The 42,120-nt window shown below is 74.3% G+C and carries 29 protein-coding genes and 1 pseudogene (1 of these 30 cut by a window edge); 8 read left to right on the top strand and 22 right to left on the bottom strand.

Annotation, left to right across the window (positions count from 1 at the left end):
• Positions 1-89: 89 nt before the first annotated feature.
• A pseudogene (locus ACFW9Z_RS26765) lies at positions 90-482 on the top strand (class I SAM-dependent methyltransferase); the annotation flags it as partial.
• 88 nt (positions 483-570) lie between these two features.
• Here the strand turns inward: ACFW9Z_RS26765 and ACFW9Z_RS26760 are convergent.
• On the bottom strand, positions 571-1,479 hold the full coding sequence (locus ACFW9Z_RS26760; protein ID WP_384645108.1) for an oxygenase MpaB family protein: 909 nt from the start codon (positions 1,477-1,479) through the stop codon (positions 571-573).
• Between the two features lie 254 nt (positions 1,480-1,733).
• Here ACFW9Z_RS26760 and ACFW9Z_RS26755 point away from each other — a divergent pair, with 254 nt between their 5' ends.
• The gene (locus tag ACFW9Z_RS26755; RefSeq protein WP_384645107.1) at positions 1,734-2,657 is read left to right on the top strand and encodes a hypothetical protein; all 924 of its coding nucleotides are present in this window, start codon (positions 1,734-1,736) and stop codon (positions 2,655-2,657) included.
• Between the two features lie 51 nt (positions 2,658-2,708).
• On the opposite strand, the gene ACFW9Z_RS26750 is transcribed toward ACFW9Z_RS26755, so the two are convergent.
• Positions 2,709-2,891 carry a hypothetical protein gene (locus ACFW9Z_RS26750; protein ID WP_384645106.1) on the bottom strand — a complete coding sequence of 61 codons (183 nt, stop codon included), beginning with the start codon at positions 2,889-2,891 and terminating at the stop codon, positions 2,709-2,711.
• A 116-nt stretch (positions 2,892-3,007) separates the two neighbouring features.
• Complete coding sequence (locus tag ACFW9Z_RS26745) at positions 3,008-4,069, bottom strand: acyl-CoA desaturase (RefSeq protein WP_384645105.1); 1,062 nt, start codon at positions 4,067-4,069, stop codon at positions 3,008-3,010.
• Between the two features lie 256 nt (positions 4,070-4,325).
• On the opposite strand from ACFW9Z_RS26745, the gene ACFW9Z_RS26740 reads away from it, so the two are divergent.
• The 3 genes from ACFW9Z_RS26740 (at position 4,326) to ACFW9Z_RS26730 (ending at position 9,333) form a co-directional block, all read left to right on the top strand.
• Positions 4,326-7,298 carry a DEAD/DEAH box helicase gene (locus ACFW9Z_RS26740; protein WP_384645104.1) on the top strand — a complete coding sequence of 991 codons (2,973 nt, stop codon included), beginning with the start codon at positions 4,326-4,328 and terminating at the stop codon, positions 7,296-7,298.
• Positions 7,295-8,626: an SWF or SNF family helicase gene (locus ACFW9Z_RS26735; protein WP_384645103.1), complete on the top strand. Its 1,332-nt coding sequence runs from the start codon at positions 7,295-7,297 to the stop codon at positions 8,624-8,626. Before ACFW9Z_RS26740 ends, ACFW9Z_RS26735 begins: the two co-directional genes overlap by 4 nt.
• Positions 8,627-8,748: 122 nt before the next feature.
• On the top strand, positions 8,749-9,333 hold the full coding sequence (locus ACFW9Z_RS26730; RefSeq protein ID WP_384645102.1) for an N-acetylmuramoyl-L-alanine amidase: 585 nt from the start codon (positions 8,749-8,751) through the stop codon (positions 9,331-9,333).
• A 62-nt stretch (positions 9,334-9,395) separates the two neighbouring features.
• On the opposite strand, the gene ACFW9Z_RS26725 is transcribed toward ACFW9Z_RS26730, so the two are convergent.
• The 6 genes from ACFW9Z_RS26725 to ACFW9Z_RS26700 are packed head-to-tail and all read right to left on the bottom strand — an operon-like array spanning position 9,396 to position 17,285.
• Entirely contained in the window at positions 9,396-10,595 is a 1,200-nt protein-coding gene (locus ACFW9Z_RS26725) for a hypothetical protein (RefSeq protein ID WP_384645101.1), read from the bottom strand.
• Positions 10,592-11,176, bottom strand: coding sequence for a hypothetical protein (locus ACFW9Z_RS26720; RefSeq protein WP_384645100.1), 585 nt, complete (start codon positions 11,174-11,176; stop codon positions 10,592-10,594). The genes ACFW9Z_RS26725 and ACFW9Z_RS26720 overlap by 4 nt, the downstream gene beginning before the upstream one ends.
• Entirely contained in the window at positions 11,173-13,152 is a 1,980-nt protein-coding gene (locus ACFW9Z_RS26715) for a dynamin family protein (RefSeq protein WP_384645099.1), read from the bottom strand. The genes ACFW9Z_RS26720 and ACFW9Z_RS26715 overlap by 4 nt, the downstream gene beginning before the upstream one ends.
• A gap of 7 nt (positions 13,153-13,159) precedes the next feature.
• On the bottom strand, positions 13,160-13,888 hold the full coding sequence (locus ACFW9Z_RS26710; protein ID WP_384645098.1) for a hypothetical protein: 729 nt from the start codon (positions 13,886-13,888) through the stop codon (positions 13,160-13,162).
• A complete protein-coding gene (locus ACFW9Z_RS26705) occupies positions 13,885-15,219 on the bottom strand; it encodes a GTPase (protein ID WP_384645097.1) in 1,335 nt (444 codons plus the stop codon). The genes ACFW9Z_RS26710 and ACFW9Z_RS26705 overlap by 4 nt, the downstream gene beginning before the upstream one ends.
• A gap of 5 nt (positions 15,220-15,224) precedes the next feature.
• Positions 15,225-17,285 carry an Hsp70 family protein gene (locus ACFW9Z_RS26700; RefSeq protein ID WP_384645096.1) on the bottom strand — a complete coding sequence of 687 codons (2,061 nt, stop codon included), beginning with the start codon at positions 17,283-17,285 and terminating at the stop codon, positions 15,225-15,227.
• Positions 17,286-17,420: 135 nt separating this feature from the next.
• Between ACFW9Z_RS26700 and ACFW9Z_RS26695 the strand changes: the two genes are divergently transcribed.
• On the top strand, positions 17,421-18,140 hold the full coding sequence (locus tag ACFW9Z_RS26695; protein ID WP_384645095.1) for an NUDIX domain-containing protein: 720 nt from the start codon (positions 17,421-17,423) through the stop codon (positions 18,138-18,140).
• A gap of 233 nt (positions 18,141-18,373) precedes the next feature.
• Here the strand turns inward: ACFW9Z_RS26695 and ACFW9Z_RS26690 are convergent, their stop codons facing one another.
• From ACFW9Z_RS26690 to ACFW9Z_RS26670, 5 genes are read right to left on the bottom strand one after another with little or no spacing between them, the layout of a single operon-like run.
• A complete protein-coding gene (locus tag ACFW9Z_RS26690; protein ID WP_384645094.1) occupies positions 18,374-20,359 on the bottom strand; it encodes a hypothetical protein in 1,986 nt (661 codons plus the stop codon).
• Complete coding sequence (locus ACFW9Z_RS26685) at positions 20,356-24,447, bottom strand: DUF5682 family protein (protein WP_384645093.1); 4,092 nt, start codon at positions 24,445-24,447, stop codon at positions 20,356-20,358. Before ACFW9Z_RS26685 ends, ACFW9Z_RS26690 begins: the two co-directional genes overlap by 4 nt.
• A gap of 3 nt (positions 24,448-24,450) precedes the next feature.
• Positions 24,451-25,698: an AAA family ATPase gene (locus ACFW9Z_RS26680; protein ID WP_384645092.1), complete on the bottom strand. Its 1,248-nt coding sequence runs from the start codon at positions 25,696-25,698 to the stop codon at positions 24,451-24,453.
• Positions 25,695-30,986 carry a hypothetical protein gene (locus ACFW9Z_RS26675; protein WP_384645091.1) on the bottom strand — a complete coding sequence of 1,764 codons (5,292 nt, stop codon included), beginning with the start codon at positions 30,984-30,986 and terminating at the stop codon, positions 25,695-25,697. Before ACFW9Z_RS26675 ends, ACFW9Z_RS26680 begins: the two co-directional genes overlap by 4 nt.
• On the bottom strand, positions 30,983-31,843 hold the full coding sequence (locus ACFW9Z_RS26670; protein ID WP_384645090.1) for a DUF4132 domain-containing protein: 861 nt from the start codon (positions 31,841-31,843) through the stop codon (positions 30,983-30,985). The genes ACFW9Z_RS26675 and ACFW9Z_RS26670 overlap by 4 nt, the downstream gene beginning before the upstream one ends.
• A 241-nt stretch (positions 31,844-32,084) precedes the next feature.
• Between ACFW9Z_RS26670 and ACFW9Z_RS26665 the strand changes: the two genes are divergently transcribed.
• Positions 32,085-32,369, top strand: a complete 285-nt coding sequence (locus ACFW9Z_RS26665) for a DUF3253 domain-containing protein (RefSeq protein ID WP_384645089.1) — start codon at positions 32,085-32,087, stop codon at positions 32,367-32,369.
• Between the two features lie 40 nt (positions 32,370-32,409).
• Here ACFW9Z_RS26665 and ACFW9Z_RS26660 read toward each other — a convergent pair whose 3' ends face one another.
• Genes ACFW9Z_RS26660 through ACFW9Z_RS26645 form a run of 4 tightly spaced genes read right to left on the bottom strand, consistent with a single transcriptional unit; the run spans position 32,410 to position 37,277 of the window.
• Complete coding sequence (locus ACFW9Z_RS26660) at positions 32,410-33,540, bottom strand: XdhC family protein (protein ID WP_384645088.1); 1,131 nt, start codon at positions 33,538-33,540, stop codon at positions 32,410-32,412.
• On the bottom strand, positions 33,533-35,713 hold the full coding sequence (locus ACFW9Z_RS26655) for a xanthine dehydrogenase family protein molybdopterin-binding subunit (RefSeq protein WP_384645087.1): 2,181 nt from the start codon (positions 35,711-35,713) through the stop codon (positions 33,533-33,535). The genes ACFW9Z_RS26660 and ACFW9Z_RS26655 overlap by 8 nt, the downstream gene beginning before the upstream one ends.
• Positions 35,710-36,702 carry an FAD binding domain-containing protein gene (locus ACFW9Z_RS26650; protein WP_384645086.1) on the bottom strand — a complete coding sequence of 331 codons (993 nt, stop codon included), beginning with the start codon at positions 36,700-36,702 and terminating at the stop codon, positions 35,710-35,712. The genes ACFW9Z_RS26655 and ACFW9Z_RS26650 overlap by 4 nt, the downstream gene beginning before the upstream one ends.
• Positions 36,699-37,277 (bottom strand): (2Fe-2S)-binding protein, encoded by a 579-nt coding sequence (locus tag ACFW9Z_RS26645; RefSeq protein ID WP_384645085.1) that lies wholly within the window; start codon positions 37,275-37,277, stop codon positions 36,699-36,701. Before ACFW9Z_RS26645 ends, ACFW9Z_RS26650 begins: the two co-directional genes overlap by 4 nt.
• Positions 37,278-37,519: 242 nt before the next feature.
• On the opposite strand from ACFW9Z_RS26645, the gene ACFW9Z_RS26640 reads away from it, so the two are divergent.
• A complete protein-coding gene (locus tag ACFW9Z_RS26640) occupies positions 37,520-38,101 on the top strand; it encodes a TetR/AcrR family transcriptional regulator (RefSeq protein ID WP_384645084.1) in 582 nt (193 codons plus the stop codon).
• 160 nt (positions 38,102-38,261) lie between these two features.
• Here ACFW9Z_RS26640 and ACFW9Z_RS26635 read toward each other — a convergent pair whose 3' ends face one another.
• The 4 genes from ACFW9Z_RS26635 to ACFW9Z_RS26620 all read right to left on the bottom strand — a co-directional run.
• A complete protein-coding gene (locus ACFW9Z_RS26635; RefSeq protein ID WP_384645083.1) occupies positions 38,262-39,080 on the bottom strand; it encodes a TauD/TfdA dioxygenase family protein in 819 nt (272 codons plus the stop codon).
• A gap of 239 nt (positions 39,081-39,319) precedes the next feature.
• Positions 39,320-40,777, bottom strand: a complete 1,458-nt coding sequence (locus ACFW9Z_RS26630; RefSeq protein ID WP_384645082.1) for a WGR domain-containing protein — start codon at positions 40,775-40,777, stop codon at positions 39,320-39,322.
• A 209-nt stretch (positions 40,778-40,986) separates the two neighbouring features.
• Positions 40,987-41,142 carry a DUF6131 family protein gene (locus ACFW9Z_RS26625; RefSeq protein ID WP_384645081.1) on the bottom strand — a complete coding sequence of 52 codons (156 nt, stop codon included), beginning with the start codon at positions 41,140-41,142 and terminating at the stop codon, positions 40,987-40,989.
• A gap of 207 nt (positions 41,143-41,349) precedes the next feature.
• Positions 41,350-42,120: the final stretch of an FAD-dependent oxidoreductase gene (locus ACFW9Z_RS26620; protein ID WP_384645080.1), read on the bottom strand. Its footprint extends 882 nt past the window's final position; the window shows 771 of its 1,653 coding nt (coding positions 883-1,653); its start codon lies beyond the right edge, outside the window; the stop codon is at positions 41,350-41,352.

The following is a 42,120-nucleotide window of genomic DNA, read 5'->3' as shown; positions in this document are numbered from 1 at the left end:
TCTCGTAGCGGAGCTACTTGGCCATTTCGGCAACGCTGCGAGCGTGCGTGCCAGGCGTCGCGCGGCAGGCGGCAGTTTGACGACAGGCCCTAGGGATCGACCTCACCCCCGCCATGCTGGAGGCGGCGGCTCGGGCAGGACGCGGGGACAGCGGCACGCTGCTCCGCGCCGACGTGGCACGGCTGCCGTTGCGCGACGGGATCCTGGACGCGGTCTTCGGGGCCGGGCTGATCTCGCATCTGGCCCGCCCCGAGGCCGATCTGGCGGAGCTCGCCCGGGTGGTGCGGCCGGGTGGGGTCCTGGCCCTCTTCCACCCGATCGGCCGGGCCGCCCTGGCCGCGCGGCACGGGCGCACCATCACCGATGACGACCTGCGGGCCGAGCCCCGGCTACGGGTTCTGCTGGCCGGTTCCGGCTGGCGGCTGGACTCCTACACCGACGAGGACGACCGCTTCCTCGCCCTCGCCGTACGCCAACCCTGACGGTCGGCTCCGTCCCGTACACAATGCCTCGCGACGCTCGTACACAGGGTCCGGCGGCGGTACGGGAACGGGGGCGACCCGCCCGGAATCACTCGACGGGCGCCTCCGACGGCCGCCGGTGGCCGGGGATCGGGCAGCCCCGGACGCCCGGGGTGGGGAACGTACCGAGAGCGGCGATCTCGTATCCGTCCGGATAGCCCTTGATCTCGGGGTTCTGACGCGCGTAGTGCGGCTTCCGCCGGGGCGGCAGGAGCCGGACTGCGCGGGCCCTCAGGCGCAGCGCTCCCCGGGTCAGCCCTCGGGCCATGGGCCCCGGGCGCTCGTAGCGGAACGCCCTCAGCAGCGAGTCGTCCAGGAGCGCGAGGCTCGCCCCGCGCACCATGGGGGCCAGCGGCGCCGGGTACCAGGAGGCCATGAGCGCCAGGGTGGCGTCGGAGACGCGGCGGGCTCCTTCGTCCCAGCCGAAGTGTTCGTGCTCGTAGGTGTCGAGGGTGCGCTCGAACTCCTCGTAGCTCTGCGGGACGTCCTTGATGCCCATCCGGGCGCCCAGCGTGCGGTAGTAGGCGGCGAAGGCCCGGAGCTCGTGGTCGGAGAGCCGGCGCCAGCCGAACTCGTCCAGCCAGCGTTTGGGGGTGACGACGAAGGTGCACAGGACGTAGCGCATGTCGTCGTTGCTGATGGCGTAGCTGCGGTGCATCTGGTTGATCCGGCGGACGGCCGTACGGCCCTCCTCGGTGTCGAATCCGTGCTCCACCACGGTGTCGAGGAGCAGGGCGGTGTCGTCGTACCGCTTCTGCGAACGCTGCGTCAGCTCCGCCGTCTCGTCGAGGAGTCGGCCGATGCTGGGCACGGCGTAGGTGCGGTAGAGGGCGAGTTCGAGGGCGCGGGTGATGTCCCAGGGGAACTCGTAGGTGACGGTGAGGCGGTAGATCTCCAGGAAGTCCCGCTCCGGGTCCAGTCGCTGAATCTCCTTCAGCCGGTCGTACCGCTGCACCATGCTCTTCCCCTCGTTCGTCCGGACCTCCAACTTTACGCGGGCCGCCCCGCCCGCCCGGGTCCTTCCCAAGCCCTTCACAGGTCACCGTGACCCGGCGGGGAGGCGGTGGCAGATCAGGCTTGTCGTCGTGTGTCCGGGGCCTCGACGGCGGGGTTACCGAGTAGTTAAGGTGCGCCGACGGACGGAACGGGGCAGGGCGGGGCCCGGGCGACGGGTGGCCCAGTGGTGAGGGATCACGGAATGGGGAGGACGCTGTGGCCGGTACGGACGCTGACGACGACGCGCTGCTGGTGCTGACCGCGGTGCTGCTGACCCCCGCGCGGTTCCCGAGCGTGCTGGGGGACGACTATGTGGCCGCGTGCGGTGCGCTCGCCCTCGAACCGTACGAGGAGGGGTACGGCCTCGTCCTCGGGCAGGACGGTGACGGGGCGCGCTGGACCGTGGTCGTGGAGGACGTCTCCCTGGTGGCGGTGGCCATCGCCGCGTGGGACTGCGGAATGGAGTACGACCTCTCCCCCGACGACCGCTCCGTGGTGTGCGCGCTGCCCGGCTGGCCGCTGGCCTTGGCGGTCGCCGCGCCCGGTCTGCCCGCCCCGCACGATCCGGAGACGGACGGCGTGGGCCCCGCGCCGCTGTCTCCTCCGGACACGGGCGCCTGGGGCCCGGCGCAACGACGGCTCGGAGCCGACGAGATCGCGGAGCGGTGGGCGCTGTGGCGTGAGCAGATCGACGATGCGGAGTTCCTCAGGCCGGGCAAGGAGCCGACCGGAGGGGCCGGGGGTGAGAAACCGGCCGGAGGCGCCAGGAACGAGGAGCCGGCCGAAGGGGCCGGGGGCGATGCCGATGCGCCGGAACGCGGAGAACCGGGCGGTGGCGGGGGCGCCGGGCCCGGCGTCGCTGTGAGCGGTCAGCACCCCGGCGTACGGCGGGCTCTGTCCGAAGCCCTCGCCTATACGGAGAACCCTCCGCCGCCCGGCCGGATCCGCTCCGTCTTCGCCTCCGCCGACGCGCGCATCCTCCGCGTCGACGGCCCCGGGTGGTCGATGGTCGCCAGGACCGACGACATCGCGCTGATCCTGCTGGACGAGGAGCCGGGCGAGGTCATGCCCGTCGGCCGCGGGCCGGCGCTTCCCGGCCTGCTGGAGGCCCTGGAAGTGCTGGCCGCACATCCGGCCTGAGCGCCGGGCGTCAGGCCCTGCTGGGGGCCTGTCTGCCCTGTCTGCCCTGCTTCAGCGGCCGATCTCCTTGCGGTTGAGCCTGCGGAGCCTGCGCCGCTGGGACGGGTCCAGCATCAGATAGCCCGCCACGGGGACACCGATCACCACCAGCAGCGCCCACCAGAATCCGATCAGGGGCCACAGGATGGCCGCAGCCACCACCCCCGCGACAGCGACCTTCGCACCGTTCGACATGGTCCACGCCTCCTTCGCGGCCGGCGCCGCTCCTGTCCTGTCAACGCGTCCGTGCGTCTTTACGTTCCCCGCGCCGCCCTCCGTGACGCCGGTCTTCCTGTCTCCCGTGACGGTTGTCATCGCAGTGGCTCGCCTACCTCGTGCATATGGGCCAGGGCCTGCCGGTAGGACTCCACGAGTCCGGTCTCCGCGTACGGCATGCCGATGCTCCCGCAGTACTTCTTGACCAGGGGCTGTGCCAGCCGCAGGTGGGGCCGGGGCATGCTCGGGAACAAGTGGTGCTCGATCTGGTAGTTGAGGCCGCCGAGGAACCAGTCGGTGAGGATGGTGCCGCGCACATTGCGCGAGGTCAGGACCTGGCGCTGGAGGTGGCTCCAGCGGTCCCCGTCCGGGTCGGGCATCTCCATGCCCTTGTGGTTCGGAGCGAAGGCCATCCCCAGGTGGAGGCCGAACAGCGCGTGCAGCAGCAGGGCGAAGACGACGGCCTTGCCCGGGGAGAGCGTGGTCAGCAGCAGGGTCGCGTACAGCGCGAGGTGGGCACTCATGAGCAGGGCGGACACGACCCGCTCCCGGGCCGGCTGGTGGCGCAGGAACTGGAACCCGTAGATCTTCAGCGCGATGCCTTCGAGCAACAGCATCGGGAAGAACAGCCGGGCCTGGTTGCGGGTGAGCCAGCGGGCGAATCCCTCGCGCTGCGCCGCCTGCTTCTGGGTCCAGACCAGGGCGCCGACGCCGACATCGGGGTCCTTGTCGACGTGGTTGGGGTTGGCGTGGTGCCGTACGTGCTTGTCGTTCCACCACGCCTCGTTCATACCGAGGAGCAGATTGGCGTGCACCAGGCCGATCAGCCTGCTCGTCCTGCGGTCGCCGGATATCTGCGCGTGGCCCGCGTCATGGGCGACAAAGGCGGTCCGGGTCCACAGGACCGCCAGCGGGAGGGCCAGGAACAGGCTCCACCAGACATCGCCCAGCAGGACGAACGCGGTGATCACCCCGCCCAGGGACACCAGGTTGACCGCGATGCCGACGGCGTACCTGCCGGTTCGCCGTTCGAGGAGGCCCTGTCCCTTGACGGCACGCAGCAGCGGGGCGAAATCGCTGCCGGTGCCCGGGAGACCGGCCCGTTCCGCGCGTCTGTCGCCTGCGGGATCCGCAACGGTGGCTGTCGCCTGGGGCATGAGGTCTCCGGTCTCTGGAACATATGCGCTGACCTCATAGAACGTACGGATCGGAGCCGTACGGCAGCCATGGCGTCACCACCCCGTTTCTGCTGGGGCAGGCCCCCGTACCCCAGGGTGGTGCTGGCTGCACCATCGGAACTGGAGACACCATCAGGTGAGGCAGGTCACACCAGAGAACCGTGCATTGCAGTCAGGGGTGGAGTACCCTCGGCGACCCCGACCACTAGTCAAATTTGAGGAATCTGACATCGCTGTGCACCGGCACCCCGCGGCAACGCCTTCCGAGATCTCCGAACTGTCCCGCTGCTCCGCTGTCTTTGTCCCTGCGGATCCGGCCCGTACCGGTCTGATCGCCTTCTGGAACCCGGACGGCAGCACCCCTCCCGGCGCTCCCGGGGTCCCGTCGGAGCTGACGGTGGTCGGGGCCGACCTCCGCCGCACCGCCGTGCCCACGCTCCAGCTCCCCGTACGGGACGCCCTGCCGGTGCTGACACGGGCACGGGCCGACCGGCAGGCCTCCCCCGCCACCGCCTTCTGGGGCGGGGCCGCGCTGCTGGCGCTCCAGTTCGTCGCCCGGGGACTTCTGCTGCCAGGGCTGAGCCCCACCGACCAGGACGCCTGGCGGGTCGGGCCGCTCGGCGCCGAGGACCTGGAACGGATCCGGGTGCTCGCTGCGTCGATGCCGCCCACCGCGCACGCCACCCCGCTGGAGACCGGCGCGGCGGCGGACGGACCGCTGCTGCTGCCCGATCCAGAGCGGCTGCTGCGGGCGTTCCTGGACGCGGTGGCGGACGGGCTGCCCCGGACGGCCGCCGCCGGATTCGTCACAGCGGGCCCGGCGTTCGCCGTCCCGGAGCCGCAGCATCTGCCCGAGGGGCGGGCCTGGGCGGCCGATGTGGCGGCCGGTCACGACGCGGGCGTACGGCTCTCGTTGCGTATCGAGGTCACAGGAGCCACAACGGCCTCCGTCGACGCCGAGAACCCTTCCGACGAGGCTCCTTCTTATGACGACGCGGGGCCTTATGGCGACGCAGGGCGTTATAACGACGCGGGGCCTTCGTTCCGTGCCGTGCTGCAGATCCACAGCGTCAGTGACCCCTCCCTGGTCGCCGATGCCGCCGAGGTCTGGGCGGGCGGCACGCGGAGCGCCGCGGCGTTCGGGCCGCGGGCCCGGATGGACGCCCTCCTCGCCCTGCGCCGGGCCGCCCGCGCCTGGCCGCCGCTGGCTCCCCTGCTCTCCGCCGCCCTGCCGGACGCGGTGGAGCCGGCCGACGAGGAGATCGCCGAGCTGCTGGGGCCCGCGTCGCGCGCACTGGCCGCCACGGGTGTGCAGGTGCACTGGCCGAAGGAGCTTGCGAGGAAGCTGACGGCACGGGCGGTGATCGGCCCGGACAGCCCGGACGGCCCGGACGGTGACACCGCCGAGGGGGGCGGGCGGCGTGGCCGGACCGTCGCGGACACGCCCTCGTTCCTCTCCGCCGACGCCCTGCTCTCGTTCGACTGGCGGTTCGCGCTGGGCGGCCGGCAGCTCAGCCGCGAGGAGCTGGACCGGCTCGCGGAGTCCAGTCGGCCCATCGTGCGGCTGCGCGGCCAGTGGGTCCTCATCGACCCGGAGGAGGCCCGCCGAGCCCGGGAGACCCAGGACCGCAAGGTCACGCCCATCGACGCCCTGGGCGCGGCGCTGACCGGCTCCACCGAGGTGGACGGGCGCCGCGTGGAAGTGGCGGCCACCGGGTGGCTGGAGCGGCTGCGGGAGCGGCTGGCCGATCCGGAGTCCGCCGCACAGCAGTCGATCGGGCAGCCCGAGGCGCTGACCGCGACGCTGCGCGACTATCAGCTGCGTGGTCTGAACTGGCTGAACACCATGACCTCGCTCGGCCTCGGTGCCTGCCTCGCCGACGACATGGGCCTGGGCAAGACGATCACGCTCATCGCGCTGCATCTGCACCGGCAGAGCGACCGTGACGCGGCCGGTCCGACGCTGGTGGTGTGCCCGACGTCGCTGATGGGCAACTGGCAGCGGGAGATCGAGAAGTTCGCCCCGGGCACCCCCGTACGCCGCTTCCACGGCGCGTCGCGCTCGCTGGAGGGTCTGGCGGACGGGGAGTTCGTCCTGACGACGTACGGGACGATGCGTCTGGACGCGCCCCGGCTGGCCGCCGCTTCCTGGGGCATGGTCGTCACCGACGAGGCGCAGCACGTCAAGAACCCGCACTCGGCGACGGCCAGGCAGCTGCGCACCATCGGCGCCCGGGCCCGTGTCGCCCTCACCGGCACCCCGGTGGAGAACAACCTCTCCGAGCTGTGGGCGATCCTGGACTGGACGACGCCCGGGCTGCTGGGCCGGCTCCCCGCCTTCCGTACCCGGTACGCCGCCGCCGTCGAGGGCGGCAGCGACCCGGGGGCCGCCGAGCGGCTCGCGGCCCTGGTGCGACCGTTCCTGCTGCGCCGCCGCAAGTCCGATCCGGGGATCGCCCCGGAGCTGCCGCCGAAGACGGAGACCGACCGGGCGGTGTCGCTGACGGCCGAACAGACCGGGCTCTACGAGGCGGTGGTCCGCGAGACCCTGGCCGAGATCTCCGCGGCCGATGGCTTCGAGCGCCGTGGGCTCGTGATGAAGCTGCTGACGGCGCTGAAGCAGATCTGCAACCACCCCGCGCAGTACCTGAAAGAAGAGCGGCCCCGGATCGCCGACCGCTCGGGGAAGGTCGAGCTGCTGGACGAGCTCCTGGACACGATCCTCGCCGAGCAGGGCTCCGTACTGGTGTTCACGCAGTACGTACAGATGGCGCGGCTGCTGGAGGAGCACCTGGCCGAGCGGGGGGTGCCCACGCAGTTCCTGCACGGGGGTACGCCGGTGGCGCGGCGTGAGGAGATGGTGAGCCGCTTCCAGGCGGGCGAGGCCCCGGTGTTCCTGCTCTCCCTGAAGGCGGCGGGGACCGGGCTCAACCTCACCCGGGCCGGTCATGTCGTGCACTTCGACCGGTGGTGGAACCCCGCGGTGGAGGCGCAGGCGACGGACCGGGCATACCGGATCGGGCAGACCCAGCCCGTGCAGGTGCACCGGCTGATCGCCGAGGGCACCATCGAGGACCGGATCGCGGAGATGCTCGCCCGCAAGCAGGGGCTCGCGGACGCGGTGCTCGGCTCCGGGGAGGCGGCACTCACCGAACTGACCGATGCGGAACTGGCCGATCTGGTCGAGCTGCGAGGGGGCGCACGATGAGCGAGGACGACGAGTACGGGACGGACGCGGTGGATTCCGGCGGTGGAGCGGAGCGTACGTTCGCGCCGCTGCCTCCCCCGCCGGGCCGGGGCTTCGCCACGTCGTGGTGGGGCCGGGCGTGGCTGAAGGCGCTGGAGGACACGGCCCTGGACGGTCAGCAGCTCAAGAAGGGGCGGCGGCTGGCCAGGGAGGGCGGTGTCGGGGCGGTCGCCGTGCGCCCCGGCCGGATCACGGCTGTCGTACGGGACCGGGACGGCACGGGCCACCGGAGCGATGTGCTGCTCCAGGAGCTGAGCGACGAGGCGTGGGACCGCTTCCTGGACATGGCGGTGGACCGGGCCGGGCACATCGCGGCGCTGCTGGACCGGGAGATGCCGCCGCATCTGGTGGAGGACGCGGCGGGCGCCGGGGTGGACCTGCTGCCCGGCATCGGTGACCTGGAGCCGGAGTGCACCTGCGGCACCTGGGACCACTGCCCGCACTCGGGCGCCCTGTGCTACCAGGTGGCGCGGCTGCTGGACGAGGACCCGTTCGTGCTGCTGCTGATGCGGGGGCGCGACGAGCGGCGGCTGCTGGACGAGCTCCAGGTCCGCAGTACGGCCCGCGCGGTGCGGGCCGGGGACGGCGGCGGTGCGCCGGAGGACGTGGGCCGGGACGCGCAGGGGGTCCCGGCCGGTGAGGCGTTCGCCGCGGGTGCCATCCGCCCGGCGCTCCCGGGCCCGCCGCCGCTGCCCGCCGAACCGGGGCTGCCGCCGTCACTGGACACGGAGGCGGCCCCGCCGCCCGGTCTCGACCCGGCGGCGCTGGAGGTCCTGGCCGCCGACAGCGCCGTACGGGCCCATCGGATGCTGTCGGAGGCGCTGGCCCCGGGGCACGGGCACCAGCCGGTTCCGGCGGAGCTGACGCCGGAGCAGGACGCGGTACGGCTGGCCGCCGATGCCCGCCCGGGGCTGGGGATCGCGACACGCCTGGCCAAGGGGGCGGGCCGGACGCGCGCCGAACTGGAGGCGGCGGTGCGCGCCTGGCAGTTCGGAGGGGTGGCCGCGCTGGCGGTGCTGGACGAGGAGTGGGCCCCGGACCCGGACTCGCTCGCGCGGGCGCGTGCCCGGCTCGCGGAGGCCTGGGAGGAGGGCGAGCGGCCACGGTTCCGGGCGGCCGGGGCCCGGTGGACGGTGGCGGACTCCGATGTCCAGCTCCGGTACGACCGCGACGGCCGCTGGTGGCCGTACCGCAAGGAACGCGGCCGCTGGGTGCCCGCAGGCCCGGCGGATGAGGATCCGGCGGGGGCGATGGCGGGAGCGGTCGCGGGGGCTTCGGCCGGGGACTGAGGTGCGGTGACGGGTGCGGGAACCGGTGCCTTCTTCCGTACGTCATCAGCGGGAGGCTGTTTCGGCCTCTTCTTTCGCTCACGCGTCCGCCGTACGGCGACCCCGGCCCCCGCAGGAGTGCGATGCACCGCCGAAGACTCCTTCAGGGGGCCGCCCTCACCGCGACGGCGGCTCTGGTTCCCGCCTCGGTCCGGTCCGTGGCCGGAACCAGAGCCGCCGTGGCGGACCACCCCATGGCCCTGTGGGCACCGGCCCACGCGGCGAACTACACCGTCCCCGCGCACCCGTCCGAACGCCGGGTCGATCGCATCGTCATCCATGTCGCCCAGCAGATGTTCACCCCCACCATCGGCATCTTCCGCAACCCGGCCAAGCGGGTCTCCGCCCACTACGTGGTGCGGTCCGGTGACGGCCATGTCGCCCAGTGCGTACGGGAGCGGGATGTTGCCTGGCACGCGGGCAACTGGGACGTCAACACGCGCAGCATCGGCATCGAGCACGAGGGGTGGGTGGACCGGCCCGAGTACTTCACCGACGTGATGTACCGGCGCTCGGCCCTCCTCACCGCGGACATCTGCGCACGGCACGGCATCCCCAGGGACCGGGCGCACATCATCGGCCACCACGAGGTGCCGGGCAGCGACCACACCGACCCCGGCGTCCTCTGGGACTGGGAGCGCTACCTCCGTCTCGTGAACCTCTCCTGAGAACGGCCCTGTTGCCCACCGCAGCCAGGTTGCCGCGGCGAGCGGTAGCGGTCCGGGCCGGGTCAGGGGTGGGTGTCGGCAGACGGATGCGGGCCTGCTTCGGGCCCGTCCGGCCCGGCGGCCGACTCTGTTCGGGTTTCGTCCCTCCCGGCGTCCGGTTCCCGGGGCGGGGAGGCGGCCGCGACGGCCTCCTCGATGTCCCGGCGCCGGTGGATCAGGGACTCGACGGCCAGCGCCGTGGCGGCACCGCCCGTGGCCGCGACCACTGTACGGCCGTCGGCCCACCCCTTCCCGGAGCGGTCGCCGGAACTCCTCCCGGCCACGGCGGGCCCCTGTTCCGCCCCGTCGCCCCGGGAAGGGCCCGGCCCGGGGTGACAGGGCGGAGCCGGGGCTACGGGAACGCCGGCCGGGACCGTCGCGCGCCACGGGAAGTCGGGGGCGGCGAGCAGCTCCAGCAGGAGCCGGGTGGCGTTGGTGACGGCGTAGCGGCGCCAGGCGTTGGGCCTGCCGTGGATGTCGCGGGTCCGGTCCGTCGCCGTCTTGTCCTTCGCCGCATGGTCGGAGATGCCGCGGACGACCAGAACGTCGGCGGTGTCGGAGTGGTACGCGGAGAGCGCGGCACCGCCCGCTTCCATCTCCACGGCGGCGAGTGTGCGGTTCTTGTTCCGGATCACCGCCTTGAACGCGTCCGAACCGACCACCACGTCCCCCGTGGCGACCGGGGCGACGCGGAGTTCGGGGCCCGCGGCCGGACGGAGGCCGGCGGGCAGCGGGCAGCCCGCCAGCGCGTCCCGCGACCAGGCGGTGACGAGGTCCCGGCTGGCTCTGCGCAGCGGGAAGTTCCGGACGTGGTCGAGCAGGGGGGCGGACGGCTTCCAGCTCGTCCCGGCCAGTGCCAGGCCCGTCCCTCCCGGATGTCCGGCGTCCCCGACCGCTTTCGCCCGGTGCAGGTAGGCATCGATCTCCGAGGCCACGACGACGTCCCCCAGCGCGACCTCCGACGAGAGTGCCGCACCCGTTCCGATCAGGGTCACCAGCGGGACGCCGAAGATCCGGATGAGGTCCTGGGCGGCGATGGCGGCATTCGACTGCCCCATCTCGTGCAGGACGGTCAGCAACCCCGTGATCTCCGTCCCCGGCACGAGGAAGGAGTGGTAGACCCGGCCCTGCTCCCGGAAGTCACCGAGGAGATCGACGACGGAGCTGACGTAGTCGAACTCCTCGGACAGAGGCACGATGAGGCCGACGCGGAGTTCTGTCACGGCGTTCTCCCTTCGGAGGTGAAGTCGGCCGCCAGCACGACGCGGACGGCCAGGACGGCAGCCGCGGCGAGTTCGGCCACGGCGACGAGGAACAGTCCGCGCCCAGGGGTGGCCGCCGTCCAGTGCAGCACCACCGCCGCCACGGTGGGGACGACGAACATGATCAGGTCGACGGCGAGTTGCAGGAGCTTCGCCGCGCCCCGGCCCGGCTCGCTGCGGTGGGCCCACTCCCAGCCCAGGACCTCGTTGGGCCGGGTGCCGGTGAGGTCGGCGAGCCGGGGCGCGAGTTCGTCGCGCAGGTAGCGCCCGGCGGCGGAGATCTTCTGGTCGTTGGCGAGGTACGTCCAGCCCAGCACCAGACAGACGGGCGGCAGCAGGAGCACCGCCCCCGCCGGCGCGTCCGCCGTGAGGACGACGACCAGGACCGACACCAGACCGGCTAGCGTGGCGTACATGAGGTGGTCACGGGCGATGATCCGGGCCTTCTGTTCGGCCTTGAGCACCTCGTACTCCAGGAGCAGCACGTCCCGCCGCGCCGCCCTGCGCTCCCGGTCGTCCACGGTGTCCGGGACCCCGCTCACAAGGCCCACCGTTCCCGTACCACGGCGAGCCGGTCCGTCAGTTCGTCCAGCTCCCGCAGGGACAGCGCCGTGGCCGCCAGCCGTTCGGCGCGCTCGGCGGGGCTCAGCTCCAGCGCCAGCCGGAGGTCGTTCCGGTCCCGCTCGACCTCTTCCCGCTGCTCCGCGAGGAGGTCGTCGATCACCGTCGTGACGGACTCGCAGCCCTGCCGGGCCTCCTTCAGGGCGACGGTCACGACCTCCCCGGTGACGGTCTTGGCCACCTGGTCGAAGAGGGTCGCCAGATGCTCACGCCCGGCCGCCCGGCGCGCGAAGAGTTCCTTGACCGTCCCCACGGTCAGCGAGGTGAACACGGCCAGCCTCGTCGACCCGTCATCGGGCCCGGTGGCCCCGGTGGACTCCTGCGGCCCGGCGGCGTCCGCCCCGTCCCGCCGCTGGAGGCGGGACCGGAAGAAGGCCGCCTTGGCCATGACGAAGGCGTTCGCCATCTGCTCCATCGTGGCGTCGCTCAGCTTCTTCCGCTTCGGGATCCGCACGGAGACCGTCGCCGAATCACCGAGCCGCAGCAGGTGTTCGGCGATCACTCCCTTGCCGTCCCGCTCGGCGATGCGGCGCACCGCTTCCCTCAGGCGTTCCTGAACCGTCGTGACCATGTCGTCCAGCGCTGCCTGGGGTTGCCGGGGCAGTGTCTTCAACGCGTCCTTGCGCTCTGCCCTGCTCATGTCGTCGAACCGGTCCTGGTACTCGGTGCGCAGGGTCTCCACGCGGGCCGCCGCCTGTGCGGGAAGGTCCTCGGCGAGGGACGTGAGGGCGCCGTTGATGTGCTTGCGCCAGGAATCCCCGTCGGTCCGTTCCCACCCGGCGATGCGCTCCTCCCGCTCGTCGATGGCGCGCTGGGCCCGCTCGTCGCCTCGCAGGACCTCGCGGGACTCCTCAAGCCGACGCCGTACGGCACGGGCCGTCGACTCCGTCAGCCGCACCATGTCCCGGCGGTGGATCTCCTCCACTCGCTGGACGACACGGGTCCGCAACCACTCCTCCAGCTCCGGGAGCCCGCTCAGCTCACGGTCTTCCTCACGCTGCGGGCCAGGCACGGCGGCCTGGGCGTCGAGCGCGAGCCGCGCGGAGACGGACAGCCCGTCGACGCCGCTCATCAGCCGGGCGATCCGGTCCGCGTCCTCCTTGTCGTCGGTCACCCCGGCCCAGGTGCCCGGGGTGCGCAGGCGTGCCAGGTCGTCGGCCAGTGCGCCTCCGGCTTCCCAGACGAGGTCGCTCTGCGTCCGGGCGAGGACGACGGAGCCCACGCGCCGCGCCGCCTGGGCGAGGAAGTCCTGCTCGGAGGAGCTGAGCGGTTCACCGGACCGCGCCACGAACAGCACCGCGTCGGCGTCGGACAACGCTGCCAGGGTCAGTCTGCGGTGGGCCGGGTTCGCGCCGCCCACGCCGGGGGTGTCCACCAGGCGCAGCCCTCCGGCCAGCACCTCGGCCGGAACCTGGATCATGGCGCTCAGCACCTGGGCGCCCCGGCCGTGCCGGTTGGTGATGGTGCGTCCCCCCGCCTCTGTCAGATAGTCCTTGATCTCCTGCTCCCCGACGAGGTCGCGCTCGACGATCCCGCCACGGCCGGCGTCGTACAGCGTCACCGTGCCCTGGATCCTGGGGCCGTGGCACAGCTCCACGGGGACGGAGGACAGGGCCGGCACGGCCGAGGGCAGCAGCAGCTCCTTCAGCAGGGCGTTGATCAACGTGGACTTCCCGACGGACACCTCGCCCAGTACGGCCACCCGGGCGAAGGGTTCGCGCCAGCGGCCGGCCAAGGACCGCAGGGGCACGGACACGCTGCTCGCTATGGACTGTTCGTCCACGAGGGCGAGCAACCCGGCGACGATGTCGTCCATCAGCTGCTCGGTTCCCCCGGCCGGATCGGGGCCGCCCTCGGGCTCCGGGGTCCCCGTGTCGTCTTCTCGGTGCTGGGTCATGACGTCCTCACTTCCCCTCGGTCGCGTACACAGCGACTCTCGCGGTCCGGATCAGTTCGTTCTGGGGCCCGGAGAAGCCGGGGGCCAGCAGGGCCGCGACCGTCTCCTCCCGGGCGGGGTCGTCCGTGGGTCGGGTCTCGTCCCACTGGTGCTCCGCCGGCTCGAAGGCGTCGCCGGGTGACGGGCGGAGCGCCCGGAGGCCGGGGAGCCGGCCCACCGCGTCGAAGAGCCGCCGGGCCAGCTCCTCGTTGCGCAACCGGTCGGCGACCGCCAGTACGTCCCGGGCGACGGCGACGCAGTCCGGCGGCGCGACAGGCGAGGAGGCCGGTGCCGCGGACTGCGGGGCGGGCGTCGGCTCCGGCTCTGGCTCTGGCTCCGGCGCCGGGGGCCGCGGGTCCGGCGAGGGTGCGGCATCCGGGGAGAGCCCGTTGTCCACGGAGGGTGCGGTGTCCGGGGAAGGTGCGGCGCCCGGAAAGGGCGAGGGTACGGTGTCCGGGGAAGGCAGGGGGAGCGTTGCGGCAGGCCCGGGCGCGTCCGGCCCGTCGGCGCCCGGCGCCCCCGGCCCGCGTACCGTGCCGCCCGGGTACCCGTCACGCCGGGCGGCACGGTCCAGCCGGTCCGCGAGCCGCCGCAGCCCCTCTGCCGTACGACCCGCCGCCCGGGACATCCGTGGGTTCTCCCACCACTGGGTGAGCCTGCGGGCCCGTGCGTCGCTGCCGGGTGTCCGTGCGGTCATCGTGCGGCTCCCCTCTGCCGGGGCGGTGTGTCCGCCCAGCGGGCCAGATCGGTGATCAGCTCGGCCACCGCGCGGCTCCGGGTGGGCCGCAACGGGTGGGCGGCGTAGGAGGCCCACCGGGCGGCGAGGGCGGGCGGGTCGTGGCACGTGCCCGAACGCAACAGCTCACAGGCCGCGTCCCGGTCCTCCTCGGCGAGTTCGGCGCCCACCTGGCCGTGTCTCACCAGGCGTGCGGCGGCCCGCGCGCGCAGCCGGTCGAAGGCCGCCGTGGTCTGAAGTGCCCGCAGCCCTTCCCGGACGGACCCGCCGTCCTCGGAACCGGCACGCGCTGCCCAGTGCCGCAGCCGCAGCACGGCGGCGGTGGCGGTGAAGAGGTCCTCGTCGTCGGCCATGTCGGCCAGGACCGCTTCCAGCACGGGTATCCGGGACATCTCCTCCACCACCCGCAGGACGTCTTCCGCCGTGGCCGACTCCGCCGTCCGGCGGATCAGCTCCGGCAGCCAGGCGGGCGAACCCAGCGCGGCGACGAGCCCCGCCAGCTGTGCTTCCGGCAGGTGGCCGGTGAGGTGCTGCCAGCGCAGGGTGGGCCGGGCCAGCAGCTCGGGCTTCGTCCGGATCGACGCCAGGGCCGAGAGGAGCGGGGCCGACACCTCCGGAACCCGGGCGGCGACGGCCATCTTCTGGTGGACGGCGACGGCCCGGATCGGCGCCCGCGCCTCGCGGGGGATGCGGTCCTCGATCTCCGCGTGGTCCGAGGCCACCTCGTCGGCCTTGCCCGCCGCCGCGACGACGTTCCCGACGAGGTCGAAGGGCCCGGCGGTCATCGCCGTCAGATTTCCCAGGGCCTCCACCTCGCCGTCCGCCCTGCCCCGCAGCAGCAGGAAGACATAGGCCGCCGCGGCCCCGGCCAGGTCCCCGCCGGGCAGCATCCGCAGGGTGTGGCGCGGGTTCCCCGACTTCGTGTTGAGCCCCGGCGCGTCGGCGATCATCAGCCGCCGGGCCAGGGGGAAGTCCACCCGGACACTGCGGTGCGTGGGGTCGGGCAGCCGCACGGCATCCGGCCCGAGGCCGTGGAACCACGTCACCGCCGACGTCGTCTCCCGGTGAGCCGTCTGCGCGTGGTGGCCCGCGAGCAAGGCGTTCAGCAGCGTGGACTTGCCCGCGGAGACGTCACCGACCAGGAGCACGCGTAACGGCTGACGGCACTGGGCGGCGATGTCCCGCAGTACCGGATCGTCACGGTGGCGCGGGTCGCCCAGCAGGTCCCCGCAGAACTCGGCCACGACGCCGCGCGCGTCGGGCGCGTCGGGCGCTCCGGACACGCCGGACACGCCGTTCACGGCTTCCCCGGAGCCAGGTGGAGCAGGTCGAGCACCGCACCGTCGGCCGTCCGGCGGCGGGCGTAGACGACCCCGGGGTCGGCGCCGGGCAGCAGCGCGTCGGGGGCGGGGAGGCGCCACGCGTCCCGCAGCGCGACCGGGCGCCCGCTCTCCCCGTCCAGTGCCCGGTACACCTCCGCGTCCGCGTCGTACGCGACGACCAGGCAGTCGCCCGCCCCACCGGTCAACGCAACGGCGCCCCCGGTGCGCAGGGCGCGGCGCCAGCGCTGGACGAGGCCCTCGGGGGTGACCTCCCAGCCCACCAGTTCGTCGTCGGAGAGTGTGCAGCACAGGCCGGTCGGGCCGATGACGAGGGGTACGGAGTCGGGCAGGGGCGTCTCGCCGGTCCGGTGGCCGGTGCGGACGTCGAGGTGCACGATCCGTCCGGCGACCCGGGCCAGCAGCGTACGGTCGTCGGCGAAGGCCAGTTCCCGTACCGGTTCGCGCAGGGGCAGTGGCCGCCAGCGGGGTGCTCCGTCCTCGACCAGGGTGGAGCCCCGGCGACCGGTCTGGCTCCAGGCGAACAGCCCTCCCCGCCGGGCCAGGGCCGTGACCGTGCCCTCCGGACGCGTCGGCAGCGCCGCGAACGAGCCCAGGACGCTGCCGAGCCGCAGTCCCCCGGACGCGTCCTTCGTGGTGCAGGCGAAGGAGGGCGACGGGTAGGCGAGAACGACGCGGCCGGTCGTCACGTCAGCGGCGATCCGTGTCACGGCGGGGCGGTCCTCGTGGATGGGCGGAACGCCTCCGTCGTGGTCGCCGTTCCCTCCGCGCAGGACGCGTATTCGCTGGTCCGGGCCGCGTTCCAGTACGCCGCCGGGGAGCGCCACCACCTCGCTGCCGGGGTCGCCGAGGAGGATCGCGGAGGAGGTCAGGGTGAAGGGCCGGGCCGGCCGCGGCGGCTTCCCCGTGCTCCGCATGCGGCGGTGGACGCCGAGCGCGACCGCGCTCCCCTCGACGTCGTCGGTGAGATCCACCAGGGCCACCTCACCGGACCCGCCGCTGTCCTTCCGGAGGCGGGAGAGCGCGCGCACGAGCTCCTCCACCTGCTCGCGCACCACCGGGGTCCGGGCCCCGCCGCCGCTGAGCACGAGGGTGCCGGGTATGTCCTCGGGGAAGGAGGTGATCGCCGCGCGCGCGGTGGCGACGCAGGCGAGGACGAGGTCGTCGACCGCTTCGGCGAAGTCCTCCCGGTAGATGGTCACCGGTGGCGCGTCGTCCGTGACGGCGAAGTTCACCTCGTCGTGCGTGCTGAGCCGCCGCTTGAGCAACTCGGCCTCGGCCTTCAGCAGTTCGGGGTCGTCCAGCGCGAGCCTGTCCAGCAGCTGCCGGGTCGCGTCGTCCGCGCAGTCGCGTACGACATCCAGCACCCGCACGTCGAAGTCGTCACCGCCGACGTGCCGCCCGGTGGAGTACAGCACGTCGGGTAAGCCGTCGGGGACGGCGCGCATGAGGGCGAAGTCGAAGGTGGAGGCCCCGAGGTCGAACACGGCGAAGGTCCCGTCGCCGAGTTGCCCGGAACGTCGCCGCGCCGCGAACATCCCCACCGCCGCGGCCTCACCGACCAGCGAGGCCGACCGGCAGCCCGCCGCCACCGCGGCCTCCGCGAGCACGGCCCGCTGCTGCTCGGACCACATCACCGGGTGGCTGAGGATCACGTGCCGGGGCGCCCCGTACCGCTCACGCACGGCGTCGAGCACATGGCTGATCACAGCGGCGAAGCCCCGCACCAGGGGCCGGGACTCCCCCGAGGGGAACAACAGCTCCCGGTGTACGGGCTCGACGCCGCCGGCCAGGTTGACCTGCTGTTTGAGGCCGGTCACGTAACGGCCCCGGAAACGGGGGGCCTTGCGGGTGTTCTCGGCCTGCTGACCGGTGGTCAACGTGCCGTCCGGGTGCAGCAGCAGCCCGGTGGGCCACTCGGAGCGGCCCTGTTGCCGCACGGGAACGGCACCGTCGTCACCGTCGGGCAGGACGGCAGCCTTGGTCGATGACGCACCGATATCGATGGAGAGCAGCACGAGACCCCCTGCGCGAAGGGCACCCCTGTGCCGCCCGGCCGTGCGCCGAGGCGATCACCCCGCACCCTTCTTGTCATAAAGACTCTATGAATCCCGAGGTTCCTGTCAATCGAACAATTAAGTAGTCTTCGCGGAATGACACACGTGCATCGTGAACGGTTGTTGCTGCATGTGACGACGGATCTGGTCATCTTGACCATCCGTCACCACGCGTTGCACGTCCTGCTCATCGAGCGGGGGACGGAGCCCTTCCGCGGCCGCCTCGCCCTGCCCGGCGGCTTCATGCGGGGGGACGAGACCGTCGAGGAGACCGCGGCCAGGGAACTGCGCGAGGAGACCCGGCTCGATGCCGACGCCCTGCACCTGGAACAGCTCGGCGTCTACTCCGCCCCCGGCCGCGACCCGAGGGACCGGCGCGTCGTCACCTGCGCCTTCCTGGCCATCGCCCCCCGCCTGCCCGCCCCCGCCGCGGGCTCCGACGCGCGGAGGGCCCTCCTGTGCCCGGTGACCCCGCTCCTCGCCGACACCGGGGCCCTGGCCTTCGACCACGACCAGATCCTGCGCGACGCCGTCGAACGGGCCCGGAACGCACTCCAGTTCACGACGGTGGCCACCAGCTTCTGCGACCCGGAGTTCACGATCAGCGAGCTGCGCGGTGTGTACGAGACGGTCTGGGACGTGCGGCTCGACCCCCCGAACTTCCACCGTAAGGTGACCGAGGCCGACGGCTTCCTCGCCCCCACCGGGCGCCGGGGAGCCGCACAGGGCGGCCGGCCCGCGACGCTCTACCAGGCGGGGCCCGCCACGAGGCTGACGCCTCCCATGATGCGCCCCAGAGCCCGTCTCTCCTCCTGATCTCAGAGCCCTGATCTCAGAGCCCTGGCCTCGGAGCCCTGGCCTCGGAGCCCTGGCTTCGGAGCCTCGGCGCACCGCTTCCGTACGGTCCGCGACCAAGTCGAAGGCGACGCCGCCGTTTCCGCCCCCTGTCAGGATGCGGACCGTACGCGGGCCGACGCCCCGCACTCGTATCCCGGCGAAGGAGCCCGGGTTCTTCCTGCACGGTCAGGCCGGGCGTTCTTTCGGCACGGTCAGGCCGGGCACCGCGTCGGTTCCCAGGCGGCCGCGCACAGGGACTCGGCCACGGCGGCCGTGTATCGGGTGGCCGCGAGCCAGTAGGTGGCGAAGCCGTCGGTGTCGGCGGGGAGGAGACGGCCGAAGAGGTCGCGATCGCGTCGGGCCGCCGAAGTGCACAGGGCGGTGAGGAGTCCGGCGGCCGTGGGGAGGCCCGCGCGGCGGATACGGCGGGTCTCGGCGGTGACGTCCCCGAGCAGGCCGAGGGTGGCGCGGCCCGCCAGGACCGTCTGTTCGACCCGGCGCTCCAGGAGGTACAGGGGCGAGTGCGCGCCGGGCCCTTCCGGCTGTGACGGGGCAGGGTGCACGGGGGCGGCCGGGTCGGGGAGGTCGGCGCGGCGCAGGCGGTCCAGGCCGAGGTCGACCGTGCCCTCGCCAGTGGGGTGCGAGCAGGCCAGAAGGGTGAGCCGGGGGTGCGGGGCGGGCACCAGACGGCCGATGATCCGCAGCCGTGTCCCCGGCGCCGTGGCCAGCAGCATCAGGTTGTCGCGGTGGGCCAGCGCGGGATCGTCGTCGGCGACGGTGAGCCGTACGGGAGTGCCTCCCTCGCACCGCGCGAGCAGGCAGGCGCCGCCCGGCTCCCGTACGGCGCCGAGGAGTTCGACGTCCAGGAAGAGCAGGTCGCTGCCGCCGCCGTCCGGGTCCGCGTAGCGGGAGGTGGACCGCAGGGCGCGGGCGCCCTGTTCGGACGGCGGGGTCTCCCACAGGACGGCGAGCGGCGGTTCGGTCCAGGCCGCGCCCCGGGCGGTGACGGCCTTGACGCCCTTCCCCGCGCCCAGTCTGCCGTCCGGCGAGACCGTCGCCCCCGAGACCGCCAGACCGGCCCGGCCCAGCTCCCGGTGGGTGAGCGCGCTGTCCCCCAGGCGTACGGCCCGGTCGGCCACGCCCAGGGCGCGCCCTGCGCCGCCGGGTGCCACATCGCCGACCGTGAAGAGGCGGCCGTCGGAACCGGCGACCCAGGTGCGGACGCCGCCGTGCCCGGAGTCGGTGACCACGGGTTCGGTGAACAGGCCGTACAGGCGCAGCGAGCCGTCCGGGCTGTACGGGCGGCGCGCGCGGCCTCGGACGGCGGCCAGCTCCGCCCCGGACGCCGTCCCCACCCGGTGTGCGGTGCCCAGGAGTTCGGCCAGGGCCGTGACGAGGTCGGCGGTGCGGTAGGACGGGTCCCCGGCGCGGGCCGCGCGCAGCAGCGTGACGACGGAGAGCGCGGCGCCCGCGGCGCGCGGCAGGTGCTGGAGCCGGGCGGTGTGCGCGGCGCGGAGGAGAGCCGACTGGGTGACGGCTCCCGCCCCGTCGACGCCCGCCTCCAGCACGGCGGCGCCCGCCGACCACAGGGCGTCGGCCGCCGCACGCTGAGCCGGGCTCGCCACCTCGGGCGTGGACACGGAGTCGGGGGTGGGGGTTGAGGTCGGGGTCGGGGTCGGATCCGTTACGGAGGTGGGTGCGGGGGCGTGTGCGGAGACCGCTGGGGTGGGCTGGTGGGCGAGGTCCGGGGCCGGGACCGCCGTCGGGTCCGCCCGGGTGAGCTGGTCGGCGGGGTACGGGGCCGGGGCCGCCCCGGTGAGTCGGTCGGCGGGGTACGGGGCCGCGACCACCGTCGGGTCCACCCCGGTGGGCCGGTCCGCGGAGTCCGGCATCGGGTCCGGGGCCAGGTCCGCCGTCGGGGCGGCGCAGGCGGCGGCCGCGCGGTGGACGCAGGCCGGGGCGAGGAGGCAACCACAGGTGATGGCGTCGGCCGTCGCCACCACGCCGCCCGGGGCGTGCAGGCGCAACTCGGTCTCGTCGTCGACCGTGATCGTCACCGTGTCCCCGTCGCGGTGCGTCGGGCGGGCGCCGAGCTTGGTGACTGCCGCGTCCAGCCGCTTACGCAGCCGGGGCGAGAGCTCCTCCACCAGCGTGGCCGTGACTTCCGGTGCGACGGGAGGCAACTGGGCGGCGTTCATGCGGTCTTCTCCCCTATCCAGCGGGCCAGTTCGAGTGGGCTGAGGGCCGCCACGGGCATCCCGGCGGCCACGAGCTGCCCGGCGACACCCGTCGAGTAGCGGGGCCGTCCGGCGTCGTCGAGGCTCGCGCACCCGAGGACATGGCAGCCGGTGGTCACCAGAGCCCGCACCTCGGACAGCAGTCCGCCGATCGGCGCCCCTTCCTCGAAGTCGCTGATGACGACGACGAGAGTGCGGGTGGGCACCTCGATCAGGCTGCGGGCGTGCCGCAGTCCGGCGGCGATGTGCGTGCCCCCGCCCACGCTCACCTCCAGCAGGAGGGAGAGAGGGTCGTGCACATGGCCGGTGAGGTCGACGACCTCCGTGGAGAAGGCCAGGAAATGGGTACTCAGGGTCGGCACCCCGGCGAGCACGGACGCGGTCAGCGCGGACCAGATCGTGGACGCCTCCATCGATCCGGAGACATCGGTGACCAGGATCAGGCGCCAGTCGGCCGAGCGGCGGGCGCGGCTGCGGAACACCGGTTTCTCGGGGATCACCTGGACCGTTCCGTCGGCCGTCCGGCGGGCGGTGGCGAGGTTGGCACGCAGCGTGCGCGGCAGGTCCAGTCGGCCGCCGGGGCGGCGGGTGGGCCGGGCCGACATCGTGCCGGTGAGGGCGGGGCGCAGCCGGGTGGCGAGCTGCCGGGTCAGTTCGTCGACCAGCCGGCGGACCAGGGGCCGGAGCGCCGCGAGGCGGGCTTCGGGGAGCCCGCCGGCGTACCGCAGGACCGTCCGGAGCAGTTCCACGGAGGGGGTGGCGGCCGCCGGGTCGAGTTCGGTGAGGACGTCCGGGCGGCCTGTCGCGGCTGCGGCGGCGAGGACCTCCTCGCGGACGCCGGGTCCGAACAGCGCGGCCAGCTCCTCGGACCACTCGCGGACGCCGGGGAACGAGGGTTCCCGGCCGCCGCGCGGTCCGGAGCCGCCGCCTGGGCCGGGCAGGCCGCCTCGGGACCCCTCGCCGTGCCCCGCGCCGTAGAGCTCGTCCAGAGCCGTCGCCAGGCGGGCGGCACCGGTCGGCAGTCGGTCGGGACGCCTGCCGAGCACGAGCCGCCACCGGTCGCCGGGGGCGAGGGTCCACGCGGGGGTGAGCTCCGTGGAGGGCGCGGTCGCGGGGGCGCCGGCAGAGGGTGTGCCGGTCCCCTGTGTGCCGGTGGAGGGTATGCCGGTCCCGGATGCGCCGGTGGAGGGCGTGCCGGTCCCTGATGTGCTGGTCCCGGGTTCGCCGGTCCCTGGTGTGCCGGTGGGGGGCGTTGCGGTGAAGGAAGTTGCGGTGAGCGGCTTTGCGGTGGGGTCGCCGGACGGCGGTGGGTACCGGTCGTCGTGCGCGGGTGGCGGGAGGGCCAGGCCCAGGCCGGTCAGGAGGCCGCGGGCCGCGAGGTCGGCGGCCGTCCGGCGGGCGAGCTCGGCGGGATCGTCCGCGTCGAGGGTGTCCACCCGTTCGCCCAGCCGCTCCTCTACGGTTTCCAGCAGGCGGTCCCGGGCGGCCGGGCTCAGGGTGTCGAAGCCACCGCGCAGGGCCGGCAACCGGGCCAGGAACGCGCTGTCGTCCAGCTCGACGACCCGGTGCAGCAGCGGTTCCAGGGCGCCTGCGCCGACGGTCAGGAGCGGGCCCGCCACCGTCAGAACGCCGGTCAGGCGGGCCGTGAGCGCGGCCCGGGAGGTGCTGTCCACGGCTCCGTCCACCCAGGAGGCGACGCGCCCCCCGAAGGCTTCGGCCTCCTCGTGGTCCGTGAGCACCCTGACCGCTCCGGCGGCCGCGGCGATCAACGGGGTGCCGTCGGCGGCCAGCCGGGCGAGGGCGTCGGTGAGCCGGATGCCGCCCACCCGGTCGGCCCGCTGGGCCAGTTCGAGCAGCGCCCGGGCGTCTTCGGGCTCCTCGGAGCCGGTCAGGCCGTCGACCTGGCGGACGGCGGCCGAGGTCAGGAGTTCGGCCGCGTACGCGGTGCGGGCGGCCCGGGCGGCGACGCCACCGTCCAAGGCCGAGGGGCCGTCGGGCGCGGCCAGGCCCGGCAGGTGACCTGCGTCGATGCGGTCCAGCAGGTCGAGCCCGGCGAGGAGCTCGGGGAGGGTACCGCTCGCCGGGAGTACGACCGCGACTTCGGTCAGCCGTTCGTCGACAAGGGCGGGGAGCCCGCACTCGGCGGCCTCCGTGAGGCCCCGGACGACCTGGGCAGCCGTGGGTCCGCCCTCCGCGTGCTCGGCCGCGTGCCGCTGCCGCAGCACACCCTCGGCCGCCTGGGCCGGGGTGACGCCACGGTCCCCGGCCGCGGTGAGCATCGCGGCCGTCGCCGGGGTCCACCGCACCTGCCAGCGCGTCGTGAGTCCTTCCGTACCCGCGGCCCCGCTCACGCCCTGCTCCCGCGCGTAAGGGATGCCACAGACCGTCAGCCTGCGCAGCAGCAGTTCGCGGCGCCGGTCCAGGGTGGAGCGCGCCGGGTCGAGCCGGAGGTCGCGCGGTGTCTTCTCGTGCGCGTCCCCCGGGCCGGGGAGGGAGAGCGCCGCGGTGGCAGCCTCGACGGCGGGGCCCAGTCCACTGCGGGGCGCGGCGGGCGCGGGCTTTCCGGTACGGGCTCCGACGAGTACGCGTTCGAGGGCCCGGGCGACGGCACGGCCCGTACCGTAGGTCTCACCGCGTCCCAGCACCGTCTGCACGGCTTCCAGGAGTTCACCCCGGCCGGGGGCGGGCAGCTCGCGCAGGCGGGCCAGGTCACCGGCCACCCGGACGACCTCCCGGGCGTCCGCCGGGCCGTAGGGGTGGCCCTGTTCGCGCAGCGCGGCGCAGATGCGGACGGCGGTGCGGATCAACGCCTCGTGCAGCGCGGCAGGTTCCCGGGCGGCGTCCAGGACGGTGTGCTGCCACTCCGGGTCCCGGATGCCGGCCGGGTAGCCGGACCGTGAGTCGAGCAGAGGGTACGTGTAGGGGACCAGGGAGACCGTGAACTCCACCGGCCCCGCAGCGCCGTTCAGTCGGCCGTCCGGCTCCGGGTCCGGGTCCGGCCCGGGGGTGGCGGCGGGCTGATCCGCCGCGTCCGGTGCGGGACCATCTGCGGCCCCGGCCGCGAGCGGCAGCAGTGCCGGGGTGTGGAAGGCTCCCACCACCACGGCGGGCCGCCGCCCGCTCGCCAGGGCCTCGGCGACATGGCGGCGCATACACGCCTCGCGCACCAGATCCGTGGTGTGCACCCCGCCCCGCGCCTCGGCCTCGTGACGCAGCGCCCACCCGGCGAGCAGGGCGGCACGGCGGAGCGCCTCGGGGGCCGAGCCGGGCGCGTGGGCCTCCACCAGCCGGTCCCACAGGTCGTCGCCGTCCCGGCCGGTGAGCCGGGCGCGGAGTGCGGCGGACAGCCCGTGGCCCTCCCCCGGCACGGGTACGGAGTCGGCGCCTGGGGCCGGGGCGGCGGTGTCCGGACCACCCCCCGCCCACGCCCGGTCGGCGAGCGGCAGATCGCAGGCCACCGCCGGGATGCCGTTCCTTGCCGCCCAGCGCAGGGCGACCAGTTCGGGCGAGAAGTCCGCGAACGGGTAGAAGGCCGGTCCCCGTGCGCCTGCCGAGCCGGGCCCTGGCCCTTCGGCGGGCACGGCGGCCAGCGCCACCGGGGCCTCGGTCTCCTCGTGGGCGAGCCAGCCCAGCCAGGGCTGGAACTCGGCGGGCAGTTCGACGAGGAGAACGTCGGGGGCCGCCGCGTCCAGCAGCGCCGGGAGGGCGGCCGCCAGCGAGGGCGCGTGGTGGCGCACCCCGATCAGGAACGGCAGCCCGGGCCCGTCCGCCGCGAGAGCCGCCACCGCGGCTTCCGGGGTGGCAGGCCCGGCCGCCGGGACCTGCGCCGGTCCCGGCGTCGACCCCTGCGTCGGCCCCTGTGCCGGGGCAGGGGCCGACGCATCGAAGGTGGGCGACACGTCGGCGGCGGATCGCGCCTCAGGGGAAGAGCGCACCTCAGCAGTGGAGCGCGCCTCGGGTGTGGATCGCACCTCTGCGGCGGATCGCACCTCGGGGGCGCATCGCACCTCGGCGGCGGAGCGCACCTCGGGAGTGGTCGACTCGCTCATCCCTCAGTTCTCCAGCACCGCGCGCAGGTCCCACAGGGCACGCCAGGTGGCCGACCCCTGCTCCGCGCGCCTGCGCACCGGCCCGTCCCAGTACCCCAGCAGCCGTGCCGCGTCGGCGGGGTCGTCCTTTCGGACGACGCCGAGGAGATGGCCGGGCAGGAGGGAGAGTACGTCCCGGTCGCCGGGGAAGTACGCGGCGGCCAGGCCCAGGGCACCCGCGACGGAGACCGCCTCCGCCGTGCTCATCACCGTGGAGGGGCGCTCGACCTCCCAGCCCTCCACGGAGCGGCCCTCGCGCAGGTCACGGAAGGCGGTGACAAGGGCTTCGAGGACCGCGTCGTCCACCTGGTAGGCGGCGCCCACGCGTTCGACGGCTGCCCGCGACTGGCGCCGGACGAGCGCGGTCTCGGCGTCCACGTCCCCGATGGGGCCCACGGTCTCGAAGTTGAAGCGCCGCTTCAGCGCGGCGGACATCTCCGAGACGCCCTTGTCCCGCAGGTTGGCGGTGGCGATGAGGGTGAACCCCGGGGCCGCGTGCACCTGGGCGCCCTCGCCGCCCGCCAGCTCGGGGACCGCGATCCGCCGCTCGGAGAGCAGGGACACGAGGGCGTCCTGGACCTCCGGCAGGCAGCGGGTGACCTCCTCGACACGGGCGACGGCCCCCCGGGTCATGGCGGCGAGCACCGGGGAGGGGACCAGGGCCTGCTGGGTGGGACCCTGGGCGAGCAGCAGCGCGTAGTTCCAGCCGTACTTGAGCTGGTCCTCGGTGGTGCCCGCGGTGCCCTGCACGGTGAGCGCGCTGGTCCCGCAGACGGCCGCCGACAGCAGCTCGGAGAGCATGGACTTGGCGGTGCCGGGCTCCCCGACGAGCAGGAGCCCGCGCTCCCCGGCAAGGGTGACCACGCACCGTTCGACCAGGGCGCGTTCGCCGACGAACTTCTGCTCGATGGGCAGGCGGCGCGGCACTCCGGCTCCGGGCCGGGCCTCCTTCGACAGGCTCAGCGCCTCGCCCGCGCTGCCCATCACGAAGGTGACGACGGCGCGCGGGGTGAGCAGCCAGCCGGGCGGGCGTGGCCCGGCGTCATGGGCGGCGAGAAAGGCCAGTTCGGTGGCGTACCGGTCCTCGGGCGGCGTGATCTGGCGGTGCTCCCGGCCGGGCGCCGCCGCCTGGCCCGGGATGCCGTCCACGGTGATGCCGCCCGTGGTGGCGCTGTCCGTGGTGGGGGTGGTGGTCGTGGTGTCGTTCGTCATCGGCGGCGGCCCTTCCGGGTTGCGCGGGTGTCCAGTTCTTCGAAGGCGGGGGCGTCGCCTCCGCGGACCCGGGCCCAGGCGGCTGCGTACAGCGCGGGCACGGGGAGGTGGGGCAGGGTCCGGGCGGACCCGGCCACGGGGTACAGGGCTTCCTTCCAGGTCTCCAGCGGCAGCCCGGGGGCGCCGCGTTCCAGCCAGCCGCAGGGGAGGAACAGGGTGCGGCCGGCCCGGGAGCGCTTGGCCTCGACGACGAGGCCGGTGGCGGCCAGTTCCGCCCGGGCCTTCTTGATCCGGGCCGGCTTCCACTCGGTCCAGCGGGCGCAGTTGCGGTCCGTCGGGTCGGGCAGGGCGAGCAGCATCAGGTAGAGGGCGGCGGCGTCCGCGCTCAGACCGAGGGCGTCGGCGGCCTCGGCCACCAGCTCCGGCACCGCGCGCGTCGGGTCCTGGGCCGGGTGGTGCGGGAGGTCACCGGGGGCGCCCGCCGAGGCCAGCACGTCGGTCTCCTCGTCCAGCAGGGCGCGCAGGGCGCCTACATCCCCGGTGCTGTGGCGGCCGACGGTGCCCTCGACCAGGCCGAACGCCGGGTCGTCGGGGCCTGTCAGCCCGGCCGGGCGGATCAGCACCCTCTCGTGGCTGCCGTGGCCGGGGGCGAGGAGCAGCGACGCGCCGGCCCGGACCAAGCCGTCGGCTCCGGCGCCGCCGGACTCGGGGAGCCCGTGGGCGGCGCGGATCACGGGGCCGATCGAGCCCCCCGACTCGGTCCAGTCCAGACCCAGGTCCAGCACCAGGCCCGGGTCGGCGAGGCGGTCCCGCAGGGCCGCGAGCCCGACGGGCAGGTACGCCCGCAGGGGATGCCCGTACGGCAGTGTGTAGGCGAGGGTGTGCAGGGCGGTCAGGGCTGCGGAGACCGCGCCGCGTGCGCTCACCCGGCGCAGGGCCGGGCGGCCGGTGCCGTCCGGGACGTCGGTGCCGTGGGCGAGCCAGCTCCGGTGGCCCGGGTTGAGGATCAGATCGATGTCGCTCTCCCTGCTGCCCGAGAGGTCGAGGTCCAGTTCCTCGGGGACGCGGACGAGGGAGGCCAGGCGCTCCTGCCAGACCTCGGCGGCGGCACGGACGTCGGGGCCCGTGGACCACAGCTCGGCCGGGTCATCGGGCAGCAGGGCCCGGATCAGGGCGTGCCGGTCGTCGCGGGGCAGGGCGTCCAGCCTGGCCTGGGCGGCTTCGAAGGCACGGGTCTTCGCCCCGAGCAGCGCGAGCGCCTCGGCGCCGGGCTCTTCGACGGCCGCCGACAGCAGGGCGGCGGACTGGAGGGGGCCGATTCCGGTGGCTGTGTGGAACGCCTCGGCGGCCTCCGGGCGCCAGGGTGCCGGTCCCTGCTCCCGTACCAGGGCGGTGAGCCGGGTGAGCCGGTCGCGGGCGATGCCCTGCCGGAGAACGTGCTCGCGGTCCAGGGTGAAGCCGGGGACAGGGCCGAAGGCGCCGGTCGGATCGTGGTCCAGGGCGAGCCAGCGTGCCGCGTCGTCCCGGGAGTTGCGGCCGTGGCTCGCGAGGACCACGACGGTCCTGGCTCCCTTGCGCAGCACCTGGCCGAGGCGGTGCACGGCCTCGGGGCGTCCCGGACGCCCGGCTCCCCCCGCGCCGAGCGGTTCGATGAGCTGCACCTGCCGGACCGTGCCCGCCGGGTCGGCCAGCGGGCCCGCGGCGAGGGTCTCCAGCAGCACGAGGAGGCCGGTGCGGTGCTCGGGGAAGGTGGTCGCCGAGGCGGCCCGGTAGGCCAGTTCGGGCAGCTTGTCGAGGAGGGAGGTCCAGTCGAGGGAGTCGCCGGGCACGGTGTACTCGTCCCGCTGCCAGCCGTCCACGGAGGCAAACGGGACCTTCGACGGCGTGGGCGGGCCGAACGCCGGCTCGCCGCCGAGGACATGGTTGACGGCGAGGATCTGCCGGATCACGGTCCACCGGCTGCCGCCTCCCCACCAGCCGCCGCGCATCCGCTCGGAGCCCCAGGCGGAGGCGTGGCACAGGGTCTTGTCGTCGCCGTGCCCGGGCTCGTGGTCGAAGAACATGCCCTGGGTGCGCGCGGTGTTCCGGGGTGTGGCCGGCTGCGCGGGCTCGGGCGGTTCCACGTACCGGGCGGCTGCGACAGCCCGGTCCACCGCGTTCCGGACGAGCCCGGTGACGCCCGCGAGGAGCCGTACGTCGGACACCTCGGGCAGCACCCGGGCGACGGCCTCCTGGCTCAGCTCCCGCGACGAGGGCCCGGTGTACTCCTCGACGGCCCGGAAGGCCTCCAGGTGCCGGGCGACCGCGGCGGCAACCTCCTTGAACAGCTCCCCCGCCCGGGCGTCCGTCAGGGTCCGCAGGGCGGCGGAGCCCCGCTCGTCCCTCGGGCGCAGGGCGTGCCAGTAGGCGACGGGAGGCACATAGGGGGTGCCCGCCGTGTCGTTCCCGCCGGAGGAGTCGAGGGTGACGGACCACAGGCTGCCACCGGTGCCGTCGGTGTCCGCCGGGTGCGCTTCGACGGACCGGTGGCGCAGGGCCACGACCGGACGTGACCCGCCGGGCAGCGTGAGGGCGCCGAGCGGCACCAGGGGGCCGCCGCCGGGCAGCGGGTGCGGCAGGGTGACCGTATGGCCGTCGGGTGCTCCGGCGACGGTCCGGTGCCCGTCGGCGGGGATGGCCGTGCCGGGTTCGGTGGCCGTGCGGCGGACCCAGCGGCCGAGGACCGTGCCGTCCGTGCCGAACGGGGTGGTCTCCAGACCGGGCTGGAGGGGCAGCACCTGGCAGTGCTCGGTGAGCAGCCGCGTGCCGTCCCGCACCCCGGAGCTCAGGAAGGCGGGGAGGGACGCGCGGCCGTGCGTGCCGCCGGCCGGGTCGTACTCCAGCCACACCCGCCGCGTGCCCTGGTGGCCCTCCCGCCAGTGGCCGGTGCCGTCGGAGATGACGGCGCGCTGCGGCGGGAGGGAGGTGTCACCCGCGTGCAGGGCCTTGCCGCCGGTGGCGCGGCCGCCGCCGGGCAGCGGCAGGCAGACCTCGTCCGAGGGGCCGGAGCCGCCCCAGCGGGGGACCTGCTCGCCGCCGACGGTGAACACCTCGGCGGGGCGGTGCGACCAGTAGCCGCGCTGCTTGCCGTCCTCCCACCAGATGACCAGCAACTCGCCGTCGACGTAACGGAAGGCGGGCGTCCGCCACTGGTCGACGGCAGGGGGCAGCCGCAGGGTGTGCCGCAGCAGAACGCCTTCCGGGCCGACGACGACGGCCCGTTCGAGCGTGTTCAGGATCAGCGCGGGCCAGGCACCGGTGACACCGACTCTCTGCGACCGGCGGTTCCCCTGCCGCACGGCGTCTGCCTCGGCGGCCAGTTCGGCGTAGGTCTCGTCGAGCGCGGGCCAGCCCAGTTCGTCGAGGACACCCGTACGCAGAGTGGCGGCGAGCAGCGGTACGACATCGTGGTCCTGGAGAAGTCGTACGGCTTCCGGGGCGACGTCCGCGACGACGGAGCGGAACGCCGAGAGCCGGTTGAGGGCGGTGTGCAGCCCGGGGAGTCCTCGCGCGGCCGTGTACTCCTCGGCGCAGCCGGTCAGCCACTCCCGCAGGATTCCGGAGAGCACCGGGTGGGCCGCCAGGTTCGCCATCCCGGCGTCGCTCACCCGCTGGCCGTGTCCTCCGAGGCCGCCGATGTTCCGGCGCAGCAGGGCACGGAAGACCGGCTGTTCGGCGACGGCGGCGAGATCCCGCGCTCGGGGCGCGGTGTCGGTGAGCCACGTGCCCAGTGAGAAACCGGGTGCGTACGCGGCGCCCGTGTCCTGGTCGTCCGGCTCGGCGACGGGGACGCCGGAGGCGAGGCAGAGGTCGAGGAGGTCCAGGTCGGCGGTGCGCTGCCAGCGGCCCTGGAACAGCTCGACGGGACGCCCGTCGGCGCGCAGCCGGTCCGCCATCCGGGCGGCCAGGTCGAGGGTCTGCGGGCTGCGGCCCGAGGTGGCTCCGTTGCGCCGACGGTGTGCCTCCCAGCGGGCGAGCCAGTCCGCCGGGGAGACGGACGGGCCGGAGCGGTCGGCGCAGCCGGAGGAATCCGAGAAGCCGGAAGAGCCGGAAGCATCGGAGGAGTCAGAGAAGCCGGAAGAGCCTGAGGAGTCGGAGGGAGCGTCGGCGGAAGTGTCCGGGAGGGCGGTCAGCAGCTCCTCGGCGCCGGACTCGGCCAGCAGCGTGAGCCAGTCGGATGAGCCGTCCCTGTCCCGGCCGCTCTCGCCGAAGCTCTCCGGGAAGAAGCCGAGGAGCCGGGCCCGTACGGCCGCGTCCCCACGGGCGAGGGCGATGAGCGCGGAGCGGTAGGTCGCCCAGAACGAGGCGGGGGCGCGGACGACTCCCGGGGAGCCGATCAGATCGGCCACCAGCTCGCGTTCGGCGGCCTCGCGGTCCAGCCCGGCGGCCTTGACCAGTGTGCGCACGTCCTGCGGCAGCGCCGCGTACGGCGGCATGCCGGCCGCGCAGCGCTCGACCAGCAGACGGCGGAACTGTGCCCAGGCGTCCTCGGGTGCGAGCCGGGCCACCAGGTCCCGCACGTACTGCCGCAGCGCCTTGACGGTCAGCGCGCCGACGAGGGCGAACTCCAGGAAGACGGCCCGCTGCCGGTCCTCGTCCACGGCCAGCCCATGCACCCGCTCGGCCTCGCGTGCCTTGCCGAAGAAGGAGGCGGCGTACGTGGGGTTCTCGGCCTGGAGGAAGAGGCGTGCCACCTGCTCGTAGTAGGTGGGGAGGAAGTGCGGCACGGCCCGGCCGAGCCGGGTGCCGAGTTCGTCGAAGCCTTCCTTGGCCGCACCGGCTCGGGTCCTGGCCTGTCGGCCCAGCCGCTCGATGTCCTTGACCAGGGCCAGGGCGTGGTGTCCGTTGGCCGGGTCGTTGACCAGCGCCCAGGCCGGAAAGCCCAGCGTCTCGCGGCGCACCTGGCCCACGGCGGGGGCCTCGGCGGTCCGGGCCAGCCCGAGGAACTCCAGGGCCAGGTCCTCGGCTTCACCGAGAGTGCCGGGCACGAGCCGGACCACGGGGCGGTCGCCGAGGGCGGTGTGCGTGTAGGTGCGGGCCGTCAGTGTGTCGGCGTCGTCCCGGTCGGTGGTACCGGCCGGGAGGATCGCGCCCGCGTCCAGCAGAGCCGCCGCGCGGGCCTCGGAAGCGGGGGCGGAGGTGCGCCCGCCCCGGGCCTGGCCGGGAAGGGACGCCGCGCCCGCCGCCGTCGCGCCGACGCCGAAGTTCGCGTCGGTGCTCGCGTCGGTGGTGTTCGTCGTGATGCTCATGCCGCCCGCTCCTCGTCCTCGACGTCGCGGCCGGCGTAGAGCGCCGCCGCCATGCGCATGCCCTCGGACCACGCGACGGGGCCGACCTCGGCGGCCGTCAGCGCGCGCCCCGCAGGGTCTGTCCAGCCCAGGGGGCCCGTCTCGGTGCCGTACTCGTCGTATCCGTCGCGCTCGCCGATCCAGATGCGCGCCTCGGCGGTGGCGCCGTCCTCGACGACCGGGCAGACGGCATATCCGCCGCGCGACCGGTAACCGAGCTGAGTGACGCGGCCGTGCAGGAAGCGGAGCTCCTTGAAGGCGCCGCCCGCGTAGGTGTCCACGGATGTGGTGTCCGGGGCGAGGCCCGGCGGGCGGTGCCACACCTCGCGGAACAACTGCTCCACGTTCTGGCGCACCTCCAGTTCGACCGCGAACTCCCGCAGTTCGTCGAGGTCGTCGAGGAGGACGGGGTGGGGCACGCTGACGACGTCCGGGGTGATGCGGACCGTGTCGCCGTCCAGGTCGACGAGGCCGAGTCCGCGCTCGGGGTCGACATCGCGCAGGAATCCGGCGACCCCACCGTCCGCGCCGGTCACCACGACATCCCGCAGGGCCGCCTGCCATGCCGGGTCGGGCCAGACCTGCGCGAGCACGGCCGTGGGGACGGGCAGGGAACGCACCATCCACTGTTCGACGTCGGTCAGGCACCGGCGTTCGTGCCTTTCCAGCCACTCGGTCAGCTGGCGGAGGCCGATGACCGCCGGATCGTCCTTCAACGCGGCCGGGACGGACTTCAGCCGTCGGCCCTTCCCGTTGCGGCAGACCACCTTGCCCGCCTCCAGGGCGACTTCATAGTCGCCCGCCGAAACCCACCCCATGCGCTGTTCTCCCCGTTGTTCCGGACGGTCGCCGAACCGGCGGCACGCTGATGAAACCCGTCGGCGGCAACGCACCGTGACGAGTAGAAGAGACTCTAAGCGGCCCCACTGACAACGGGTCGCGGCCCTCCTCCGCAGCGACTCGCGGCCCGTGGCGGACGGCTCAGGCGCCGTCGGCACAGCCGCGCCCACGGGACGTGGCGTGCGTCGCCGACACGGCCGCCGATGCGACACTGACGGGGTGACGGACTCCGAGGAGCAGACGGACCGGCGGCTGGAACAAGCCATCCTGGAGTTGCTGGACCGTCGCGGCCCGACCGCCACCATCTGCCCTTCCGACGCCGCACGGGCGGTGTACGAGGGCAGCGGCGAGGGCGAGGACGACGGCTGGCGCGCGCTCATGGAACCGGCCCGCCGGGCGGCCCGCCGACTGGTGGCGGCCGGCGAGGTGGAGATCACTCAGGGCGGCCGTCCCGTCGAGCCGGCCGAGGCGCGCGGTCCGATCCGGGTGCGCCGCGCTCGCTGAGGCGGCCCGGCCCCGCCCGTCCGGACGGGCGGGGCTCCCGCTACGCCGCCGCGCCCGACAGGTCCCGGTGGATGGGGTCGGCCCCTCCGGTCAGGGGCAGGCCCGTGCCGCCGCGCCGGGCCGCGACGATCTCCGCGGCGATGGACAGCGCCGTCTCCTCGGGCGTACGGGCGCCCAGGTCCAGGCCGATGGGCGACCGCAGCCGGTCCAGCTCGCCCTCGCTCAGCCCCGCCTCCCGCAGCCGCCGCCACCGGTCCTCGTGGGTCCGGCGCGAGCCCATCGCGCCGACGAACGCGGCGGGCATGCGCAGCGCCTCCCTGAGCAGCGGCACGTCGAACCGGGGGTCGTGCGTGAGCACGCACAGCACCGTACGGCCGTCCGTCCGTGTGCGTCGCAGATAGCGGTGGGGCCAGTCCACGACGATCTCGTCCGCCTCGGGGAACCGGGCCTCGGTGGCGAAGACGGGCCGGGCGTCGCACACCGTCACGTGATGGCCCAGGAACTTGCCCGCCCGCACCAGCGCCGCGGCGAAGTCGACGGCGCCGAACACGATCATGCGGGGCGGCTCCACGCTGGTCTCCACGAGCAGGGTCAGCCCGCCGGGGCAGTGCGACCCGTCCTCGGAGAGCGCGATCGTGCCGGTGCGGCCGGTGTCCAGCAGGGCCCGGGCCTCGGCCGCCGCCGTACGGTCCAGCTCCGCACGGCCGCCGAGCCCGCCCTCGTACGTGCCGTCGGGGCGGACGAGCAGCGCCCGGCCCAGGAGCCCGTCCGGGCCGCGTGCCACCCGTACGAGAGAGGCCGGCGCGCCGCCCGCCGCGGCAGACAGCGCGGCCCCGAGCACCTTCCGCTCCGGTGAGCCGGAGCGGACCGGTGTGACCATGACGTCGATGACCCCGCCGCAGGTCAGCCCGACCGCGAAGGCGTCCTCGTCGCTGTAGCCGAACCGTTCGCGTACGGCCCGGCCGTCCTGGAGGGCCTGGGCGCACAGTTCGTAGACCGCGCCCTCCACACAGCCGCCGGAGACCGAGCCGATCGCCGTGCCCCCGCTGTCGACGGCGAGGGCGGCGCCGGGCCCGCGCGGGGCGCTGCCGCCGACGGAGACGACGGTGGCGACGGCGAACTCCCGGCCCTCCGCCATCCAGTCGTGCAGCTCGCGGGCTATGTCAAGCATCCACCGCTCCCCCGCCCGCAGGAGGGCCCGCCCACTCCCGCGTAGGTGCCGGTGCCGGTGCCGTGAGGATCCGGTCGGGGCGGATCGGCAGGTGCCGTTGGCGTACGCCGGTGGCGTGCCAGACCGCGTTGGCGACGGCCGCCGCCGCGCCCACGATGCCGACCTCCCCCAGGCCCTTGATACCGACCGGGTCGTCCGGGTCGGGGTCCTCCACCCAGTCCGCCTCGATGTCCGGGACGTCGGCGTGGGTGGCCACGTGGTACCCGGCGAGGTCGGGGCTGTAGTGGCGGCCGGTGTTCCGGTCGCGGACGGCCTCCTCGTGCAGGGCCATGGAGAGGCCCCAGACCATCCCGCCGACGAGCTGGTTGCGGGCGGTGAGCGGGTTGACGATCCGGCCTGCGGCGAAGATGCCCAGCATGCGGCGCACCCGGACCTCGCCGGTCGCGGCGTCGACGGCGACCTCGGCGAACTGGGCCCCGAAGGAGTGGCGTTCCTTCTGGGCGAGGGCGCCGATGGCCTCGGCGGTGTCGGAGCGGACGGTGATCCCCTCCGGCGGGATGCCCGGGGCCACCGCGAGCCGTTCCCGCAGTTCGGCGGCGGCCGCCGTGATCGCCCAGGCCCAGGAGCGGGTGCCCATCGATCCGCCCGCGATCATCGCGGGGCCGAAGTCGCTGTCGCCGATCCTGACCCGGACGCGTGCGGGTGCGGTCTCCAGGGCGTCGGCGGCGATCAGGGTGAGCGCGGTGCGGGCTCCTGTGCCGAGGTCGGCGGCGGCGATCCGTACGGTGAAGGAACCGTCCGCCTCCGCCGTCACCAGGGCCGTGGAGGGGACCGCTCCGGCGCTGTAGGACGCCGCCGCCGTTCCGGTGCCCCGCAGCCAGCGCCCGTCGCGGCGGACACCGGGGCGCGGGTCGCGGTCCGCCCAGCCGAACCTGCGGGCGCCCTCGCGGAAGCAGGCGGGCAGGTTGCGGCTGCTGAACGGGAGCCCGGAGACGGGGCCCACCTCGGGCTCGTTGCGCAGGCGCAGCTCGATGGGGTCGAGGCCGCAGCGTACGGCGAGTTCGTCCAGGGCCGTCTCGATCGCGAAGGACCCCGGCGCCTCCCCCGGGGCCCGCATCCAGGTCGGGGACGGCACGTCGAGGCCCACGACGTGGTTGGCCGTGCGGTGGGCGTCGGCGTCGTACATGACCCGGGCGACGGCCGCGCTGGGCTCGACGAACTCGTACACCGTCGACGTCCGGCTGAGCGAGCGGTGGTCCAGGGCGCGGAGCCTGCCGTCGGGACAGGCGCCGAGCCTGACCCGCTGGGTGGTGGGGCTGCGGTGTCCGGCCAGGGAGAACATCTGGCGCCGGGTCATCACCACCCGTACCGGCCGCCGCAGGACGGTGGCGGCCAGCACGGCGGACACCTGGTGGGCGCGCAGGCCCTTGCTGCCGAAGCCGCCGCCGATGTGCTCGGAGCGCACCCGCACCGAGGACGCGTCGAGCGAGAACATCTCGGCCAGCTCGCTCTGCACCCAGGTCGTGCCCTGGTTGGAGTCGACGACCTCCAGTCGGCCACCGTCCCACCGGGCGGTCGCCGCGTGCGGCTCCATCATGCTGTGCTGTTCCTCGGGGGTGGTGTACTCCTCGTCCACCACGACGGCGGAGGCGGCCAGTTCGGCCTCCAGATCGCCCTTCTCCGTCTCCGCGGGCATATGTCCGCCGACGGGGTGGGCGCCGGGGTGACCGGCGGTGAGCACGGTGTCGTGGGGCTCCTCGTCGTACATCACCACGAGCGCTTCGGCCGCCTCCCTGGCCTGCTCCGGGGTGTCGGCGACGACCAGCGCGACCGGCCAGCCCGCGAACGGCACGCGCGAGTCCTGGAAGACGGCGGCGGTCAGGTCGGGCGGGGTGCCGAGCATGCCGACGTAATCGGTGTGCAGACGCGGGGCGTTGCCGTGGTGCAGCACGGTGAGGACGCCCGGCATGGCGAGGACCGGGGCGGTGTCGACGTGACGGATGCGGCCGCGCGTGACGGTGGAGAGCACCAGCCAGCCGTGGGCCAGGCCCGCGAAGGGGATCTCCCCCGCGTACCGGGCGGCGCCGGTGACCTTGTCGCGGCCCTCCACGCGGGTGTGGGCGGTGCCGACGGCGCCGCGCAGCGCCGTGGGTCCCGGCGTGGTGGTCGTCATCGGGTGTTCCCCTCGGCGAGTTCGGTCAGGACGGAGACCATCAGGTTGCGCATGAGGGTCACCTTGTATCCGTTGTCGGGCAGCGGGCGGGCGGCCGCGAGTTCGGCGTCCGCGGCGGCGGCGAAGGCCGTGCCGGTGGCCGGTGCGCCGGTCAGGACGGCTTCGGCCGCGCGGGCCCGCCAGGGCCGGGAGGCGACGGCCCCGAGCGCGAGCCGCGCCTCGCGTACGCGCCCGTCCTCGATGTCCAGCGCGGCGGCGACGGAGCCGATGGCGAAGGCGTACGAGGCGCGCTCGCGCACCTTGCGGTAGCGGGAGTCGGCGGTGACGGGTGCGGCGGGCAGGGTGACATGGGTGATCAGGGCGCCGGGCGGCAGGGCGGTCTCCCGGTGCGGGGTGTCGCCGACCGGGAGGTAGAGGTCGGTGACCGGCACCTCGCCCGGGCCGTGAAGGCTCTCGTACGCGACCACCGCGTCGAACGCCGTCAGGGCCACGCCCATGTCGGAGGGGTGCACGGCCACGCAGTGCCCGGAGGCGCCGAGGACGGCGTGGTTGTGGTGCTCACCGGTGACGGCGGGGCAACCGCTGCCGGGGACGCGCTTGTTGCAGGGCCCGCTGACGTCGGAGAAGTATCCGCAGCGGGTGCGTTGCAGCAGGTTGCCGCCGACGGTGGCCATGTTGCGCAGCTGTCCGGAGGCGCCGGCCAGGACGGCCTGGGTCAGCGCGGGGTAGCGGCGGCGGATGTCGGGGTGGGCGGCGAGGTCGCTGTTGGTGACGGTGGCTCCGATGCGCAGGCCCCCGTCCGGGGTGGGTTCGATGCGGTCCAGCGGGAGTTCGCGGACGTCGACGAGCCGGGCGGGCCGTTCCACCCCGGCCTTCATCAGGTCGACGAGGTTGGTGCCGCCGCCGAGGAACCGCGCGTCCGGGTCGGCCGCGAGCAGGGCGACCGCGCCGGTCACGTCATGCGCACGCCGGTAGTCGAACTCCCTCATGCGGCCGCCTCCTTCACGGCTTCCGTCCGGCCCTCGGCGTGGGTCTGCGCACCACGGGCGACGGCCTGGACGATCGAGACGTAGGCGCCGCAGCGGCAGAGGTTGCCGCTCATCCGCTCGCGGATCTCCTCGGGCGTCAGCGGTGGTGGCGCCGCCTCGGGGCCCACGTCGTCGGTGACGGCGCTCGGCCAGCCTGCCGCGTGCTCCTCGATGACGGCGATGGCCGAACAGATCTGGCCGGGCGTGCAGTAGCCGCACTGGTAGCCGTCGAGGTCGAGGAAGGCCTGCTGGACGGGGTGCAGGTCGTCGCCCTCGGCGATGCCCTCGATGGTGGTGATCTCGCGGCCCTCGGCCGCGACCGCGAGGCTGAGGCAGGAGACGACGCGGCGCCGGTCGAGCAGGACGGTGCAGGCGCCGCACTGGCCCTGGTCGCAGCCCTTCTTGGTGCCGGTGAGGTCGAGGCGCTCGCGGAGGGCGTCGAGCAGGGTGGTGCGGTGGTCGACGGACAGATGGTGCTTCTCGCCGTTGATGTTCAGAGTGATCGCACTGGTGGTCGACGAGGACGGTGGGGCCATGATCAGCCTTCTTCGGTGTCCGGTGACGGGAGATCGGGGGCTGCGGCAGCGGTACGGCGGTAAGCGGAGGGGGGCGGGCCCCGGGAGAGGGCCGGGGCGGGCCTCGGTCCGGCCCCTACAGGTGGCGACCCCGCGCTAAGGTAGACCTAACCGGACAACTGTCCGCATCACTCGAAAACGTAACGGACAGCTGTCCGGTTCGACAAGGACGGGATTCGGCCACGAACCCGCGAGGAGAACGTGTGAACCAGCCGAAGAAGGACGCTCCCCTGCGTTCGGACGCGCTGCGCAACCGCGAACGCATCCTGCACGTGGCCATGGCCGAACTGACGCAGCGCCCGGACGTCCCGCTGAGCACGATCGCCCGGAAGGCGGGCGTCGGACAGGGCACGTTCTACCGCAACTTCCCCCACCGGGAAGCGCTGGTCCTGGAGCTCTACCGCTATGAGATGCAGCAGGTGGCCGACGCGGCGGCCGAGTTGCTGGCCGCCCGCGCCCCCGAGCGGGCCCTGCGCGAGTGGATGGACCGCCTCGCCCGGTTCGCCATGGCCAAGGCCGGACTGGCCGACGCGATCCGGCTGGTCACGAGCGCGCCGGGCGGCCCGGCCAGGCCCGGCCCCGCCCCGGTGCTGGACGCCGCCGGAACGCTGCTGCGTGCCAACGAGGAGGCCGGGACGATACGTCCGGGGGTGACACCGGACGATTTCTTCCTGGCCATAGCGGGCCTCTGGCAGATCGACCCGCGGGAGGACTGGCAGCCGAGGGCCGCCCGGCTGCTGGACCTCGTGATGGACGGGCTGCGCGCCGGGGCACCCGGCCGCTGAGCGGCCCGTGGACCGCACCGCCCGCCCCCGCACGGGGCGACCCGCCCACCCGTCCGGCGCGCCGGAGCGGCGGGGACGGGGAAGCGGGTCGCGGGTGGTGCCGGGAGGCAGGAGGCGAGTGGTGCCGGGAGGCAGACGTCCGTCAGGAAGCGGGCGTCCGTCAGGAGGCGGCCGTCGCCGCCCCGGGGCGTTCCACGCCGATCACCTTGCGGTACACCCGGGCGCCGTCGCCGTAGTCGTCCACGGCGTAGTGCCAGGTCGCCTGGTTGTCCCAGAGCACGAAGTCGCCGGGGTTCCACCCGAAGCGGATGGTGTAGTCGGGCGAGGAGGCATGCCGGAGGAGATGGTCCAGCAGCACCTTGCCCTCCTGCGGTGTGACGCCGGTCAGCCCGGTCGCCGAGGTGCTGAGGAACAGCCCCTTCCGCCCGGTGAGCGGGTGTTCGAGGACGACCGGGTGCTCGACGGTCTCCGTGACGGCGGTCCGCTTCGTGCCCTGGGCGTAGTTCTGCGGGTCGGCGTCATAGGTGGCGCTCACCGAGGCGAGCAGCACCTTGAACGGCTCCGACAGATCGTCGTAGGCCGCCTGGAGATCGGCCCACAGGGTGTGCCCGCCGAGCTCGGGCACCTCCTCGTAGGTGAGCGATTCGACGGCGAAGACGGGGCTGCGCCACAGCCCGCCGATGTGCCAGGTGCTCGCCTTGCCCGTCTGCCGGACGTTGTACGGGTAGACCAGCGGGTTGGCGGCGTCCTTCACGGCGGTGGGGTGGTCGAACGGCTCCGCGAAGACGCGTACGGCCTCGACGTGCTGGTCGGGCGTCAGGTGCTGGTCGCGGAAGACCAGCACCTTGTGCTCCTGGAAGGCCCGCCGCAGCTGGTCCGCGGTCTCGTCGTCGACGGCCCGCGTGAGGTCGACGCCGGTCACCTCGGCGCCGATCCTCGGTCCGACGCGGTGTATCCCGTGGGTGGTGACGGTGGTCATGCCCATCTCTCCCTGTGCTCGTGGCTGTTGTCGTACGGGGACGGAGTCGGGCTCGTCAACAGAGGGACGCGCATGTGCGCGCCAGGTCCACGTGCAGTCTGCGGTACAGCGCGGGAAGGGTCACCCGTCCACGGTAGGCGGGCCGCCCCGGCCGCCGACAGGCGTACGCCGTTGCACTCGCATGAACAAAACCGGCGGGCCCGTGCCACGCGGGCCCCGCCGACGGGGTCCGCCCGTGCTCACTGGAGCCGTCGGATGTCACCCCGGACCCGGTAGAAGCCGCCAGCCGCCGCGTGCAGGTGGTCCACCACGTACCGCGCGCCGGGCTCCCGTATCGCGCGGGGGAACTGGACGTTCCACGAGGTGTCGTAGTCGCCGGAGACCACGTGCACGCGGAGGCGGCCGCCGCTGTCCTGGACGCACTCGACGACGACCGCCCCGGCGGGGGCGTGGGTCACGGTGGTGACCGCCGCCGGGGCCGTGGCGGGCGCGTAGGTCGGCAGCGCGGCGGCCAGCTTGACGTCACGGGGCGCCGGTACCGTGCCCTGCTGGGCGGCGGAGATGGCCGCCTCGCTCGCGTCCACGCACACCAGCGAACCGTCCGTCGTCACCAGATACAGCCGCCCGTCGCGGTACTGCATGGACAGCGCCGAACCGCCGCCCGTGCCGAGCTTCCACAGCCGTGTGCCGTCCTGGTCGAAGCAGTAGACGGACGACGAGGCGTCGCCCGCGAAGACGAACCGGCCGCCGGGCGAGGTGGCGCAGGAGTACACCGCGCTGTCGCAGGCGTACGTGGCCTCGATCGCGCCGCTCGCCTTCGACAGCCGCTGGACCACGCGGTGCGCGGTCCCCGCGTACACCGCGTCGTCCTCCTGCCAGCCGAAGAGCACCCCGCCCCGGGTGGGCGTGTGCCACAACTCGCCGCCGCCGTCCGGGGCGTAGGCGGTGACGCCGCGGTGGTGGCCGTGGTAGACGGCCCGGTCGTCGGCGCGGACCATCCAGGCGTGCTCGCCCTGGCTGCGGCGTGCCCACTGGTGCTCGTCCTCGTGGTCGATGACGGTCAGCCGGCCCGCCCGGTCGGAGACGTTGAGCAGGCCCTCGTGGATGTCGAGCCAGAAGATGTCGACGTCCGCCGCGATGTCGTAGGCCGCGAACGGCAGCTTGGAGGAGAGGTCGTAGACGCGGCCGTCGTCACAGCCCGCGTAGATCCAGAAGTCGTCGGCGACCAGGCACTTCACGCCGTCCGGCAGGCTGAACCGGGCGAGCACGCCGCCGTCGTGGTCCAGGGTGTAGACATCGCCCGCCTGGTTGCCGACCCAGCACCGCTCGTCGTCCACGTGGATGCCGAACGCCGAGGAGCCCGTACGGAACCGCCACAGGACGGGCGCCACGGCCCGCGCGGTGGAGGGGGCGGACGTCACCTGCCGCCGGGTCACGGCACGCGGCGCGCGCTGTCCGGGGACGGCCGGGGCGTACCCCTTGCGGACCTTCTCGCCCACCTTCTTGGCGGCCGCCGCCTGCGCCTTCGCGACCGTGGCGAACGTCGACGTCTGGGTCTGCCCGGCGGCGCCGATCCGCCCGTACCGCACGGTCACCACCAGGCCGTCGACGGTCACCTCGTAGAACTTGTGCGCCCCCGCGCCTTCCTGTGACAGCTCCAGATACGTCGTCGTCGACACGGTGGACGCGGTGGACATGGCAGACCCCTCCCGAGGGCGGACCCGCGGCCGTTCCGGCGGGTCTCACTGCTCACACCGTAGGAGGTGCCACTGACAATCCGCCGTCGCCCCCGCTCCTGTACGGGAACGGCGGCGACGGTCATGCGGGGGTGCGCGCTCCTTCCCCGGCGGGCTACCGGAGTGCTACCGCCGGGCTGTGGGTGGGCTACCAGCGGGCTACTCGTGCGCTACCAGTAGTGGCGCCTTCCGCCCACCGCGCGGCCCGTCGCCCCCAGGACCCAGAGCACCAGACCGATGGCCACGAGAATGATGCCGATGGTCCAGAGGAAGCCGATTCCGGCTATCAGGCCGATCACCAACAGAATGACACCGAGGACGATCATGGAGTCCTCCAAACAATGCCGACTACTTTCGAGTATGCGCCTCATAAAGGTTTTCCGTCGGCCGGTGGCCGCGTGGGCCCGGGGGATGCGGGTACAAGTCCCCCTGACCCGAGTTCATGCAGGCGCTCCCCTCCTGCCGCCTGCACGAACCGCTGAGGCCCCACCGGTTCACCGACCGGTGGGGCCTCAGCTCTGGTCGGGGGCGGATCAGCTCGGCGTTCGCCGGCGGCGGCGCCCCTTCGCCGCCGCGACCAGGGCGGGTACGGTGCCGAGCTTGACGCGCGGCCGGCCGTGCTCGCGGCCCCGGGCCACCTCCGCCCGGTCGATGGCGGCCAGCCCCCGGGCGTCGACGACATCACGGCCACGGCTGCGGGCGAGGCGGCGGAACGCGGTGGGCGGGTGGGCCGGGGAGGGCAGGGCGCCCGCCACGGCGTCGGCCAGGAGCGTGCCGACCGTCTCGGCGGCGCAGGTGCGGTTGGCACCGATGCCGCCCGAGGGGCCGCGCTTGATCCAGCCGACGACGTACGTCCCGGTCATCCCGCTCACCCGGCCGCCCTCGTGCGGTACGGTCCCCGACGCCTCGTCGAAGGGCAGGCCCGGCACGGCCACGCCCCGGTAGCCCACGGCCCGCAGCAGCAGACCCGCCGGGATGTCCCGCTCCCCCGGGCCCGCCGTCACGCGCACGCCCTTGACGCTCTCCTCGCCGAGCACCTCCACCGGGGCGGAGTGGAAGCGGAAGACGATGCGCCGCCCCGGTGCGGGGGGCTGCGCCCAGTCCACGGCCCGGCGCTCCACGTCCCGCAGGAGGGCCGCCTTCCCGCCCGGGGCCGCCCCGTCGATCGCCGCGCCGGTCCTGGGGTCCTGGTCGTCGACGACCAGGCCGACCCCCGGCAGATGCTTCAGGGCAAGCAGTTCGGAGGCGGTGCAGGCCGCGTCCTCGGGGCCGCGCCGCCCCAGCAGGACCACCTCGCGCACCTC

The organism is Streptomyces sp. NPDC059452 (genome assembly GCF_042750035.1).
Taxonomy (GTDB): Bacteria; Actinomycetota; Actinomycetes; order Streptomycetales; family Streptomycetaceae; genus Streptomyces.
This window is presented reverse-complemented; position numbering and strand designations above follow the sequence as displayed.

Excerpts from the sequence above, each read along its gene's own strand:
- ACFW9Z_RS26645 (WP_384645085.1), bottom strand. The coding sequence starts at position 37,277 with ATGGCCCCACCGTCCTCGTCGACCACCAGTGCGATCACTCTGAACATC.
- ACFW9Z_RS26690 (WP_384645094.1), bottom strand. The coding sequence starts at position 20,359 with ATGAACGCCGCCCAGTTGCCTCCCGTCGCACCGGAAGTCACGGCCACG.
- ACFW9Z_RS26670 (WP_384645090.1), bottom strand. The coding sequence starts at position 31,843 with ATGGGGTGGGTTTCGGCGGGCGACTATGAAGTCGCCCTGGAGGCGGGC.
- ACFW9Z_RS26730 (WP_384645102.1), top strand. The coding sequence starts at position 8,749 with ATGCACCGCCGAAGACTCCTTCAGGGGGCCGCCCTCACCGCGACGGCG.
- ACFW9Z_RS26660 (WP_384645088.1), bottom strand. The coding sequence starts at position 33,540 with ATGCTTGACATAGCCCGCGAGCTGCACGACTGGATGGCGGAGGGCCGG.
- ACFW9Z_RS26625 (WP_384645081.1), bottom strand. The coding sequence starts at position 41,142 with ATGATCGTCCTCGGTGTCATTCTGTTGGTGATCGGCCTGATAGCCGGA.
- ACFW9Z_RS26760 (WP_384645108.1), bottom strand. The coding sequence starts at position 1,479 with ATGGTGCAGCGGTACGACCGGCTGAAGGAGATTCAGCGACTGGACCCG.
- ACFW9Z_RS26710 (WP_384645098.1), bottom strand. The coding sequence starts at position 13,888 with ATGACCGCACGGACACCCGGCAGCGACGCACGGGCCCGCAGGCTCACC.
- ACFW9Z_RS26675 (WP_384645091.1), bottom strand. The coding sequence starts at position 30,986 with ATGAGCATCACGACGAACACCACCGACGCGAGCACCGACGCGAACTTC.
- ACFW9Z_RS26685 (WP_384645093.1), bottom strand. The coding sequence starts at position 24,447 with ATGAGCGAGTCGACCACTCCCGAGGTGCGCTCCGCCGCCGAGGTGCGA.
- ACFW9Z_RS26745 (WP_384645105.1), bottom strand. The coding sequence starts at position 4,069 with ATGCCCCAGGCGACAGCCACCGTTGCGGATCCCGCAGGCGACAGACGC.
- ACFW9Z_RS26680 (WP_384645092.1), bottom strand. The coding sequence starts at position 25,698 with ATGACGAACGACACCACGACCACCACCCCCACCACGGACAGCGCCACC.
- ACFW9Z_RS26750 (WP_384645106.1), bottom strand. The coding sequence starts at position 2,891 with ATGTCGAACGGTGCGAAGGTCGCTGTCGCGGGGGTGGTGGCTGCGGCC.
- ACFW9Z_RS26655 (WP_384645087.1), bottom strand. The coding sequence starts at position 35,713 with ATGACGACCACCACGCCGGGACCCACGGCGCTGCGCGGCGCCGTCGGC.
- ACFW9Z_RS26650 (WP_384645086.1), bottom strand. The coding sequence starts at position 36,702 with ATGAGGGAGTTCGACTACCGGCGTGCGCATGACGTGACCGGCGCGGTC.
- ACFW9Z_RS26735 (WP_384645103.1), top strand. The coding sequence starts at position 7,295 with ATGAGCGAGGACGACGAGTACGGGACGGACGCGGTGGATTCCGGCGGT.
- ACFW9Z_RS26695 (WP_384645095.1), top strand. The coding sequence starts at position 17,421 with ATGACACACGTGCATCGTGAACGGTTGTTGCTGCATGTGACGACGGAT.
- ACFW9Z_RS26635 (WP_384645083.1), bottom strand. The coding sequence starts at position 39,080 with ATGACCACCGTCACCACCCACGGGATACACCGCGTCGGACCGAGGATC.
- ACFW9Z_RS26630 (WP_384645082.1), bottom strand. The coding sequence starts at position 40,777 with ATGTCCACCGCGTCCACCGTGTCGACGACGACGTATCTGGAGCTGTCA.
- ACFW9Z_RS26715 (WP_384645099.1), bottom strand. The coding sequence starts at position 13,152 with ATGACCCAGCACCGAGAAGACGACACGGGGACCCCGGAGCCCGAGGGC.